This window comes from Kitasatospora sp. NPDC059408, from assembly GCF_042751525.1.
Lineage (GTDB): Bacteria > Actinomycetota > Actinomycetes > Streptomycetales > Streptomycetaceae > Kitasatospora.
Genome location: NZ_JBHYWI010000044.1, coordinates 1 through 55,407, shown reverse-complemented (window position 1 = coordinate 55,407; position 55,407 = coordinate 1). Strand labels below are relative to the sequence as shown.

Below are 55,407 nucleotides of genomic sequence, written 5' to 3'. Positions count from 1 at the left end.
CCGCATCTCCCGGTTTGACACCACCCCCGCGGATGCGGTCTCCTTTCCCCTATGTCAGAGTCCATGAGCCCCCGGAGCGGTTCCACGCTCCGCCGTGCCGTGAACTCTTGTTGTCGCCTCTGTTCCTGCTGTATCTAGGCGCCCGCGTCCCACCGCGCGCCGCCCCCAGGAAGCACAGAGGCCGCCCGCGATTCCCGCCCCAGGACATCCCGGATCCGGCTGATCCCTGACGAACCAGCCGCAGATCCGAGGACGACAGCCGTGCGCATGACCCGCATCCGCAAGCGGAACCGCGACCGCAACAAGCTCGCCCGCCGTGGGCCCCAGGCCGCCCGCCCCGCCGCCGCCCGCTGGGACGACGGCCTCTCCGACGTCTCCATCGCCGGGGACCCGCTCGCCTTCCCGCACCTCGCCCGCACCGACCTGCCCGCCCACCCCACCACCGTCGCCGGCTACGCCCGGCTGGTCCGCGAGATCGCCGCCGACCGCACCCGCTGGGAGCACCTCGTCCGCTACGACGCGCTCACCCGCTGGTACGCCCGGCTGGAGACCGGCCCCGGCTACGAGGTGTGGCTGCTCAGCTGGCTGCCCGGGCAGAGCAGCGGCTTCCACGACCACGGCGCGTCCTCCGGCGTCATGACCGTCGTCCAGGGCGAGCTCGTCGAGCGCTCCCTGACGCACGCCGGCGAGGGCGCCCGCGCCCTGCGCCCCGGCGGGCAGAGGGTCTTCTCCTCCGGCTACCTGCACGAGGTGGTCAACGGCGCGCTGGAGCCGGCCGTCTCCATCCACCTCTACAGCCCGGGCCTCACCGAGATGAACCAGTACGGCGGCGCGAACGCCGTCCCCGAGCAGCACCACGAGCGGCCCGCCGAGCAGGGCGCGGCGCAGGGCTCCGCGCACGGCCGGCCTGCGCAGACCGGGACGTCTTGACCGAGGACTGACGGGCAGTCGGGCCGTGGCAGGATGGCCCCATGCGCATCGTGGCACTGGCAGGCGGAATCGGCGGGGCGCGCTTCCTGCGCGGACTCCTCGCGGCGGTCGACCCGCAGGACGAGATCACCGTCATCGGCAACACCGGCGACGACATCCACCTCTACGGACTGAAGGTCTGCCCCGACCTCGACACCGTGATGTACACCCTCGGCGGCGGCATCCACGAGGAACAGGGCTGGGGCCGGACCGACGAGACCTGGTCGATCAAGGCCGAGATGAAGGAGTACGGCGTCGGCCCCGAGTGGTTCGGGCTCGGCGACCGCGACTTCGCCACCCACCTCGTGCGCAGCCAGATGCTCACCGCCGGGTACAGCCTCAGCCAGGTCACCGAGGCGCTGTGCGTGCGCTGGAAGCCCGGTGTGCGGCTGCTGCCGATGAGCGACGACCGGGTCGAGACCCACGTGCGGATCACCGACGAGCAGGGCACCCGGGCGATCCACTTCCAGGAGTACTGGGTCAGGCTGCACGCCGCCGTCGACGCCGAGGCGATCATCCCGATCGGCGCCGACACCGCCAAGCCCGCGCCCGGCGTGCTGGAGGCGATCGCCGCGGCGGACGTCATCCTCTTCCCGCCGTCCAACCCGGTCGTGTCGATCGGCACCATCCTCGCCGTGCCCGGCATCCGCGGGGCCGTCGCCGCCGCACCCGCCCCCGTCGTCGGGCTCTCTCCCATCATCGGCGGGGCGCCGGTGCGGGGCATGGCCGACAAGGTGCTCGCCGCCGTCGGCGTCGAGGCCACGGCGGAGGCCGTCGCGCTGAACTACGGCTCGGAACTGTTGGACGGCTGGCTGGTCGACACCGCGGACGAGGGCGCCGTGAGCACCGTCGAGGCCGCCGGCATCGCCTGCCGGGCCGTCCCGCTGCTGATGACCGACGTCGACGCCACCGCCGAGATGGCGCGGGCCGCACTGGCCCTCGCGGAGCAGGTCCGGGCGTGACCGTCGAGATCCTCCCGGTCGGGGGGCTGCCCGAGATCGAGGCCGGGGCCGACCTCGCCGCGCTGATCGCCAAGGCGGGGACGTACGAGGACGGCGACGTCCTGCTCGTCACTTCCAAGATCGTCAGCAAGGCCGAGGGCCGGCTCCTGCACGCCGTCGACCGCGAGGCCGCGATCGACGCCGAGACCGTCCGGGTCGTCGCCCGGCGCGGGCCCGCCCGGATCGTCGAGAACCGCAACGGCTTCGTCATGGCCGCCGCCGGCGTCGACGCCTCCAATACCGCCCCCGGCACCGTCCTCCTCCTGCCCGAGGACCCCGACGCCTCCGCCCGCGCCCTGCGCGCCGCGCTGCAGCGGCTCACCGGGCGGCGGCTCGCCGTGGTCGTCACCGACACCTTCGGCCGGCCCTGGCGCAACGGGCTCACCGACGTCGCCATCGGCGCCGCCGGGCTGTCCGTACTGGAGGACCACCGCGGGCGCACCGACAGCCACGGCAACGAGCTCGTCCTGACCGTCACCGCCACCGCCGACGAACTCGCCGCCGCCGGCGACCTGGTGAAGGGCAAGGCCGGCGGCGTGCCGGTCGCGGTCGTCCGCGGCCTCGGACACCTCGTCACCGCCGAGGACGGCGAGGGCACCCGGCCGCTGGTGCGCCCCGCCGCCGACGACATGTTCCGGCTCGGCACCTCCGAGGCCCTGCGGGCCGCCGTCACCCTGCGGCGCACCGTGCGGGCCTTCACCGACGAGCCCGTCGACCCGGGCGCCGTCCGCCGCGCCGTCGCCGCCGCCGTCACCGCGCCGGCGCCGCACCACACCACGCCGTGGCGGTTCGTCCTGCTGGAGTCCGCCGACACCCGCACCCGGCTGCTCGACGCGATGCTCGACGCCTGGCGCCGCGACCTGCGCGAACTCGACGGCTGGGACGACGCGAAGATCGCCCGCCGCACCGCGCGCGGCGACGTCCTGCGCAACGCGCCCTACCTCGTCGTGCCCTGCCTGGTCATGGACGGCTCGCACGACTACCCCGACCCGCGGCGCGCCGCCGCCGAACGGGAGATGTTCACCGTCGCCGCCGGCGCCGCCGTGCAGAACCTGCTGATCGCCCTCACCGGCGAGGGCTACGGCTCCGCGTGGGTCTCGTCCACCATGTTCTGCCGCGACACCGTCCGCACCGCCCTCGACCTCCCGGACACCTGGGACCCGATGGGCGCCGTCGCGGTCGGCCGCCCCGCCGAAGCACCGCGCGACCGCCCGGAACGCGGCGCGGACGCCTTCATCACGGTGCGGTAGTCAGGGCGACCACCGGTCACCTGCCGAAGCCCTCCGTGTGACGGTCGAAATCGGCCAGGATCGACCCGGCACCGCCCTCGGACGTCGGCATGCCGTCGACTTCGTCGCCCGTCGGACCCGTCCGGAAGGGGCGCACCGACTCGTCGGGCGAGAGTGAACCGAACAGGCCTGCCGGGGGTTCGGCCGTGCTCGCGGCCGGGTCGTCCACGCCGTCGTCCATGGCATCGGCGTATTGGCGGCCTCCGTCAGCGGCCGCGGTGGTCGTTGGGGGTCAGGCGGGGGCCGTAGCGGGGGGCGCGGGCTCCGGTGGCCGTCAGGAGGCGGCAGACGCGGTGACGGTGGGGGCGGTAGGGCTCCAGGAGGGCGAGCATCCGAGCGTCGTCGCTGCGTGGGCGGCCGGCCAGGGCCCAGCCGACCAGGTTCGGCAGGTGGAAGTCGCCGACCGAGACCGCGTCCGCGTCGCCGTTGCTGCGCTGGAGGGTCTCGGCGGCCGTCCAGATCCCGACGCCCGGCACGGCGGTCAGGCGGGCGAAGGCCTCGGCGTGGTCCATCGCGGACGCCTCCTCCAGGCGGGGCGCCAGCCGGACCGCCCGCACGACCGTCGCCGAGCGCTTCGGGTCCACGCCCGCGCGGTGCCACTCCCAGCTCGGGAGGAGCGCCCACTCGCGGGCCGACAGTGCCACCCGCATGCCCTCCGCCGGGCCCGGCGCCGGGGTGCCGAAGTCCCGGAGCAGCGTCCGCCAGGCGCGGTAGGCCTCGTCGGTCGTCACCTTCTGTTCCAGGATCGCCGGGACGAGGGACTCAAGCACCAGGCCCGTCCTGGTCAGCCGCACGCCCGCCGTCCGGCGCTGGGCGTCCCGCAGCGGACCGGGCGGCAGCACCAGGCCCTCCGGGTCGTCCTCGGCCCCGAGCAACGCGGGCAGCCGGTCCAGCAGCCACCCGGCACCCGGGCCCCACGCCCGCGCCTCCACCTCGCCGGCCCCCGGGCGGGACAGCACGCGCAGCGTCCCGGCACCGGCCGGGGTCCGGGACGCCCGCCAGACCGCTCCGTCACCGGTCGTCCGGTACGAGGGGTCGGCCGGGCCGCGGCGCAGCGGGAGCAGCGTGCGGGCCACGTCCAGCGGGAAACCCGGCCGCCAGAGCCGCACCGACTCGCCGCCCGTCACTGCGTCGCCTCCTCCGCCGCCGTCCCCGACCATGGGGATATGAACGATACGCGGCTGCCGGACCTCTCCCCCTCGGACGAGAACGCGGTGCGAGCGCTCTACGACCGGGCCCTCGACGGGTGGAACCGGCAGGACGGCTCGGCATTCGCCGGACCCTTCGCCGCCGACGGCGAGGTGATCGGCCACGACGGCACGCGCCACCGCGGGCGGTCGGCGATCGCGGCCGAACTCGGGCGGATCTTCGCGGACCACGTCACTCCCCGGTACGTGGCCGCCGTACGGCGCGTCCGGGGGCTCGGGCCCGGCGTGGCGCAACTGGACGCCGTCGCGGGGCTCGTACCGGCGGGGGCGGCGGACGTGGTGCCGGAGCTCAACTCGGTGCAGACGGTGATCGCCGTGAACGCGGGGGCGGGGTGGCGGATCGCGCTCCTGCAGACCACACCCGCCCGGTACGACCTCCGGCCGGACCTGGCGGCGGCTCTGACGGAGGAGCTGCGGGGGCTGGTGGGAGGCGACGCGGGGGCGAGGACGCTGAAGACGTGACGGGGAGCGCGAGGCGCTCGAACCGGATGGTCGCCGCGAACACGGGTGTCCGCCACGCCGCCCGGCGCCGGGTCCGGCGCCCCTCCCGGGGTCACACCCGGAGGCCGTAGGCTGGGGCGCACCATGACTGCGCCTTTCGCTGCCGATGCCCGCACCCCCGTCGAGCTGCTGCACGCATACCTGCGAGGTGGCACCCCTTCGGTCGATCCCGCGGCCCCGCTGGTCACCTTCTACGACGACGCCACCGGCGAACGGGTGGAGCTGTCCGCCCGGACGTTCGACAACTGGGTGGCCAAGACGGCCAACCTGCTCCAGGACGAGCTCAACGCCGGTCCCGGCGACCGCGCCGCCCTCCTCCTGCCCGCCCACTGGCAGAGCGCCGTCTGGCTGCTGGCCTGCTGGTCGGTCGGGGTGACGGCGGTGCCGGGCGGCGAGCCGGCCGCCGCCGACCTGGTGGTCAGCGGCCCGGACGGCCTGGAGTCCGCCCACGCCTGCGAGGGCGAGCGGGTCGCGCTGGCCCTGCGCCCGCTGGGCGGCCGGTTCCCGCAGCGCCCGGACGGCTTCCTCGACTACGCCGCCGAGGTGCCCGGCCAGGGCGACCGCTTCGCGCCGTACTCGCCGGTGACCCCGGACGCGCCCGCCCTGGAGACCGGCGTGGACGGGCTGCCGCTGAAGCTGACCGGTGAGCAGACCGTCGCCCTGGCCCGCGAGGGCGCCGTCCGGCTCGGGCTGAACCCGGGCGACCGCGTGATGTCCACGCTGTCGTACGACGACTGGACGGGCCTGGAGGCCGGCCTGCTGGCGCCGCTGGCGGCCGGCGCCTCGGTGGTGCTGTGCCGCAACTCCCGGGGCCTGACGGCCGAGCAGTGGGAGAAGCGGGCCGACTCCGAACGGGTGACACTGCGCCTCGGGTAACCCCCGCCGCCGGCCCGGCGGGTAGGGATCCCTGCCATGGCCGAGGACGACGACACCGCGCACACCCCGACCGACACTCCCCCGGACGCGCCCGGACGCCCCCGTCGGCGCCGGCGGTGGCTGATGATCACCGCTGGCGTCGTCGCGTTCCTGCTCGTGGCCACCGGCGTGCTGCTCTGGATCGCCTACCGCAAGCTCGACGGGAACATCCGCACGGACACGGCCACCGACAAGCTGCTCGCCAGGCTGGAGGCGGAGCGGCCGAGCCGGACCGCCGGGGCCAAGGGCGCCGAGAACATCCTGCTCATCGGCAGCGACGACCGCTCCGGCGCGAACGGCGCCTACGGCGGCGAGGCCGGCACCCAGCGCTCGGACACCACGATCCTGCTGCACCTGGCCGCGGACCGGAAGCACGCGACGGCCGTCTCCGTACCGCGCGACGTCATGGTCACCGTCCCCGCGTGCGAGAAGCCGGACGGCACCCGGAGCAAGCCCGCGCTCATGCAGTTCAACTGGGCGTTCGAACTCGGCGGTCCGGCCTGTTCGATCCGCACCGTCGAGCAGCTCAGCGGCATCCGGATCGACCACTACGTGATCCTCGACTTCAGCGGCTTCAAGTCGATGGTGGACGCGGTCGGCGGCGTCGAGGTGTGCGTCCCGCAGGCGATCCACGACAAGGACGCCAAGCTCGACCTGCCGGCCGGGCGCCAGACCCTCCAGGGCGAGCAGGCGCTCGGCTACGTCCGCGCCCGGGAGAGCCTCGGCGACGGCAGCGACACCCAGCGGATGGGCCGTCAGCAGCAGTTCCTGGCCTCGCTGATCCGCAAGGTGCAGTCGCAGGGCGTCCTGCTGAACCCGGCGAGGCTGTGGCCGGTGCTGGACGCGGCCACCTCCTCCGTCAAGGCGGACGGCGGGCTGTCCTCGCTCGGCGAGCTCTACGACCTCACCCAGGACCTGCGCGGCATCCCCTCGGCGGACGTGGTGTTCCTGACCGCGCCGCGCCGCCCGTACCGCTACGACTCGGACCGGGACGAGTTCGTGGAGCCGCAGACCGGCCAGCTGTTCGCCGCGCTGCGCGACGACCGGCGGATCACCGTCCGGCCGCCCGGCTCGGAGCCCACGCCCACGGCCGGCGCCTCCCCCGCGTCGGACGGGGCCGCCGCGGCCGGGCCCTCGGCCTCGCCGACGGCCGGCGCCTCGCCCGTCTTCGAGGGGCGCACGGCCGACGTGGACGCCTGCGCGCAGCACTGACCACCCTCCGGACTTTACGCTCCGATTACCTGCGTGTGACGGACATCATACCCGGAACAATTCCCCCGTTCGGCTCGTCTACTGTGTCCGGATCGGCCCATCGCCCCGGTGTGCCGCACCACCGTGACCGGCCGGACGTAGGGAATCCCGTGCAGAAGGACAAACCGAAAACCGGTGAGTACAGCGGGCAGGGCCACCGGACGGCGCAGCGGCAGGCGGCCGCCGCCAGGCGCACGCGGCGCCGGCGCCGGACGCTCAAGTGGACGGCCGGGACGGGCGCACTGGTCATGGCAGCCGGCTGCGGCGGGGCGTACTACCTGTACGAGCACTTCAACAACAACCTGACCTCGGTCAAGGTCCAGCTGGGCGACGAGGCCGAGCGGCCCAGGGCGGCCGGGGACGCGCTGAACATCCTGGTGCTCGGCACCGACAGCCGCGAGGGCCTCGGGAGCGACTACGGCGACGCGGGCAGCTCCGGGCACGCCGACACCACGCTGCTCTTCCACGTCGCCAAGGACCGCTCCAACGCGACGGTGATCAGCATCCCGCGCGACCTGATGGTGCCGATCCCGGAGTGCCGGGCGCCGGACGGCAAGTCGATACCCGGCTCCGCGCGGGACATGTTCAACAACAGCCTGGGGCAGGCGGGCCGGGACCCGGGCTGTTCCTGGAAGACCGTCGAGAAGGTCACCGGGATCCGGGTCGACCACTTCGTCCAGGTGAACTTCGAGGCGGTGAAGACGCTGTCCACCGCAGTCGGCGGGGTCGAGGTGTGCGCCGCGAAGGACATCAACGACCCGAAGTCGCACCTGAGGATGACCAAGGGCCGGCACGTCGTCCAGGGCGACGACGCGCTCGCGTTCGTGCGCACCCGGCACGTGGTCGGGACGGGCGGCGACCTCAGCCGGATCCCGCTCCAGCAGCAGTTCATCAGTTCGATGATCCGCAAGGTCAAGGGCGACGACACCCTGACCAGCCCGGCCAAGCTCTACAAGCTCGCGGACGCCGCCACCAAGGCGCTCACCGTCGACTCCGGCATCGGCAGCGTCGACAAGCTCAAGGACCTGGCGCTGGACATCAGCGCGGTGGACACCAAGAACATCACCTTCGCCACCGTGCCGGTGCTCGACGACCCGAAGGACGAGAACCGGGTGATCCTCAAACAGCCGGACGCCGGCCGGCTGTTCTCGATGATCGCGGCCGACCGCTCGTTGACCGAGACCTCGCAGGGCGCCACCGCCGCCCCCGCCGCGCCGGAGACCACGGCCGCGCCGGGCACGCCCGCGGCGCCGGCGGTGGACCCGAAGGACGTCCAGGTGACCGTCCGCAACGGCAGCGGGGCACAGGGACAGTCGGGCGCGACCGTGGACAGACTCAGGGCCAAGGGCTTCACCAAGGCCGCGACGGGCCCCAACGCGCCTGCGGCGGCCACCAGTTCGATCGCGTACCCGGCCGGGCAGGAGGAGGCGGCGACCGCGCTGGCCGCCGCCCTCGGACTGCCAGGCGACGCCGCCCGGCCGGATCCGAAGGCCGCCGCGAAGGGGCCGCTGGTGCTGGTGCTCGGCAAGGACGCCCTCGCGGCGCCCGCCGCACCGTCCGCGGCGCCGGCGGAGGCCCCGGCCGACCTCCAGCGGGTGCAGGCCGACGACACCGACGTGTGCGCGAAGTAGCTTTCCTACGAGGGCTGTTGGAGGCGGGTGAGGATGCCGTCCGCCGCCACGAAGCGGTCGCCGGTGCGGGGGCAGTGCCAGTGCCCCCCGCCGGCGGAACGGAGGGGTTCGCCGGTGCGGCCGACCCACTTGATCCGGCGGGCGGGGACGCCGGCGACCAACGCGTGGTCCGGGACGTCGCGGTGGACCACGGCGCCCGCCGCGACCAGCGCCCAGCGGCCGACCGTCACCCCGGCGACCAGGACGGCCCGGGCGCCGATCGAGCAGCCCTGACGGAGCGTCACTCCTTCGGCGTGCCAGTCGGATCGACGCTTCAGCCGGCCTTCCGGCTCGATCGCGCGCGGGTAGCGGTCGTTGGTGAGGACGACGGCCGGGCCGATGAACACCCCGTCCTCGATCACGGCCGGCTCGTACACCAGCGCGTGGTTCTGCACCTTGACCCGGTCGCCGATGCGGACGCCGGGGCCGATGTAGGCGCCCCGGCCGATGATGCACTCGGCGCCGAGCACCGCGTGTTCGCGCACCTGGGCGAGGTCCCAGACCGTCGTCCCGGCACCGATGGCGGCCCGCTCGTCCACGTCCGCGCTCGGCGCGATGCGCGGGCCGGCCGCGGACCCGCCCTCAACCGTCCCCATGGGGAACGACCTTAGTGCCGTGGGCGGGGTCGCGCGGGCGGATCAGCGCGCGTCGGCGAGGACGTTGTCCGGGGTGGGCGCGGTGCTGCCGATGACCTTGCGGGCCAGCGAGCGTGGCGACGTGAGGAAGCCGAAGCCCCAGCTGAGGTGCATGGTCGCGAGGGCCACCGGGAGCAGCGCCTTCGCCTTGGCGGACAGGCCGCGGCCCTCGACCACCGAGCCGCCGAGGATCCCGAGCAGGTACGCGCCGGGCGCCGCGAGGAACACCGGGTGGACGGCGGCACCGAGCACCAGGCCGAGCGTGACGCCGAGGAAGGCGGCCGGCGGGGCCAGGTAGCGCAGGTTGACCGAGCCGCGGTGGTAGCGGGTGACCACGCGCCGCCAGCGGCCGTAGTCCTTGTACTGCTTGGCGAGGGCGCGGACCGACGGCCGGGGGCGGTAGGTGACCTTGAGCTGCGGGGTGAACCAGATCAGCCCGCCGTCCTGGCGGATGCGGTAGTTCAGCTCCCAGTCCTGGGCGCGGATGAACTCCTCGTTGTAGCCGCCCAGCTTCTCCAGCACCTCGCGCCGGAACACGCCGAGGTAGACGGTGTCCGCGGGGCCGGCCAGCCCGCCGGTGTGGAAGGCGGCGTTGCCGACGCCGATCTTGGAGGTCATCGCGGCGGCGACCGCGTTCTCCCACTCCGTCTCGCCCTCGGCGTGCATGATGCCGCCGACGTTGGCCGCCTCCATCTCGTCCAGCAGGCGGACGGCGGTGGCGACGTAGCCGGGGGTCAGCAGGCCGTGGCCGTCCACGCGCACCACTATCGGGTGGCGCGAGCCGCGGATCGCCGCGTTGAGACCGGCCGGCGTGCGGCCGGTGGGGTTCTCCACGGTCCGGACCCGGGGGTCCTCGGCGGTGAGCTCGGCGGCGATCTCGGCGGTGCGGTCGGTGGACGGACCGAGGGCGATCACCACCTCCATCGGGCCGGCGTACTCCTGCTCCAGGATGTGCCGGACGGCCGTGCGCAGGTGACGTTCCTCGTTGAGCACCGGCATGATCACGGAGACCGCCGGCAGCTCCTCAGCAGCCTTGGTGTTCATCGCCGCCAACCGTACCGGTCAGCGGAGGTAGTGGACGACCGTGAAGGCGGCGAAGCCGAGCAGCGCGATCCGGTTGAGGACGTGCTGCGGACTGCCGAGCCGGTCCGGCAGCCGGACGGACGGCCGCAGGTCGGGCCGGTGGGCGGCGGTGGCGACGGTCCTGGCCAGTTCCCGCGGGTCGCAGCGGTCGCCGAAGTGGCCGGCCAGCCAGGCCGCCGGGCGGCTCGCCACGGTGACGTCCTGGCCGGAGCGCAGTTGGACGGTGAGGGCGTTGCGGTGCACGGCGGCGGCGTTGATCTCCTGCCACCGGAAGACGCGGCTGCGCAGCGTGGTGGCGACCCGCAGGCCGTCCCGGTCGACGACCATCTGCCAGGACAGCGGGCGGGCACAGAAGAGGATCCCGACACAGCCCGTCCAGAGCGGGCGGACCAGGCCGTTCCACCAGCCGTCGGCGTCGAGGAGGACGACGAGCGCGGCGAGCAGGACGGCGGCGGCCGGGCTGGCCGCGGCGCGCAGGACGAACGGCATCTCCCAGCGGCGGGCGGTCATCGGCTCGGTGCCGGGGCCGGGTTCGGGGGCGGCGGCGACCGTCTCGGCGGTCAGCGCGGAGACCGTCAGGTCCGGGTTCCGGTAGCGCCGGCGGTCCCGGCCGAGCCGGGGGTCCCTCGGGGCGGGGGCGACGACGGCGGCGAGCCAGTGCGGCTCGTGCTCCAGCAGGCCGGGGCGGACGAGGAGTTGGCGTTCCGGGCCGTCGGGGCCCTGGTAGAGCACGGCGTCGACGCTCAGCTCGGCGCGGGCGAGGCGGGCGGCGGCTTCGGTGGGCGGGAGGGGGATCCCGGGGTCGTGGTCGTGGTGGTCTTCCTCTTCCCCGTCTTCTTCGTCGTGGATGTCGAGCGCGTAGTCGGGGTAGAGGAAGTCGCCCTCCATGTCCGGGGTCTGCTCGCGCTGCGGCACCCACCCGGGGCCGGTGCCGTCCCCGGCGCCGTACCGGGCCCACCGGTAGCCCTCGTCCTCGACCAGCCGCCACAGCGCGGGCCCGCCCGGCGGGCCGTCCAGCGGCTCCACGAGCAAGTCGCCCCCGCTGTCGGCCCGGACCCGGACGGCGAGCGCGGGGGCGGAGCCCGCGAAGGCGGGCCGCCGGCGCCGGGCCTCGGCCCCGGCGGCGGAGGCGAGCACCAGCAGGCCGGTCAGCGCGACGAGGCCGGCGCCGAAGACGTCCTCCACCGGGCTGTACTCGACGCCGGCGGCGCGGGCCCAGTCGCCGTCCACGAGCAGCGGCACCGCGTCGCCGGGCTGCGGCGGCCGGGCGAAGGTGAGGTCGAGCCCGACGGTGCGTTCGGGGCCGCCACCGGGCGGGCGGTAGCGGACGGTCAGCACGCCGTCCTCGTCGGTGGCGCCGGCCATGCCGGTGACCGCCGTCGCCCGGCCGCGGTGATCGGCCTCCCCGGCCTCCGCCCAGAGCCCGTACAGCGGGATCACCAGCGCGACGGCCAGCAGCACGGCACCGAGCGCGCGGCGCACCACGGGCGGGCGGCCGGGGGTGACGGGCGACGGAGCGCCCGCGGCGGTCCACGGGTACGGGACGGGCGGGGCCATCAGCTCGTCGAGGTCCTGGCGGGCGCGGCGGCGGCCGAGTTCGGCGCCGATCAGCACGACGGACAGCAGGACGTGCACCAGGACCGCCGTCCAGCGGCCGGCGGTGGTGACCAGTCCGTCCGGGACGTACCAGAGCACCGCGAGGACGGCCGGCGGCACCAGCGCCCGGGCGCGGACCCGGGCGAGCAGCAGGATCGTCTCGGCGATCACCGACCAGGCGGCGATCTCGTCGCCCCAGGTGTCGGCGCAGATGCCGGCGGCGTTGCAGTGCGTGCCGGTCGGCTCGACGGCGGTGGCGAAGGCCACGAAGGCGATCGGGACCAGGGCGAGCCAGCGGCTGTCGAGCCGCCGGAAGCGGTGGGCGGCGCGCCAGCGGTCGGCGGCGGCCGTGGTGAGGGGCGCGGCGCTGGGCAGGGGCGGGGCGTCCGGGGCGACCATCGGACGATCATCCCAGCCCGGTGGGTGCGGGGACGCCGCAGGGGGCGGGGGGTGCTTGGCCCCCCGCCCCCCCCCCCCCCCGACCCCCCGCACCCCCCCCTTTAACCCCCGACCCCCCCCCCCCGTCAGTCCGTCGCGATGGCCGCGAGGACGTTCATGCGCCCGGCCCGGAAGGCCGGGAAGAGGGCCGCGAACAGGCCGATCACCACGGAGGAGACCAGCGTCACGGCGATCGTGGTGGTCGGGACGGAGAGCGTGTCCAGACCCTGGTCGCGCAGCACCTGCTGGGCGGTGACGCCCCAGGCGAGGCCGAGCACCGTGCCGAGGACCGCGCCGAAGACCGCGATCACCACGGACTCCAGCCGGATCATCCGGCGCAGCTGGCGGCGGGAGAGCCCGATCGCCCGCAGCAGGCCGATCTCGCGGGTCCGCTCGACCACCGACAGCGCCAGGGTGTTGACGACGCCGAGCACGGCGACCGTGATCGAGAGGCCGACCAGCCCGTAGATCAGGTAGAGCAGGGTGTTGACCTGGGACTGGACGAGCTCCTTGTAGCCGGCCTGGTCCTTGACGGTCAGCTGCGGGTACTCCTTGAGCGCGTCCTGCAGGGCGGTCAGCGTCTTGGCGACGTCGGCGCCGGAGGCCGCCTTGGCGTAGAAGACCCGGTCGACGGGCTGGTCGGCGGCCGGGACCACCTTGGCCATGGTGGCGGTGTCGACGAAGGAGGCGTCGCCGTAGAGCGACTTCTTGCCGAACACCACGCCGACCGTCAGCTGCTGGGTGTGCCCCTTGCCGTAGGTCACGGTGACGGTGTCGCCGACCTTGAGGCCGTTGTCCTTCGCGAAGTTCTCACCGATGCCCAGCGAGCCGCGGGCGATCGAGTCGGCCGTGCCGGAGGCGACCGGGAGGTGGAAGTCCGTGCCGAAGAAGCTCGGCGGCACGGCGGCGATCCCGGCCTTCTTGCTCTTGCCGTCGGCGAGCTGGACCTTCGCGTCGAAGTCCTTCTCGGTGGTGACGTGGTCGATGCCCGGGGTCCTGCGGACCGCGTCCGTCATCTCGGCGGTGATCGGCGCACCGCCGCCGCGGACGATGTAGTCCACGCCCACCGAGCGGTCGATCTGCGCGCTGGCCGAGGTGACGGCCGAGGCGCTGAACACCGAGGAGCCGATCACCAGCGCCAGGCCGATCATCAGCGCGGCGGCGGTGGCGCCGGTGCGGCGCGGGTTGCGTGTCGCGTTGCGCTGGGCGAGCTTGCCGGACGGGCCGAACAGGGCCGGCAGGAGGGCTCCCAGCACCCTGATGACGGCGGTGGCCAGCAGCGGGCCGAGCACCACGAAGCCGATCAGGGTCAGCAGCACGCCGAGGCCCAGGTACTGCCCGCCGGTCGCCGCCTTCTCCGCCTTCGCGGCGAGCACCAGCAGACCGCCGCCGCCCAGGGTGAGGACGAGGCCGAGGACCGTACGGACCGCGTTGGCCCGCGCCTCGGCCGGGGTGCCGTGGTCGCGCAGGGCGGCCATCGGCGCGATCCGGCTGGCCCGGCGGGCCGGGATCCAGGCCGCGACGACGGTGATCAGGATGCCGACCGCGTACCCGGCGACGAAGACGTCCGGGCCGATCTGCAGGTCGCTCGCCTTGAGGTCCATGCCGATCGCGTTCATCAGCTGGATCAGGCCGACCGCGATGCCGAGGCCGGCCCCGATGCCGAGGGTCGAGCCGAGCACGCCCAGGATCAGCGCCTCGGCCAGCACCGAGCCGTTGACCTGGCCGCGGCTGCCGCCGATGGCGCGCAGCAGGCCGATCTCCCGGGTGCGCTGGGCGACCAGCATCGAGAAGGTGTTGATGATCAGGAAGCCGCCGACGAGCAGCGAGACGCCGGCGAAGCCGAGCATCGCGTACTTCATGAAGTCGAGGCCGCTGCCGATGCTCTTGTTGTTCTCGTCCTTCTGCTCGGCCGCGGTCTTGACCTGGTAGCCGCCGCCCAGCTTGGCGAGGGTGTCGGTCTTGAGCTGCGCGTCGCTGCGGCTGCCGTCGCCGAAGGCCTCGACGGAGGTGTAGGCCGCCTCGCCGAGCAGCACCTGCTGCGCGGTCGGGGTGTCCAGGAAGGCGAGCGCCGCCCCCGGGTTGGTGGTGGTGAAGGTCGCGATGCCCGCGATGGTGAACTCGTGCTTGCCGCTCGCGTTGTCGACCCGCACCTTGCCGCCGAGGCCGAGCTTGGCCTTCTTCGCGGTGTCGGCGTCGAGCACCAGCTCGCCCGCGTTCTGCGGCACGTGGCCGGAGGTGATGCGCACCGGGTTGCGCGGCGTGTCCGCCCAGTTGCCGACCAGGGTCGGGGCGCCGCTGGTCGGGCCGATCAGCTTGTTGGTGGCCGGGTCGACCAGGATCGCGTCGCCGACCATGACCTGGCCGACGGCCGTCTTCACGCCGGGCACCGCGGCGACCTGCTGGGCGAGCGCGACCGGGAGCACCGGCGGCTTGTCGCCGGGCTGCTGCTGGTCGTCCTCGGCCGGCTTCGGCGGCTGGACCGAGACGTCCGAGGCGGTCGCGGCGAAGAGCTTGTCGAAGGTGCTGGTCGCGGTGTTGGAGAAGACCAGGGTGCCGGAGACGAAGGCGACCGACAGCACGACGGCTATCAGGGAGAGCGCCATCCGGCCCTTGTGGGCGAAGAAGCTCCGCAGTGACGTCTTGAGGATCATGATGCGTCGTCCCGCCCGCTCAGCTCGTGCGCTTGCCGTCGAAGCGGCGCATGCGCTCCAGGACGGAGTCGGCGGTCGGGGAGTGCATCTCGTCGACGATCACGCCGTCGGCGAGGAAGAGCACGCGGTCCGCGTACCCGGCGGCGACCGGGTCGTGGGTCACCATGACGATGGTCTGGCCGAGTTCGTCCACCGAGCGGCGCAGGAAGGTCAGCACCTCGGCGCCGGCCCGGGAGTCGAGGTTGCCGGTGGGCTCGTCGCCGAAGATGATCTCGGGGCGGGCGGCCAGGGCTCTCGCCACCGCGACGCGCTGCTGCTGGCCGCCGGAGAGCTGGGTCGGGCGGTGCTTGAGCCGGCCGGCCAGGCCGACGGTCTCCACCACCTGGGCCAGCCAGGCCTCGTCGACCCTGCGGCCGGCGATGTCCATCGGGAGCGTGATGTTCTCCAGCGCGTTCAGCGTGGGCAGCAGGTTGAACGCCTGGAAGATGAAGCCGATCTTGTCCCGGCGAAGCCTGGTCAGCTGCTTGTCCTTGAGGCCGGTGATCTCGGTGCCGCCGATCCGGATCCGCCCGCCGCTGACCGTGTCGAGGCCGGCCAGACAGTGCATGAGGGTCGACTTGCCGGAACCGGAGGGGCCCATGATCGCGGTGAAGCGACCGCGCTGGATGTCGACGTCGACCGCGTCCAGCGCGGTGACCTTGGTCTCGCCCGCGCCGTACGCCTTGGTGACCTGGCGGGCCGAGGCGGCGACGGCGGACTCGCCGCCGGGAAGCTGGTGGTCGAACACGGCTGCTGCTGCCGTCGTCACTGGAGTCTCCTAAGGAATGGCCCACCCGTTGGCCCCCAGCCTGGTCGTCCCCACCTGTCCGGCGACATGGTGGAAGCGGTAGTCCTCGACCGGGGGTTGTCCCCACCCTGCCCGGCGCACCGGGCCGCCGCCCCGAGGAAATCGGGCCGGCTCCGGACGGGCGGGGATGTATGAACCACGTTAGGAGCGGCGGACGGAGCGCTCGTCCTCCGCCGGGATGAAGCGGGCCAACGGGAGTTGTACGGGGTGCGGCGGCCCTCCCCCTAGGGGTCGCCGCGGCCCTTCTCGGGGACGCCCCGTACGGGCCCCCGGCCGCGACTCGTCAGCCGGCCAGGGCGGGGGCGGCGAGCCGCTCCAGCGCCACCGCGAAGCCGTCGACGACGGGGGCGAGCAGCGCCTCGGTCTCGCGCTCGACGACGGTCGTCCCGTCCTCGCCGGCGGTGACGTGGCGGTCGAGCACGAACCAGCCCTGGGTGACGTGGCCGGCGCCCATCGAGCTGAGGACCGGGCGCAGCGCGTAGTCCACGGCGAGGACGTGCGCGGGCGAGCCGCCGGTGGCGAGCGGCAGGACGGCCTTGCCGGCGAGCGCGTACTGCGGCAGGACGTCGAGCAGGGCCTTCAACAGGCCGGAGTACGCGGCCTTGTAGACGGGGGTGCCGATCACGACGCCGTCGGCCCGGGCGAACAGCTCGACGGCGGCGGCGATCTCGGGATGGTCGAAGTCGCCCGAGAGCAGGGCGTGCGCGGGCAGGTGGCGGGCCTCGAACGGGATCACGTGGTGGCCGCGGGCCGCGAGCCACCCGTCCACGTGGCGCAGGAGGCGGGTGGTGCGGGAGGTCGCGGACGGGGAGCCGGAGACGGACAGGACGGTGGCCATGGGTTCACCTCTGCGGGAAGCGGGGACGACGCGGTGCGGCGGCGCTGCCGCTGCGGCGGAGCGGCGGTGCTTCCGCCGCCCGGGGAAAGGGAGTTGGGGAATTCGACGGGGCGCGCGTCAGCCACGACAGAGCGAACGGGACACACGCTTGAGGTCGACGTGCCGCCGACGCGTGAGGGTCCTTCGCTGATCCATGCCAAAAATGCAAACACGGCGTGTTCGGGGCGGTCAAGAATCGTTTCGGCAGGTGAACGCCGGAGTGGGACGGATCACTCCGGCGAGCCGGTGCCCGCACGGGCGTGCGCACGCGCGGAAGTTGCGGCGGAACGATCCGGCACGTGCATCAAAACTGCTACAAGAGGCCTGGTGGAGCCCCCGGGGGGAGTCAGGCCGGACGCCTTCGGGCATCCTCGTCCACATGAACACGTGGCAGGAGGGCCGCCCGAGCGGCGGCGGGAACCCGTACAACGGCGGGACCCCGTACGGCGGCGGCGACGGGGGCGGCGCGTACGGGCGCAGCGGGGGCGGCACGTCGGCCGAGCCGCCGCTGCCGGCCGGGCTGAACCCGCGCGGGCCGGGCGCCCCGGCGCCGCGCCGGCCCGAGCCCTCCCGCACCGGCGGCGTCCCGCCGCAGGGCCCCGGCCGGCCCGACGGTCCCGGCCGCCCCGGTGGTCCGGGCGGTCCGGGTGGCCCTGGTGGTCCGGGCGCCCCCGGCGGCACCCGCCCGTCCGTGCCGGGCCCCGCCGGGCGCAGGGGCTGGTCGAAGGGCCGGATCGCCAAGTGGACGGTCTTCGGCCTGCTCGTCGCGATCATGGTGACGGCCGTCTCCACCTACTTCTGGGCCGACTCCAAGATCAACCACGACAACGTGCTCGCCGACTACCCCGGCCGCCCGGCGGCCGGCAAGGGCACCAACTGGCTGATCGTCGGCTCGGACAGCCGCGAGGGCCTCACCGACGCCCAGGAGGAGAACCTCCACACCGGCCACGACGTCGAGGGCAAGCGCAGCGACTCGATGATGATCCTGCACGTCGGGGACAACGGGAACACCCTGCTGAGCGTGCCGCGCGACTCCTGGGTGCCGATCCCGGAGTACAAGACCAGCAGCGGCAAGACCCTCAAGGCCACCAACTCGAAGATCAACTCGGCCTTCGCCAACGGCAACGGCCGACTGCTCGTCCAGACCATCGAGCTGAACACCGGCATCCGCATCGACCACTACGCCGAGATCGGCTTCTCCGGCTTCGTCGGCATCGTCGACGCGGTCGGCGGCGTGCAGATGCACATCGACCAGGACATCAAGGACCGGGACTCCGGCCTCGACCTCAAGGCCGGCGACCAGACCCTCAACGGCACCCAGGCCCTCGCCTTCGTCCGCCAGCGCCACCAGATGGCCGACCAGGACCTCGGCCGGATGCGCAACCAGCAGAAGTTCCTCGCCGCCCTGGCCCACCAGGCGGCCTCCCCGGGCACGCTGCTCGACCCGTTCACCTTCTACCCGCTGGTCGACGCCGGCCTCGGCACGCTGATCGTCGACAACGACACCGGCCTCACCGACCTCGGCTCGCTCTTCCTCGCGATGAAGGACGTCAACGGCGGCAGCGGCAAGACGCTGACCATCCCGATCTCCAACCCGGACTTCCGCACCAACACCGGGGAGTCGGCGGTCAAGTGGGACTCCGCCAAGGCCAAGCAGGTGTTCGACGCCTTCAAGAACGACACCCCCGTGCCGGACGTCAAGTAGCGGACCCGCCCGCCGCTCCACCGCCGCCACCGCCGCCACCGCCTCCTGGGCCGCCTGGGCCAGGAGGCGCTCGCGTTCTCCGGGACGGACGTGCCGGCCGCCGCCGGCCGCGCCCCTACCGGCCGATCGGCTGCAGGCCGGTCACGTACTCCGGGAAGCGCACCAGCCACTCCCCCTCGCCGGCGCCGGCGCCCCCGGCCTCGGTCGGGCCCGAGTAGCCGTAGTGGATCTCCCGCGCGCGGCCGCCGTCCACCCAGCGGGCGTCCGCCAGGTGCACGGCGAGGGCGGCCGGGTGCTGCGGATCGGGGCGTTCGAGGACGAGCTCGTGCTCGGTCTCGCCGGGGCGGAAGGCGACCACCGTCTCGCTGGTGCGGCGGCGCGGGCGCCCGCCCGCCCGGTACGTCCAGTACGCGGCGACAGTGACCGTCAGCGTGCCGTCCGGGCTCCCCGGCTCCGGGCGGACGTACTCCTCGTCGGGCACCCACCGCGCGTGGTGGCGGATGTCGTCCGGGCCGCGCCGCTCGTCCCAGCGCACCCAGTAGCTCGCCACCCGCTTGACCGTCATCACCTCGCGCGAGACGCGGACCGGGACGCGCGCCGGATTGGCCGGCTCGCCCGCCGCGAGGGAGACCACGGTGACCTGCTCGTACGTCACCTCGGCGTCGTCGAGGCCCTGCCCCATCGCTTCCATCGGCTGCTCCATCGGTGAACCACCTTGGCGGAGAGTGGAGTTGAGCGCGGCTCGGCCGCGCGAGGAGAGCCTACGGCGACCGCACGGACACCCGGAGTGATTGTGTGATTCCGGCCCGGACGGCCGGGGCCCGGCGCTACCCTGCCCCCCGTGGACGAACGAAGCGGCACCGGAGCGCTCCTGGGGCGCGGGCGGACGGCCGACGTCTTCGCCCTGGACGGACACCGGGTGCTGCGCCGGTACCGGGACGGCAGCGACGCGTCCGGCGAACTCGCCGTGATGCGGCACCTCGCGGAGCACGGCTACCCGGTGCCCGGGGCGAGCCCCGGGGCCGCGCCCGGCGAACTCGTCCTGGAGCGCCTCACCGGCCCGACGATGCGCGACGCCCTCGTGGCGGGCGAGCTCGCGCCCGGAGCGGCCGGCGAACTGCTGGCCGGGCTGCTGCGGCGGCTGCACGCCGTCCCGGCCCGCACGGGCACCGACCCGGCGCACCGGATCCTGCACCTCGACCTGCACCCGGAGAACGTGCTGATGACGCCGCGCGGGCCGGTGGTGATCGACTGGGCGACGGCCGCGGAAGGCCCGCCCGCCCTGGACACGGGCACGTCGGCGCTGATCATGGCGGAGGTCGTGCTCACGCTGCCCGCCGGCCTCGCGACGGCCGCCCGGGCCGTGCTGGCGGCGCTGGTGCGGCACCTCGGCGGGCCGGGCGACCTCCCCGCCGCCCGGGCCCGCCGGGCCGCCAACCCGACCCTGGACGCGGCGGAGGTGGCCCGGCTCGACGCGGCGGAGGCGCTGGCGCTCGGCGTGGCCGGCCCGGAGGGGCGCAGCGGGCGGCCGGAGCGGCCCTGACGCCCTCGGCCCCACCGGCGCCGCTGCGCGGGCACAGCCCGCGCAGCGGTAGACCTTCGGGCGTCAGCGCGGGCCCTGCGGGACGCGGTCCAGCGCGATCCCGAAGTGGGTGCGATAGGCCGCCAGGGCCTCGTCGTCGGTGAGCGTCAGCTCGCTGCGCTCGCCGGCCGGGGTCGTGGTGATCAGGCGGTTGCCGGCGATGGTCGCCCGGCCGCCGTCGGCGGTGAGCATCGAGCAGGTCGTCGAGCGGGTGAACGGGGAGTCCGGCGAGGTGGTCTGCCACCAGCAGGTCGGGCGGAAGTCGGCGAGCTCGTACGGGCGCAGTCCCAGGCGGTACTGCGGCGTGCCGTCCAGGAGGACGTCCAGGTCTCCGTGCGCGCCGGCCGGGACGAGGGTGAACGTGCCGTGGGCGTCGGCCTGTTCGCCGCGTCCGTCGAGCCGCAGCGGGCCGCGGCTGAAACGCCCGAAGCCGACGTCGACCAGCCACGGCTCGTCGAGGTCCACCCGCAGCGCGAGGTGGTCGAACGGCGGTCCCGGCCGCTCGCCGTCGAAGACACGGGCGGCCAGCAGGCTCACCCGGTAGCCGAGCGAGCCGAGCAACTCGGCGAAGAGGCCGTTGAGTTCGTAGCAGAAGCCGCCGCGCCGGGCGGTCACGACCTTCGCCACCAGGGCGTCCGGGTCGAGGACGACGGGCTCGCCGAGGTGGATGCTCAGGTTCTCGAACGGGACGGCCCGCAGGTGCGCGAGCTGGAGCCGGGCGAGCGCCTCCGGGGACGGCGCGCCGGGCTCGGGGAGCGCGATGCGGTCGAGGTAGGCGGACCGCTGGGCGGCGGTGAGGCCGCCGTACGGCTGCTCGGTGCGTGGCGCGTGATCCATCCGGCCATTCCACCCGGACGCGGGCCGGTCGGCCATCGTCCATTGGTCCTACGCCCTCGGCCCCACCCCCACTGCCGCTGCGCGGGAAGTCGGGCCGACCGACTTCCCGCGCAGCGGGCGGAAGAGCTAGCCCGCGTAGCGGTAGACCTTCGAGTCCCGGGCCTGGAAGCCGGCCCGTTCGTAGAGGCGGTTCGCGGCCTCGCGGGACGGCCGGGACGTCAGATCCAGGGTCCGGGCGCCGGCCTCGCGCGCCAGCCGCACGGCCTCGTCGGTCAGGGCCGCGCCGACGCCCTTGCCGCGCGTCTCCGCGTCGACGACCACGTCCTCGATCCGCGCCCGCAGGCCGGACGGGAGCGGGGACAGCACCAGGGTCAGCGTGCCGACGATCACCCCGTCGAGGCGGGCGACCAGCAGCGTGTTGGAGTCGCAGGCCACCAGGTGGGCCAGCGCCGCGTGGTCCAACGGCTTGGCCGAACCGGACAGCTGCGGGAGCAGGCCGGCGAACGCGGCCACCAGCTCGTCGGTCGTCTCCCGGACGACCTCGACATCAAGACTCATGCGCCCACCTCGCTGCGCTCGGCGGGGGCATTCGCCCACACGCACCTCTCGACCATTCGCTCGCTCATGGCGCTGGACCCTAGCCGCGCCGTCCCTCGGGTGCGCCGCTTTCCGGCGCACTGGTCGCGACGCGCGGGTGAACTGGCCGAATTCCGTTGCAGTAACGGCCAGTTGATCACCGCCCCACTCCGCCCTCACAGCGCGCGGGCCGCCGCCCTGAACCGGTACGCGGTGGCGGACGGGTCCTGCGCCGCGAACAGCACGGCGAGCAGGTGGTCGACGGCGGCGGCGTCCAGGATCCGCAGCAGCGTGGTGAGTTCGGCCTCCGGCGCGTCCGCGAGGAGCTCGTCCGCGCCGGCGAGGACGACGAGCACCCGGGGCGGCGGCCGGTCCGGCTCCCCGGCGGGGTGGAGGACGTCGCCCAGGCACTCCTCGAAGGCGTCCCAGTTGTGGCCGAAGTACGCGGGGAAGTCGAGGGCGCGCGCCCAGGCGGTGAGCAGGCCGGCCTTGGTACGGCACTCGCCGCCGTCGATCGCGACCCGGCGGACGTCCCCGGCGGGGACGCGGGCCAGGCCCGCCCACGGGTGCCCGGGGAACAGGTCCCACCGGGCCCCGGCGAGCAGTCTCTCCGGTGGGCTGGGGTGCGTCACGACGGTAGCTCTACCGCCCCGCCCGCCGGCGCCGGACGCCGCCGCGCCGGGGGCTCACCCGGCCGGCCGACGGGTCCGGTGCGGCAGCGCCCCGGCATGCGGGAACGCGTCCGGACGGACGCCCGGAAACGCCACCGCCCCGAGTGGGAAGTCGGCGGATCCGACTTTCCACGACGGGGCGGTACGCGGTACCGGGTCGGCCGGGCGGGAGCCCGGCCACGCGCCGGTGATTACTCGACGATGCCGGACTTGGCGATGGTGACCTTGGCCGAGGTGCGGCCGCTCTGCGAGCCCTTGGACTCGATGAGCTTCACGATGTCCATGCCCTCGACGACCTCGCCGAAGACGACGTGCTTGCCGTCCAGCCAGTTGGTGGCGATGGTGGTGATGAAGAACTGCGAGCCGTTGGTGTTGCGGCCCGCGTTGGCCATCGAGAGCTGGCCGGCCTTGGTGTGCTTGATCTCGAAGTTCTCGTCCGCGAACTTCTCGCCGTAGATGCTGCGGCCGCCGGTGCCGTTGTGGTTGGTGAAGTCACCGCCCTGCAGCATGAAGTCGGGGATGACGCGGTGGAAGCCGGAGCCCTCGTAGCCGAAGCCGTTCTGGCCGGTGGCGAGCTCGCGGAAGTTGCGGGCGGTGACCGGGACGACGTCGTCGTACAGCTTGAAGACGATCCGGCCGGCGGGCTCGTCGTTGATCGTGATGTCGAAGAAAACGTTGGAAGCCATGCAGGGATCATGGCACGACCGACGCTCCGACGCGCGACACCCCCGACGGTCCGGCGCCACCTCGGTGTCGTCCCGTACCGCCCCGCCGCACCGGGCACGGACGTTACGATCGGGGTCGGCTTCGAGCGGGGCGGGCGTTCGATCGCGACGACGGGGTGGGCGGCATGCGGATCGGTGAACTGGCCCGGCGCACGGGCGTGAGCGAGCGCTCCCTGCGCTACTACGAGAAGCAGGGCCTGCTGGCCCCCGACCGCACCCTGGGCGGGCACCGGGACTTCCCGGACGGCGCGGTGGACCGGGTCATCCTCATCCAGGAGCTGTTCGCGGCCGGACTGCACAGCCGCAAGATCTACGAGATCCTCCCCTGCATGCGGGACGCCGACGGCGGCCCGAACGAGATCGCCACCCCGCTGCTGGTCGAGGAGCTCACCGCCGAGCGGGAGCGGATCGACCGGATGATCGCCGACCTGGTCCGCTCGCGCGAGGTCCTGGACGAGGTGATCCAGACCGCCTCCGGCCGCCCGGCGCTCGGCCCGGCCGGGCGCGGGGCGCGCTAACGGGTCCCGTCCGGCGTCCGGTCGGGCCGGGGCTCCTTCAGCTTGCGCCAGACCGTCTCCAGCGCGGCGATGTCGGCGTCGTCGAGCCGGTCGTCGAAGGCCGGCGCGAGCACCGCCCGCCGGGTCGCGTCGGCCTCGGCGAACGCGGCCCGGCCCTGCTCGGTCAGTTCGATCCGCACCGAGCGGGCGTCCGAGTCGGAGGCCGAGCGGGCCACCAGTCCGCGCCCGGCGAGGGCGTCGACCACCCGGGACACCTGGCTGCGGCTGAGCATCGTCTTCGCCCCGAGGTCGGAGGCGGCGACCGGCTCCCGCTGCCCGTTGAGCCACAGCATCACCTCGAACCAGGACAGCGGCAGCCCGTGGACCCGGGCGAGCTCCCGGTCCACCCGGGCGGCCAGCGTGGCGCCGGCCCAGACCAGCCCGTAGAAGGCGTGATCGCGCTCCGGCAGCGGGCCCAGGGTGAGGTCGGCACGGTTCATGCCGTTCATCGTACCGAGTTGCGTGCGCATGCACAGATTCCCGGCGCGGCACCGACGCGGTCGGTAGCATCACCGGCATCGGGCGCCCGCACACGGCGTACGACCGGGGAGGGACGAGGCGATGGACGACACGGCCGGCCGGATCGGGGTCTACCTGGCGCACCCGCGGCCGGGCAGCTTCAACCACGCGCTGCACGACGCCGTCGTGGCCGAACTGCGCGGGCGCGGCTGCGACGTGCGCGCCCACGACCTGTACGCGGAGGGGTTCCCCGCCCTGCTCACCGCCGAGGAGACCGGCACCGTCAACGCCGCCGACGCGCCCGCCGACCCGCAACTCGCGTTGCACCGCGCCGAAGTGGCCACCCTCGACGCCCTCGTCCTGATCCACCCCAACTGGTGGGGCATGCCGCCCGCCGTCCTCACCGGCTGGGTGCAGCGCGTGCTCGCGCCCGGCGTCGCGTACAAGCTCGGCACCGCCGACGGCGAACCCGCCGGGCTGCTCCGGGCCGGCCGGGCCCTGGTCCTCAACACCTCCGACACCCCGGAGGAGCGCGAGCGCACCGAGTTCGGCGATCCCCTCCAGCGGATCTGGGCCGCCTGCGTCCTCCCGTACGTCGGCGTCACCGACGTCCGCCGGACGGTCTTCCGCACCGTCACCGACGCCCAGGCCCCGACCCGTGCCGCCTGGCTCGACCAGGCCCGCGCCGAGGCGGCGGCCCTCCTGCGGTGACCGCGCGGGCGCGGTGACACGATGGGCGGATGCTCCTCGAAGACTCCTCGCACCGGCTCGACCTGCGGCCGCGCAGCTACCAGTTCGGGACGGCGCGCGGTGAGGGCTACGACGACAACTGGCTGGTGATCGCCGGCGCCGTGGCCGTGCCCGAGGGGGCGTGGCGGTTCGTCGAGGCGTGCCTGACCACCTGGGAGGCGCGGGAGATCTCGCGGTGGCTGCGGGCCGCCGCCGACCCGGCCCGCGGCCCGGGTGCGCTCGACTTCACCGAGCCGCTGCTGACCTTCGGCCTCGCCGAGGAGCAGCCCGCGGACGGGCGGCGGCTGGTGCGGGTCCGCTTCGCGCTGGAGGCCGCGCCGCCGTGGGTGGACCTCGACGCCGAGGAGGCCGAGGACGAGGACGCCGAGGACGACGACAGCGACGGGGACGGGGGCGACGTGTGGCCCGGCCACACCGCCGAGTTCCTCCTCGCCCCCGCCGAGCTCCGCGCGGCCGCCGACGCCTGGGACGCCGAGCTCGCGCCCTTCCCCGAGCGCTGAGCCCCGGCCCGGCCTCAGGCCGGGTCCAGCTCCAGCTCCAGCTCCGCCACCGCGTCGTCGCCGCTCGTCTCGCCGGTCGGCCGGAAGCCCAGCCGGGCGTAGAACTCGGCGGGACCGTGCGGCCCGGGGTGGTACGTGACGGTGACGCGGGTGCCGCCGCGGCGGCGGACCTCCGCGCACACCTGCTCCACCGCGAAGCGCCCGTAGCCGCCGCCCTGCCGGTCGGCGTCGACGAGCAGGCGCCAGAGGCCCGAACGCGGCCGGTCCCCCGCCTTGTCGGGGTAGAACGTGATGTCGAAGAAGGCCATCACGAACCCGACCATCCGCTCGCCGTCGAAGATCAGCCGGGGCCACGCGGTGTCGCCGTGGACGTACGCCTCCGCGAGCGACTTCACCACCGATGCCACCAGCCCCTCCTGGTCCGGCCGCACCCGCAGGGCGAGGGCGGCGTCGAGGTTGGCCGGGGTGACGGGTTCGAGGCGCAGGTCGGAGGACATGGCCGTCAGCCTACGAAGCGAACGGCCCCGCGTCGCCCGGATTTCGGCCGGCCCCGGCGTCAGCGCGTGAACACCAGCGAGACGTTGTGCCCGCCGAAGCCGAACGCGTTGGTGAGCGCGACCGGCACGGCCCCGGTTCGCGGCGCGCCCGCGACGACGTCGAGCTTCACCGCCGGGTCGAGCCGCTCCAGGTTGGCGGTGGCCGGCACGACCCCCTCCCGGACGGCGAGGACGGCCGTGAGGGCCCCGAGCGCGCCGGCCGCCCCGAAGAGGTGCCCGGTGAGCGACTTGGTGGCGGTCACGGCCGGGTGCAGCCCGATCGCCTCGGTGACCGACTCCGCCTCGGCGAGGTCGCCGATCTGGGTGGAGGTCGCGTGGGCGTGGACGAGGGCGACGTCCTGCGGGGCGAGCCCCGCCTCGGCCACCGCGCGCCGCATGGCCCGGACCTGGCCCTCGGCCGCCGCCGCGGTGATGTGGTGGGCGTCGGAGGTGACGGCCGCGCCGGCCAGGGCGGCATGCGGGCGGGCGGCCCTGGCGGCGGCGAACTCGGCGCGTTCCAGGACGAGGACGACCGCGCCCTCGCCGATCACGAAGCCGTCCCGGTCGACGTCGAACGGCCGGGAGGCCCTGGTGGGCTCGTCGTTGCGGGTCGAGTGGGCCTTGGCCTGGGCGAAGCCGGCCATCGGGAGCGGGCAGATGCAGGCCTCGGCGCCGCCGGCGACGACGACGTCGGCGCGGCCGAGCCGGATCAGGTCGAGGCCGAGGGCGATCGCCTCGGCGCCGGAGGCGCAGGCACTGACCGGGGTGTGCGCGCCGGCCCGCGCGCCGAGCTCGATGCTGACCCACGCGGCCGGGCCGTTGGCCATCAGCATGGGCACGGTGTGCGGGGAGACCTTGCGGACGCCGGAGGCCTCCAGCACGTCGTCCTGCGCGAGCATGGTGACCGCGCCGCCGGTGCCCGTGCCGATGACGACGGCGAGGCGCTCCGGGTCGACCTCCGGGGAGCCCGCGTCGGCCCAGGCCTGCCGGGCGGCGATCAGCGCGATCTGCTCGCAGCGGTCCAGCCGCCGGGCCTGGACGCGGTCCATCACCTCGGACGGCTCGACCTTCAGCCGGCCGGCGATCCGGGCGGGCAGGTCCGCGGCCCAGGCGTCCTCGATGGCCGCGATCCCGGACTGCCCGGCCAGCATCGCGGCCCAGGTCGAGGGGACGTCCCCGCCGAGCGGCGTGGTCGCCCCGAGACCGGTGACGACCACGTGGCCGGCGCCGGCGGCACCGCTGTCGGCATTCATGAAATCTTTCCCCCTACGTTTATTGAGAGGCCACAAATCGAAACCGCCCTCCGTGCCGATGGGCCCGGAGAGCGGTCGAACCCTGTGCCACTCTGACAGGGGATTGAGGGATCTTCAGAGGCTGGAGAGCACCGATTCGGGTACGGCCCCTTTGTAGGTTTCCTTTAGTTTGCGAGGTCGGCGAAGTCCGTCCCGCGACCGACCGCCTCCCACGCCTCGGCCTCCTTGCGGGCACGGTCGAGCTGCCCCAGGACCCCGTCGACGGCGTCACTGCCGAGCGCGAGCCGCAGCGGCGTGTGCTCGGCGTCCAGGGCGGCGAGGATCGCCGCGGCGGCCTTGGCCGGATCCCCGGGCTGCTTGCCGTCGGAGTCCGGCAGGCCGGTGCGGACCGGGCCGACGACCGGGTCGTAGGCGGCGATCGGGGTGGCGTGCGCGAGGGCGCCGCCGCCGGCGAAGCCGGTCCGGAACGCACCCGGCTCGACGATCAGCACCTTCACCCCGAACCCGGCGACCTCCTGCGCCAGCGCCTCGGACAGCCCCTCCAGCGCGAACTTGGTGGCCGAGTACGCCCCCACCCCGGGGAACGAGAACCGCCCGCCCATGCTGCTCATCTGCACGACCGCCCCCGAGCCCTGCGCCCGCAGGTGCGGCAGGACGGCCCGGGTGAGCGCGGCCGGCCCGAAGAAGTGCAGCTCCATCAGGTCCCGCAGCTCGCGGTCGGTGTACTCCTCGACGGCGCCGATCAGGCCGCGCCCGGCGTTGTTCACCAGGACGTCGATCCGGCCGAACCGCTCCAGCGCCTCCGCGACGGCCGCCGGGATCCGCTCCCCGTCCGTCACGTCCAGCCGCACCGGCACGACCCGCCCCGGGTGCGCGGCGACCAGCCCGTCCAGCGCCTCGGGCCGTCGGGCCGCCGCCACCACGCTGTCCCCGGCGGCGATCGCGGCCTCGGCGATCGCCTGCCCGAAGCCGGAGTTCGCCCCGGTGATCAGCCAGACCCGCCCGGCCGCCCGCTTCTCGTTGCTCATTCCCCATGCCCTCCGTATGCCGTGCACCACAAGGAAGTTGACGATCATTTATACGTCAGGCCGGCGGCCGGGGCCCGACCCGCCCCGGAAACGCCGGAGCCCCCGGCCGACGGTGATCGGCCGGGGGCTCCCGGAACTTCGAGGTCGTGTGCGTTACGGCAGGTTGCGGGCCATGACGATGCGCTGGACCTGGTTGGTGCCCTCGTAGATCTGCGTGATCTTCGCGTCGCGCATCATCCGCTCCACCGGGTAGTCCCGCGTGTACCCGTACCCGCCCAGCAACTGCACCGCGTCCGTCGTGATCTCCATCGCCGCGTCCGACGCGAAGCACTTCGCCGCCGCACCGAAGAACGTCAGGTCCCCGTCCCCGCGCTGCGACTTCGCCGCCGCCGCGTACGTCAGCTGACGCGCCGCCTCCAGCTTCATCGCCATGTCCGCCAGCATGAACTGGACCCCCTGGAACTCCGCGATCGCCTTCCCGAACTGCCGGCGCTCCTGCACATAGCCCTTCGCGTAGTCCAGCGCCCCCTGCGCGATCCCGACCGCCTGCGCCGCGATCGTCACCCGCGTGTGGTCCAGCGTCCGCATGGCCGTCGCGAAACCCGTCCCCTCCGCACCGATCATCCGGTCCGCCGGAATCCGCACGTTGTCGAAGTACACCTCACGCGTCGGCGACCCCTTGATCCCCAGCTTCTTCTCCGGAGCACCGAACGACACACCCGCATCGCCCTTCTCCACCACGAACGCCGAGATCCCCTTCGACCGCTTCTCCGGGTCCGTCACCGCCATCACCGTGTAGAACTCCGACACACCCGCGTTCGTGATCCAGCGCTTCACCCCGTTCAGCACCCAGAAATCACCGTCCCGCACCGCACGCGTCCTCATCCCCGCCGCGTCCGAACCCGCCTCCGGCTCCGACAGGCAGTACGAGAACATCCCCTCACCACGCGCCAGCGCCCCCAGGTACTTCGCCTTCAGCTCCTCCGAGCCCGACAGCTGCACCGGCAGCGACCCCAGCTTGTTCACCGCCGGGATCAACGACGACGACGCGCACACCCGCGCGACCTCCTCGATCACGATCACCGTCGCCAGCGCGTCCGCCCCCGCACCCCCGAACTCCTCCGGCACGTGCACCGCGTGCAGGTCACTGCCCCGCAACGCCTCCAGCGCCTCCTGCGGGAACCGGCCCTGCTCGTCCACCTCCGCCGCGAACGGAGCGATCTTCGCCTCGGCCAGCCCACGCACCGCCTCACGGAGCATCCCGTGCTCCTCGGAGATACGGAAGAGATCGAAGTCAGCCGCGCCTGCGCTGCCCGCCATGATGCCGCCTCGCCACAGTGATCGAAGGATCCGGTTGGTTACCGTCGAGTAGAGATCCTAGGGCTCCGACCTGCGACTGCCTAGCGTTTCCGGCCCCCGGCGGGCCCCGGACGGGCGGCCTCCGGCGGAGTCCGGGGGACGGATAGCATCAGGGCACCCACTCATGGTCGAGTCCGCACAAAGGGGAACCCGTGACCCTCCGCATCTCCGTGATCGGCACCGGCTACCTCGGTGCCACCCACGCGGCCGCGATGGCCGAGTTCGGCTTCGAGGTGCTCGGTCTGGACATCGACCCCGAGAAGATCGCCACACTGACCGCCGGCCGCGTCCCGATGTACGAGCCGGGCCTGTCCGAGCTGCTGCTCAAGCACGTGGCCGGACACGAGGGCTCCACCGGCCGGCTGCGCTTCACCACCTCCGTCGAGGAGGTCGCGGAGTTCGCCGACGTCCACTTCGTGTGCGTCAACACCCCGCAGCGCAAGGGCGAGTTCGCCGCCGACATGTCCTACGTGGACGCCGCGATCGACGGCCTCGCGCCGCACCTGTCGCGCCCGGCCCTGGTGGTCGGCAAGTCCACCGTGCCGGTCGGCTCGGCCGGCCGGCTGGCCGAGCGCCTCGCCGCCCTGGCGCCGGTCGGCGCCGACGCCGAACTCGCCTGGAACCCGGAGTTCCTGCGCGAGGGCTTCGCCGTCCAGGACACCCTGCGCCCGGACCGGATCGTGGTCGGCGCGCACAGCGAGCGCGCCGAGCGGCAGCTGCGCGAGGTGTACGCCGAGCCGATCGGGGCCGGGGTGCCGTTCGTGGTCACCGACTACGCGACCGCGGAGCTGGTGAAGACCGCCGCCAACTCCTTCCTGGCCACGAAGATCTCCTTCATCAACGCGATGGCCGAGGTGTGCGAGGCGGCCGGCGCCGACGTCACCCAGCTCTCCACCGCGCTCGCCTACGACGAGCGGATCGGCGGCAAGTTCCTCAACTCCGGCCTCGGCTTCGGCGGCGGCTGCCTGCCCAAGGACATCCGGGCGTTCATGGCCCGGGCCGGCGAGCTCGGCGCCGACCAGGCGCTGACCTTCCTGCGCGAGGTCGACTCGATCAACATGCGCCGCCGCTCCCGGATGGTGGAGCTGGCCCGCGAGCAGTGCGGCGGCGGCTTCCTGGGCCGCCGGGTGGCCGTGCTCGGCGCCGCCTTCAAGCCCAACTCGGACGACATCCGGGACTCCCCCGCGCTCAACGTCGCCGCCCAGATCCAGCTCCAGGGCGCCCAGGTCACCGTCTACGACCCGAAGGCCATGGACAACGCCCGCAAGATGTTCCCGGGCCTGACCTACGCCGACTCCCCGCTGGAGGCCGCCGAGGGCGCCCACGTGGTGCTGCACCTGACCGAGTGGCAGGAGTTCCGTACCCTCGACCCGGCCGTCCTCGGCTCGGTCGTCGCCGAGCGCCGCCTCCTCGACGGCCGCAACGTCCTCGACGCGGACGCCTGGCGCGCCGCCGGCTGGACGTACCGCGCCCTCGGCCGGCCCAGCTAGGGAATCCCGCACCCCGGCACGTCGTTGGGACCGTCATGACGAGCTACGGCGACGACGCGACGGTCCGCGACATCCTCACCGGCACGGGCGACACCTGGGCGGTGGTCGGCCTGTCGAACAACACCGCGCGCGCCGCGTACGGCGTGGCCGCCGTGCTCCAGCGCCACGGCAAGCGGATCGTGCCCGTGCACCCGAAGGCCGAGACGGTCCTCGGCGAGCCCGGCTACGCGTCGCTGGCGGAGGTGCCGTTCCCGGTCGACGTCGTCGACGTGTTCGTCCGGTCCGAGCTGGCCGGCGAGGTGGCCGACCAGGCGGTGGCCGTCGGGGCGAAGGCGGTCTGGTTCCAGCTCGGCGTCGTCGACGCGGCGGCGTACGAGCGGACGACGGCCGCCGGGGTCTCGATGGTCATGGACAGGTGCCCGGCCATCGAGTTCCCCCGGCTCGGCTAGCGTCGAGGCCGGACGGGTCCGGCGATCAGGCCGGGGCGGCGCCGTCCAGCTGCGCGATCGTCGCGATGGACGGGCCCCGGGTGGCGCGCAGCCCGGCCGCGGCGGACTCCGCGTCGCGCAGGACGCGGACGGCGTTGTGCCAGGTGAGCTTGGCCAGGTCGGCCTCCGACCAGTGGCGGCGCAGGAGTTCGGCGACGAGGTTCGGGTAGCCGGCGACCGAACCGAGGCCCTCGGGCAGGAACGCGGTGCCGTCGAAGTCGCCGCCGATGCCGATGTGGTCGATCCCGGCGACCTCGCGCATGTGGTCGAGGTGGTCGGCGACGGTGGACGCGGTGGTGACCGGCCGCGGGTGGGCGGCCTCGAACTCGCGCTGGCGGGCCATGCCCGCGGGGGTGGTGTCCAGCGGGTGGAGGCCGTGGGCGCGCATGTTCTCGTCGGCCCGCAGGGTCCACGCGGCGGCCTCGGCGTGGATGAACTTCGGCACGAAGGTGGCCATCGCGACGCCGCCGTTGCCGGGCAGCTGCGCGAGGACGTCGTCCGGGACGTTGCGCGGGTGGTCGCAGACCGCGCGGGACGACGAGTGCGAGAAGACGACGGGCGCCTCGGTGACCCGCAGGGCGTCGCGCATGGTGTCGGCGGAGACGTGCGAGAGGTCGACCAGCATGCCGAGCCGGTTCATCTCCCGGACGACCTCCTCGCCGAAGCGGGTGAGCCCGCCGGCCACCGGCTTGTCGGTCGCCGAGTCGGCCCACGGCACGTTGTCGTTGTGGGTGAGGGTCAGGTAGCGGACGCCGAGCTCGTACAGGGCCCGCAGGGTGGCGAGCGAGCAGTCGATGGAGTGGCCGCCCTCGGCGCCCATCAGGGAGGCGATGCGGCCCTCGGCGCGGGCCGCCTCGATGTCGTCGGCGGTGCGGGCGAGCCGGAGCCGGTCGGGGTAGCGCGCGACGAGGGCGTGGACGAAGTCGACCTGCTCCAGCGTGGCGCTCACGGCGTGGTCGCCGGCCAGCCGGGTGGGCACGTAGACGGACCAGAACTGCGCGCCGACCCCGCCCTCCGCGAGGCGGGCGAGGTCGGTGTGCAGGCGGTCGCTCTGGTCGGTGGCGAGGTCGAGCGCGCCGAGGTCGTACCCGGCCTGCTCGCGCATCGCCCAGGGGAGGTCGTTGTGGCCGTCCACGACGGGGGCGGTGCGCAGGAGGGCCCGCGCGCGGTCCAGCGGGGTGGGGAAGTCCAGCTCAGAGGTCATGCGACCTGTTCTACCCCACCCCGCCACGCCGCCTACTTGGCGAAGCCGAAGGAGTCCGAACCGGCCACCTTGGCGCGGAGCTTCTTGCCCTTCTCGGTGGCCTGGGTGTTGAGCTCGGCCTGGAAGTCGGTCATCCGCTCGGTCAATTCGGGGTCGAACGCGGCGAGCATGCGCACCGCGAGCAGGCCCGCGTTGCGCGCGCCGGCCACCGAGACGGTCGCGACCGGCACGCCGGCGGGCATCTGGACGATCGACAGCAGGCTGTCCATGCCGTCCAGGTAGCGCAGCGGCACCGGGACGCCGATGACCGGCAGCGGCGTGACGGAGGCGAGCATGCCCGGCAGGTGGGCGGCGCCGCCGGCACCGGCGATGATCGCCTTGAGCCCGCGCTTGTGCGCGTTCTCGCCGTAGGCGACCATCTCGCGCGGCATCCGGTGGGCGGAGACGACGTCGACCTCGTAGGGGATCTCGAACTCGTCGAGGGCCTGGGCGGCGGCCTCCATGACGGGCCAGTCGGAGTCCGAGCCCATGACGATGCCGACGACGGGGTTGGTGTCGCTCATTCGGTGATCGTTCCTCGCAGGTAGGCGGCCGCGTGGCGGGCGCGCTCGCGGACGTCGTCGAGGTCGTCCCCGAAGACGTTGACGTGGCCGACCTTGCGGCCGGGCTTCACGTCCTTCCCGTACATGTGGATGCGCAGGCCCGGGTCGCGGGCCATGCAGTGCAGGAAGGCGTGGTACATGTCCGGGTAGTCGCCGCCGAGGACGTTGACCATGACGGTCCACTTGGCGCGCGGCCGGGGGTCGCCGAGCGGGAGGTCGAGGACGGCCCGCAGGTGGTTCTCGAACTGGGAGGTGACCGCGCCGTCCTGGGTCCAGTGGCCGGAGTTGTGCGGGCGCATGGCCAGCTCGTTGACCAGGATCCGGCCGTCCCGGGTCTGGAACAGCTCGACGGCGAGGTGGCCGGTGATGCCGAGGTCGCCGGCGATGCGCAGGGCGAGCTGCTGGGCCTCGTCGGACAGGGCCGGGTCGAGGTCCGGCGCGGGGGCGGTGACCTCGGCGCAGACGCCGTTCTCCTGGACGCTCTCCACGACCGGGTAGGCGACGGCCTGGCCGCTGGGCGAGCGGACGACGTTGGCGGCCAGCTCGCGGACGAAGTCGACCTTCTCCTCGGCCAGGACCGGCACGCCCGCCAGGAACGGCGCCTCGGCCTCCTGCTCGTCGTCGACGACCCACACGCCCTTGCCGTCGTAGCCGCCGCGGACGGTCTTCAGGACGACGGGGTAGCCCTCGCCCTCGGCCGCGAAGGCGGTCACGTCGGCCGGGTCGGCGACGATCCGGTGCCGGGGGCAGGGCACCCCGATGGCGTCGAGCCTGGCCCGCATGACGCCCTTGTCCTGGGCGTTGACCAGCGCGTCCGGACCGGGGCGGACGGCGATGCCGTCGGCCTCCAGCGCCCGCAGGTGCTCGGTCGGGACGTGCTCGTGGTCGAAGGTGATCACGTCGCAGCCGGCCGCGAAGCGGCGCAGGGTGTCGAGGTCGCGGTAGTCGCCGAGCACAACGTCGGAGACGACCTGCGCCGCGGAGTCCTGGGGGGTGTCGGCGAGGAGCTTGAACCTGACCCCGAGCGGGATACCCGCCTGGTGTGCCATGCGGGCCAACTGCCCGCCGCCGATCATGCCCACCACTGGAAAATTCACATTGCCCGGGGAAGTCACCCGGCCAGGATATCCGGGCCGATCGGGGGCGATGGAGCCGCTGGTGGCAAGGCCGGAGGGGCCCTCCGGATGGACGCGCGTAGATGTCAACCGGGGGCGCGAGGGGCTGAGCCGTTCGGCGGAACCGGGTAGCCTGGACGGCCAGGTCCTGGTCTACGCAGTCCGATCATGTGCGTGCACGCAGGGCACAAGGGGCGGGCACCGTCCCGACGCACCGCCCTTTCGACCGCACGCACATGGAGGCAGCCCGGTATGGCCACGACCGCAGCTCCGAGTCCCACACTCGTGCAGAAGATGCGCGGACTCACGGGAGAAGCCGTGAAGTTCGGCATCGTCGGCCTGAGCGGCGTGGTGGTCAACTTCCTGGTGTTCTGGGTCTGCATCAACGGCCTGCGCCTGGCCTCGCTGCGCTCGAACATCGCCGCGACGCTGATCGCGATCGCCACCAACTACCTCGGCTACCGCTACTGGCTGTACCGGGACCGCGACGCCGCCTCGCGCAAGCGCGAGATCACGCTGTTCCTGGTGTTCAGCGGCATCGGCATGCTGATCGAGACCGGCGTGCTCGGCACCTCGGTGTACCTGCTCGGCCTGGACTCGCACTTCGAGCAGCTCGGCGCCAAGCTGGTCGGCCTCGCGCTGGGCACCGTGTTCCGCTTCGTCTCGTACCGCACCTGGGTGTTCAAGGCCATGCCCGAGGCCGAGCCGCAGGCCCCGCACGCCACCGGCAGCGAGCTGGCCGCGCAGGCCGAGCTGATGCTGGCCGCCGAGGAGATCCGGTACGCCAAGGCGGAGTGATCCTCCGCACGTCCACGCCGTCGGGCCCGCGAGCACCCCGCTCGCGGGCCCGACGCGCGTCCTGCGCTTGCCGGTCCCACCCGCCCGAGAGGACAGTGGTTACCGAGGGCGAGCACGGCCGGCGCGGACGATCGAGGCCGAGGGGGTTCCAGGAGGCTCGCCATGGCGTTCGTCCAGATCATCGACTGCAAGACCGACAGGCTCGACGACCTCAACCGGCTGATGGACAGCTGGGCCGAGTCCACCAAGGGGAAGCGGACCGCCTCCCACGCGGTGGTCGCGACCGACCGCTCGGACACCAAGCACGTGGTGGAGATCGTGGAGTTCCCCTCCTACGAGGAGGCCATGCGCAACTCCCACCTCCCCGAGACGGACCGGATCTTCCGCGAGATGGTGGCGCTCTGCGACGCGCCGCCCACCTTCACCGACCTCGACGTGGTCCGTGACTCCCAGTTCAACAAGACCCTCGCGAACCGGGTCCTGGACGGGCTGGCCGCGGGCGACCTCGACGTCATCGACGAGTGCATGGCCGCCGACTACCGCGACCACGACTACGGCAGCGAGGGCGACCTCCAGGGCGTCCCGGCGTTCCGCGACCGCTGTGCCGGCTACCTGGACGCCTTCGACTTCCGCTTCGAGATCGAGAGCCAGATCGCCGAGGGCGACGAGGTGGCGACCCGGTGGACCTGGCACGCCACCCAGAAGGCCGCCTTCCGGGACGTGCCGAACACCGGGAAGTCGGTGACCGGACGCGGCACGACGACCTTCCGCTGCAAGGAGGGCAGGATCGCCGAGGGCTGGTGGCAGTGGGACGTGATGGGCCTGATGCGCCAGCTCGGCGTCATGCCGGGAGCCTGAGGCGCCCGGGGCCGCCCGGTCCCCTCGGTCCTCTCAGTCCTCGTGACTGCGGCCGAGGAAGATCGCGAACACCGGCGGCCGCAGCGACAGCAGTTCGAGCCGGCCGCCGTCCGCCTCCGCGAGGTCACGGGCGACGGCCAGGCCGATCCCGGTGGAGTTGCGGCCGCTGACCGCGCGCTCGAAGACCCGGTTGCCCAGCTCCGGCGGCACCCCGGCGCCCTGGTCCTGCACCTCGACCACGACCGAGGTGCCGGAGGGGCGGACCCGCAGGGTGATCGTCCCGGCGCCGTGCATCAGCGAGTTCTCGATCAGGGTGGCGAGCACCTGGGCGACCGTACCCGGGGTGCCGACGGCGATGACGCCGTGCAGGCCCTCCAGGGAGAGCACCCGGCCCTTCTCGCGCAGGGTCGGGCCCCACTCCTCGACCTGCTGCTTGATCACCTCGTCGAGCTCGAAGGCGACGGCGGTGGGGCTGCGCGGGTCGCGCTGGGTGGTGAGCAGCCGCTGGACGACGTCGGTGAGCCGCTCGACCTGCTGGAGGGCGATGGTCGCCTCCTCCTTGACGGTCTCCGGGTCCTCGGCGAGGGCGGTGATCTCCTCCAGCCGCATGGACAGCGCGGTGAGCGGGGTGCGCAGCTGGTGCGAGGCGTCGGCGGCGAGCCGGCGCTCGGCGGTGAGCATGCGGGCGATCCGCTCGGCGCTGACGTCCAGCACTTCGGCGACCCGGTCGAGCTCCGGCACGCCGTAGCGGCGGTCGCGCGGGCGGGGGTCGCCGGAGCCGAGGCGCTCGGCGGTCTCGGCGAGGTCGGTGAGCGGCCGGGCGAGCCGCTTGGCCTGCCAGACGGCGAGCGCGACGGCGGCCTGGACGGCGAGCAGGGCGACGACGCCGAGCAGCAGCAGCATGTTGGCGATCTCGTGGTCGACGTCCTCGCGGGACTGCTCGACGGTGACGCTCTCGCCGTTGACGCCGTACTCGGTGGCCTTCAGCAGGTGGCCCCCGGGCGGGCGCACGCCGACCGAGACCACCGCCTGGCCGGGCAGCTGCACCTCGACGTAGCTGCCCTCGGCGACCTGGCTGTCGAAGGAGCGCTCGTTGACCAGCTCGTGGTTCGCGAGGCGGTTCTCCACCAGCCCGAGCACCCGGACGGCGGCGGCGTCCGTCCGCTCCTGGGCCGAGTTGACGATGGTCCGCTTCTCCACCAGGGCGAGCGGCACGCAGAACACCACGACCACCACCAGGACGACGCCCAGCAGCGAGTTGATCATCCGGCGTTTCACGCTGCCGCTCCCCGAGGTGTTGCGCTTCATCGGCCGCGCTCCGGCCATGCTCTCCGTACGGGGGCTAATTCTTCTCGAACCGGAAGCCCACTCCGCGCACGGTGGCGATGTAGCGCGGGTTGGCGGCGTCATCGCCGAGCTTCTTGCGCAGCCAGGAGATGTGCATGTCCAGGGTCTTGGTGGAGGTCCACCAGGTGGTGTCCCAGACCTGGCGCATGATCTCCTCGCGGGTCACGACCCGGCCGGCGTCCCGGACGAGGACGCGCAGCAGCTCGAACTCCTTGGCGGAGAGCGTCAGCTCCTCCTCGCCGAGCCAGGCGCGGTGCGACTCGATGTCGATCTTCACGCCGTGCGCGCCGGTGGTGAGCTGGTCGACGTTGCCGCGCCGGAGCAGGGCCCGGACGCGGGCGAGCAGTTCGGCCAGCCGGAACGGCTTGGTGACGTAGTCGTCGGCGCCGGCGTCGAGGCCGACGACGGTGTCCACCTCGTCCGCGCGGGCGGTGAGCACCAGGACGGGGCAGCTCTTGCCGTCGGCGCGCAGCCGGCGGCAGACCTCAAGGCCGTCCATCTCGGGCAGGCCGAGGTCGAGGACGACGAGGTCGACCTCCTCGGTGAGGCCGGCGGCGAGCGCGGTGGGGCCGTCCTCGCGGACGAGCACCTCGTAGCCCTCGCGGCGCAGGGCCCGGGCCAGCGGTTCGGAGATCGCCGGATCGTCCTCGGCGAGCAGCACACAGGTCATGTGGTGATGGTAGTCCGCCGCACCCTGCCCGATGGACCTGTGAAGTAGTTCACAGAGCGTGATCGTTATATAAGGGCCCACGTCCGCTCAACGGACGCTTCCCGACCGCCTGTTCGGCGAAGATTCCGCCCTTGGATCTTGAAACCGAAGGAAGACATCCCCGTCTACCATGGATCGATCGGGAAGATCGGCTGCGGACTTTGCCATTGCCATACCTGATTCGAGCGTTTTGTCATCTGATACCGCCAAATATCGCCACGTACAGTGGTTCCGTCCACGTCCGCCGCCACCCCCCTAGGCGGACGCTGTCAGGCAAGGAACCACTACACATGGCGTCTACGCTCCAGGACGCCGGCGTCACGTCGGCCTCCCCCAGCGGCAAGACCTTCCTCGGCCACCCCCGAGGTCTCGCGACTCTCTTCATGAGCGAGATGTGGGAACGCTTCAGCTACTACGGCATGCGTGCCCTGCTGGTCCTCTACATGACCGCCTCCATTTCGGAGGGCGGCCTCGGCATGAAGACGGCGGTCGCCGCCGCCGTGTACAGCGTGTACACGGCGATGGTCTACCTGCTGGCCCTCCCGGGCGGCTGGATCGCCGACCGATTCCTCGGCGCTCGCAAGACCGTCGCGGTCGGCGGCACGATCATCATGATCGGCCACTTCCTGCTGGCCGTGCCGTTCAGCGGCGCGTTCTTCGCCGGTCTGGCCTTCATCGCGATCGGCTCCGGTCTGCTCAAGGCCAACATCTCGACGATGGTCGGCCACCTCTACGACGGCCCGAACGACCCGCGTCGCGACGGTGGCTTCACCGTCTTCTACATGGGCATCAACCTCGGCGCCTTCGCGGCCCCGCTGGTCATCGGCACCATCGGCCAGAGCGTCAGCTGGCACCTGGGCTTCGCGCTGGCCGGCGTCGGCATGGCGCTCGGCCTCGGCCAGTTCCTGCTGGGCACCCGCCACCTGAGCCCGAAGAGCGACATCGTCACCTCGCCGATCACCCCGGCCGAGAAGGCGTCGATCTTCAAGAAGGCCGGCGCCTGGCTGGCCGCCGCCGTGGTCATCTACGGCGCCCTGGTGGCGAGCGGCTCGTTCACCATCGACTGGGTGCTCTGGCCGCTGTCGGTCGCCGGCATCCTGATCCCGGTGCTCGTCTTCGCCAAGGTGAAGCGCGACAAGGACCTCGACGCCACCGAGCAGTCCCGGATGAGCGGCTACATCTGGTTCTTCGTCGCCGCCGCCGTGTTCTGGATGATCTACGACCAGTCCGGTTCGACGCTGAGCATCTTCGCGGACAAGCACACCGCGTCCACGCTGCTCGGCTTCAACTTCCCGTCGACGTGGTTCCAGTCGCTCAACCCGCTGTACATCATGGCGCTGGCGCCGGTCTTCGCCTGGATCTGGGTCGCCCTGGCCCGCCGGTCGAAGAACCCCAGCACCACCATGAAGTTCGCCATCGGTCTGCTGATGATCGGCGCGTCCTTCATCGTCATGATGCTGGCGATGGCCGCCGCCCACGGCGACACCAAGGTCACCCCGCTGTGGCTGGCCATGGTCTACCTGGTCCAGACCGTCGGTGAGCTCACGCTCTCCCCCGTCGGCCTGTCCGTCACCACCAAGCTGGCGCCGACCAAGTACGCCAGCCAGATGATGGGCGTCTGGTTCCTCGCCGTCACCGCCGGCGACTGCGTCGCCGCGATCTTCCAGCTCGTGCTGGGCGACGGCGTGGTCGGCAGCACCTGGTACTTCGCGGTCCAGGGCGTGATGGCGATCATCGCCGGCATCGCCCTCGCGATGTACCGCAAGAAGGTCAACGCGCTCATGGGCGACGTGCACTGACACGCGCCCGATCCGGCCCCCTGCGCGAGCGCGTAAACCACTCGACCGAGTGGTGCGGGCTCTGCCTATGGTGCCCGTCATGCCGACAGACGCGCTCCCCCGCCAACTCGCCCGCACCCGGCGCTTCGCGCTGGGCACCCCCACCCACCCCGTGATCACCACCGACGGCGCCACCGTGCTGTTCGTCCGCAGCCGCGGCGGCGCCGACCCCGTCAACCGCCTCTGGGCGCTCGACACCGCCACCGGCGAGGAGCGGCTGGTCGCCGACCCGGCCGCGCTCGGCGACGACGACGGCGACCTCCCCGAGGCCGAGCGGATCCGGCGCGAGCGGGCCCGGATCGCCGCCTCCGGCATCACCGCCTTCTCCACCGACGCCACCGGCCGGCTCGCCGCCTTCGCGCTCGGCGGCCACCTGTGGCTCGCCGACACCGCCACGGGCACCGTCCGCGCCGTCCCCACCGCCACCGCGGTGTACGACCCGCGCCTCGACCCGACCGGCCGCCGGATCGCCTACGCCGGCGGCGGCTCCCTGCGGGTGGTGTCCGCCGACGGCACCGGCGACCGCGCGCTCGCCGAGCCCGAGGCCGCGGACGTGACGTACGGCATCGCCGAGCACGTCGCCACCGAGGAGATGTACCGCTCCCGCGGCCACTGGTGGTCCCCCGACGGCACCGCGCTGCTCGTCACCCGGGTCGACGAGCGCGAGGTCGCCCGGCTGCACCTCGCCGACCCGGCCGACCCGGCCCGGCCCCCGCGCGCCGTCCGCTACCCGCTCGCCGGCACCGCCAACGCCGACGTGTCGCTGTGGCTGCTCGGCCTCGACGGCTCACCGATCGGAGTCCACTGGGACCGGGCCGCTTTCGAGTACGTCACGGCCGCCGGCTGGGACGCCCACGGCCCGTACGCCTGCGTCCAGAGCCGCGACCAGCGCACCGTCCGCACGCTCGCGATCGAGCCCGGCGGCGCCGTCCGGGTGCTCGACGAGCAGCGCGACGACCACTGGGTCGAACTCGTCCCCGGGCTGCCCCTGCGCACCGCCTCCGGCGCCCTCGTCCACACCGCCGCCCACGGCGACACCCAGCACCTCACGGTGGACGGCGAGCCCGTCACCCCGCCCGGGCTGCAGCTGTGGGAGGTGCTCGGGACGGAGGGCGAGCGGGTCCTGTTCACCGCCGTCGACGAGCCCACCGAGACCCACCTCTGGAGCTACGAACCGGGCGCCGGCGTCCGCCGGCTCAGCGAGGGCCCGGGCCAGCACACCGGCGTCCGCCGGGGCGGCACGCTGGTCGTCACCACCCGCCGCGAGGGCCACCCCGCCGGACGCACCACCGTCCTGCGCGAGGGGCGCGCGGCCGTGGAGCTCACCTCGCACGCCGAGCCGCCCGTGCTCACCGCCGCACCCGAACTGCTGCGCCTCGGCCCGCGCGAGATGCGCGCCGCGCTCTACCTGCCCACCGGGTACCGCCCCGAGGACGGCCCGCTGCCCGTCCTCGTCGACCCGTACGGCGGGCCGGCCACCCGGAAGGTCGGCACCGGCGGCGTGTGGTGGGACCTCGTCTCGCGCTGGTTCGCCGAACAGGGCTTCGCGGTGCTCGCCGTCGACGGCCGCGGGACACCCGGCCGCGGGCCCCGCTGGAGCAAGGAGATCTACGGCGACAAGGCCGGACCGGCCCTCACCGACCAGGTCGACGGCCTGCACGAGGCCGCCCGGCTGCGCCCCGGCGTGCTCGACCTCGACCGGGTCGCCATCCGCGGCTGGTCCTACGGCGGTTACCTGGCCGCGCTCGCCGTCCTGCGCCGCCCGGACGTCTTCCACGCGGCGTCCGCCGGGGCCGCCCCCACCGACCAGCTGCTCTACACCACCCACTGGCAGGAGCGCTTCCTCGGCCACCCGGACGAGCACCCCGGGCACTACGACTCGGGCTCGCTGATCGCCGACGCCCCCGGGCTGCGCCGCCCGCTGCTGCTGATCCAGGGCCTCGCGGACGACAACGTCCTCCCCGTCCACGCCCTGCGCCTGTCCAGCGCGCTGCTCGCCGCGGGCCGCCCCCACGAGGTGCTCCCGCTGAGCAACACGACGCACTCCCCCGCCGACGAGACCGTGGCGGCGAACCTGCTGCAGCACGAACTCGACTTCCTGAGGCGCTCGTTGGGCCTCAAGTGAAAACGGAGGCCCCCGCGCCCGCCACCCCGGGGACGTGGGGGCCTCCAGCTCTCGCAGGCTCAGACCTCGCGGACCCCCGACCGCCAGACCGCGGCCGTCAGCGGCACCCCCGGCCGGTAGGCCAGGTGCACGTGCGACGGCGCGTCCAGCAGCAGCAGGTCCGCCCGCGCCCCGGCCTCGACCACGCCGACGTCGCCGCGGCGCAGCGCGTGCGCCCCGCCCGCCGTCGCCGCCCAGACCGCCTCGTCCGGCGTCATCCCCATCTCCCGCACCGCGACCGCGATGCAGAACGCCATCGAACTCGTGAAGCTGGAGCCCGGGTTGCAGTCCGTGGACAGCGCCACGACCGCGCCCGCGTCGAGCAGCCGCCGCGCGTCCGGGTACTGCGCCCGGGTCGAGAACTCCGCCCCGGGCAGCAGCGTCGCCACCGTCCCCGAGCCGGCCAGCGCGGCCACGTCCTCGTCCGTCAGGTGGGTGCAGTGGTCGGCCGAGGCCGCCCCCAGCTCGACCGCGAGCTGCACGCCGGGACCGTACGTCAGCTGGTTGGCGTGCACCCGGGGCGTCAGCCCGCGCTCGATGCCGGCGGTGAGGACCGCCCGCGCCTGGTCCCCGTCGAACGCGCCCTTCTCGCAGAACACGTCCACCCACCGGGCGTGCGGGGCGCAGGCGTCCAGCATCTCCCCGGTGACGAGGTCGACGTACGCCGCGGGGTCGTCCGCGTACTCGGGCGCGACGACGTGCGCGCCCAGGTACGTGGTCTCCGGCGTGTACCGGGCGGCGATCCGCAGCGCCCGGGCCTCGTCGGCCACCGTCAGCCCGTACCCGGACTTGCACTCGATGGTCGTGGTGCCCTGGCGCAGCGCCTCCCGGACGAACCGGGCCAGGTTGGCGTCGAGTTCGGCGTCGGTCGCGGCCCTGGTGGCCGCCACCGTGGTCCGGATCCCGCCGGCGGTGTAGGACTGGCCGGACATCCGGGCGTTGAACTCGGCGGTGCGGTCGCCCGCGAACACCAGGTGGGCGTGCGAGTCGACGAAGCCGGGCAGCAGGGCCCGCCCCTCCGCGTCGAAGCGCACGTCGGCGGCGGGCGCGTCGGCGGCCGGGCCGACCCAGGCGACGGTGTCGCCGTCCAGCACCACGGCCGCGTCGGTCAGCAGGCCGAGCGGTCCGGCGCCCTGGCCGGGGTCGTTGGTGACCAGACTGCCGATGCCGGTGATCAGGGTGGTCGGGTTGCTCAAGACGACGCCTTCCGAACGGAGTTGTAGGAACGGATCAGCAGCTCAGCGCGCCGATCGAGGCCCGCAGCGCGCCCGGGACGTCCGGGACGAGCCGGTGCACGCCGTCCGCGACGACGTGCCGGCCGCCGACCACCACGTGCCGGACGTCCGCCGCCGAGGCCGCGAAGACGGCGGTCTCGGCACCCAGTGCGGGCGGCGGCCCGGCGGTGCGCACCGAGTCGAGGGCGAGCACGGTGAAGTCGGCGAGCGCCCCGGCCTCGATCCGGCCGGCCTCCGGCCAGCCGAGCGAGGCGTGCCCGTCCTCCGTCCCGGCCCGCAGGAGCGCGTTGGCCGTCCAGTGCCCGCGGGTCCGCGTCCGCAGCCGTTCGTCGAGCTCCAGGGCGCGCGCCTCCTCGAACGGGTCGATGACGGCGTGGCTGTCGCTGCCGAGGGTGACCGGGCACCCGGCCGAGGCGAGCCGGCGGGCCGGGCCGATGCCGTCCGCGAGGTCCCGCTCGGTGGTGGGGCACATGCAGATCGTGGTGGAGCTGTCGGCGAGGAGGCGGACGTCCTCGTCGGTGAGGTGGGTCGCGTGGACGGCCGAGGTGCGCGGCCCGAGGGCGCCGTGGTCGGCGAGCAGCCGGGTCGGGGTGACGCCGTGCGCGGCGAGGCAGGCGTCGTTCTCGGCGGTCTGCTCGGACAGGTGGACGTGCAGCGGGGCTCCGCGCAGCTCGGACCACCGCGCGACGGTGCCCAGCTGCCCGGCGGGCACGGCCCGCACCGAGTGGATGGCGGCGCCGATCCGGGCGTGCTCGCGCGGCTTGAGCGCGTCCGCCCGGACCGCCCACGCCTCGGCGTCGCCGTCGCTGAACCGCTGCTGCGGCCCGGTCGGCTCGGCACCGAAGCCCGAGGACAGGTAGCAGGTGTCGAGCAGGGTGATCCGGATGCCGGCCCGGGCCGCGGCCTCGATCAGCGCCTCGCCCATCGCGTTGGGGTCGTCGTAGCGGGCGCCGCCGGGGGCGTGGTGCAGGTAGTGGAACTCGCCGACGGCGGTGATCCCGGCGAGCGCCATCTCGGCGTAGACCGCGGTGGCGAGCTCCAGGTAGCGGTCCGGGTCGAGCGCCCCGGCGAACCTGTACATGGTGTCGCGCCAGGTCCAGAACGTCCCGGAGCCGACCTGGACGTGGCCGCGCAGCGCCCGGTGGAAGGCGTGCGAGTGGGCGTTGGCCTGGCCGGGCACGAGGAGCCCAACGAGGCGGACGGCGCCGGCCGGGCACGGGCCGCTGTCCGGCGTCACGGCGGTGATCCGGCCGCCGGGGCCGGTGGCGATCAGGACGTCCCGCTCGACCACCGGGCCGTTGGCGTGCGGCAGCCAGGCGTACTGCGCCCAGTAGGCCACCGGTTCGGTCACTGACACGCCAGGTCCTCCAGTACGTCGGCCAGGGCGGTGACCCCGGCGAGGCAGTCGGGCGTCTCGGCGTGCTCGGCCGGGGAGTGCGAGACACCGGTCGGATTGCGCACGAACAGCATGGCGGTCGGGATCGCGGACGCCAGGATCCCGGCGTCGTGTCCCGCGCCGGTGGGCAGCACCGGGGCGTTCAGCAGCTTGCCGAGGCGGTCGCGCAGCGGGCCGTCGAACTCCACCACCGGCGTGTAGGACTCCCGGGTGAGCTCGACCCGGACGCCGTCGCGCCCGCCGCGCTCGGCGGCGGCCCGCTCGATCTCGGCGACCAGCGCGGTGAGGGTTCGCTCGTCGGCCGCCCTGGAGTCGAGCCAGCCGCGGACCAGCGAGGCGATCGCGTTGGTGCCGTTGGGCTCGACCGCGACCTTGCCGAAGGTGGCGAGGGCGCCCGCCTCCCGCGCCTTCTTCCGGGCGGAGAGCACGGTGTTGGCGTAGGTGAGCATCGGGTCGCGGCGGTCCTCGATGCGGGTGGTGCCGGCGTGGTTGGCCTCGCCGTGGAAGTCGAAGCGCCAGCGGCCGTGCGGCCAGATCGCCCCGGCCACGCCGACCGGCTGGTCCTCGGCGAGGTAGCGGCCCTGCTCGACGTGGAGCTCGACGAAGGCGCCGATCCGGGCGAGCCGGCCGTCGTCCGCGCCGATCGCGGTGGGGTCGTAGCCGGCCCGCTCCATCGCGTCGGGCAGCCGGACGCCGTCGGCGTCGCGCAGCGCGTACGCGGCGTCGCGGTCCAGCAGGCCGGCCGTCAGCCGGGAGCCGATGCAGGCGACGCCGAACCGGGCGCCCTCCTCGTCGCCGAAGTTGACGATCGCCAGCGGGCGCGTGAACTCGGCTCCCCGGGCCCGGAGTTCGTCCAGGGCGGCGAAGGAGGAGACGACGCCGAGCGGGCCGTCGAAGGCGCCGCCGTCGGGGACGGAGTCCAGGTGCGAGCCGGTGACGACGGCGCCGTCCCCGGCCGGGTCGCCCAGCCAGGCCCACTGGTTGCCGTTGCGGTCCAGCTCGTACGTCAGGCCGCGGTCGCGGGCCTGCTGCTCGAACCAGGCCCGGCACTCGGCGTCGGCGGAGTTCCACGCGAAGCGGCGGTAGCCGCCGGAGGCGGCGGAGCGGCCCACGGGGAGCAGCTCCGCCCACATCGCTTCGAACGAACTCGTCACAGCTCACCCATGGGAACCCGGACGCCACGCTCGGCGGCGACCTCGTCGGCGCGGTCGTACCCGGCGTCCACGTGCCGGATGACGCCCATGCCCGGGTCGTTGGTGAGCACCCGGCGGATCTTCTCCCCGGCCAGCGGGGTGCCGTCGGCGACGGTGACCTGGCCGGCGTGGATCGAGCGGCCGATGCCGACGCCGCCGCCGTGGTGGATGGACACCCAGGACGCGCCGGAGGCGACGTTGACCATGGCGTTGAGCAGCGGCCAGTCGGCGATCGCGTCCGAGCCGTCGAGCATCGCCTCGGTCTCGCGGTACGGCGAGGCGACCGAGCCGCAGTCCAGGTGGTCACGGCCGATGACGATCGGCGCGGACAGCTCGCCGGAGGCGACCATGTCGTTGAAGCGCTCGCCGGCCTTGTCGCGCTCGCCGTAGCCGAGCCAGCAGATGCGCGCCGGGAGGCCCTGGAAGTGCACCTTCTCCTGGGCCATCTTGATCCAGCGGGCCAGCGACTCGTTCTCCGGGAAGAGGTCGAGGACGGCCTTGTCGGTCTTGTGGATGTCCTGCGGGTCGCCGGACAGCGCCGCCCAGCGGAACGGGCCCTTGCCCTCGCAGAACAGCGGGCGGATGTACGCGGGGACGAAGCCGGGGAAGGCGAACGCCCGGTCGTAGCCGGCCAGCTGGGCCTCGCCGCGGATCGAGTTGCCGTAGTCGAAGACCTCGGCGCCGCGGTCCTGGAAGCCGACCATGGCCTCGACGTGCCGGGCCATCGACTCGCGGGCCCGCTGGGTGAACTCGGCGGGCTTCTCGGCCGCGTAGGTGGCCATGTCGTCGAAGGCGACGCCGACCGGCAGGTAGCTCAGCGGGTCGTGGGCGCTGGTCTGGTCAGTGACGATGTCGATCGGCGCGTCCATCGCGAGCAGCTGCGGGACGAGCTCGGCGGCGTTGCCCAGCACGCCGATGGACAGCGGCTGCCTCTTGTCGCGGGCGGCGGTGGCGAGCTCCAGTGCGTGGGCGAGGTCCTTGGCCTCGACGTCCAGGTAGCGGTGCTCGATGCGGCGGGAGATGCGGGACGGGTCGCAGTCGATGCAGATCGCGACGCCGCCGTTCATGGTGACGGCCAGCGGCTGGGCGCCGCCCATCCCGCCGAGGCCGGCGGTGAGGGTGATGGTGCCCTCCAGCGTGCCGTCGTACCGCTTGTTGGCGACGGCCGCGAAGGTCTCGTAGGTGCCCTGGAGGATGCCCTGGGTGCCGATGTAGATCCACGAGCCGGCGGTCATCTGGCCGTACATGGTGAGCCCGAGGCTCTCCAGGCGGCGGAACTCCTCCCAGTTGGCCCAGTCGCCGACCAGGTTGGAGTTGGCGATCAGCACGCGCGGCGCCCACTCGTGGGTCTGCATGACGCCGACCGGGCGTCCGGACTGGACCAGCATGGTCTCGTCCTGCTTCAGGCCCTGGAGGGTCTTCACCATGGCGTCGAAGGAGCGCCAGTCGCGCGCGGCCTTGCCGGTGCCGCCGTAGACCACCAGCTTCGACGGGTGCTCGGCGACCTCCGGGTCGAGGTTGTTCATGAGCATCCGCAGGGCGGCCTCCTGCTGCCAGCCCTGCGTCGTGAGCCCCGTGCCACGCGCCGCACGTACCTCGCGCGGCCCGCTCGTCTGCTGCTGCACCATGTCCCGGCCTCCTGCGGATGGATTCATTCAGGCTTGGTTCAGTTGAATATAACTAAACAGTCGACGTTCGACCAGACCCCTGAACAATCCGATCAGCAACAGCACCGCCCGACTTGGCGCGCTAGCCTGAACCCGGCGAACACCAGCCACTCGGCCCAGCGCGGGGAGCGGAGGACACGATGACGGCCATCGGCGTGCGGCCCGGCAGGCTCCGGGACGTGGCGGAGGAGATCGAGCAGAGCACGGGACTTCGCGTCCAGATCATCGGCGGAACCCTGGTGATGTCCCCGACTCCTCGCGGCAAGCACGCGGGGACCGTCAAACGCTTGTCCCGTCAGCTCGATGCCAAGCTCCCCACCGGTCTCGGCTCCTACGAGGTCTCGTCGATCAACATGCCCGACGACGCGGAGGACTACGCGACGCCCGACCTGGTCGTCCTGCCGCGCGACTGGGAGGATGACGACGAATGGCTGGCCGACCCGCAGGACGTCGAGCTGGCCGTGGAGGTCATTTCGACCTCCGAACGGGTCAGCCACATCGCGACGAAGACGAGCTGGTACGCGATCGCGGGCGTGCCGGTCCTCCTCGCGGTCGACCCCCGCAAGGGCGTCTGGACGCTCCACACCCACCCCCGCGACGGCGAGTACCAGGGCGTGCTGCGCGGCAAGTACGGCGAGCCCGTCCCGCTGCCCGCGCCGCTGCCGACCGAGCTGGGCACCGCCGACCTGCCGCTCTACGCGCCGAAGCGCTGAGGTCCTCAGGCCGCCGCGTCGCCGTCCCAGTCGATGCCGATCTCGGCCAGCCAGCGGCGGTCGGCGGCGTCGGGCGCGGCAGGGGCGGGCGGACGGGGGATGCTCTGGACGGGGCCGAGGCCGTACTTCTCGGCGGCCTCGGCGGCGGCCCGCGCGTGCGGTTCGATGACGCCGACGTGCACGGCGGACTCGTCGCCCGGGTCGAGGACGGTCAGTTCGGGTTCGGGCAGGCGCCGCAGGGTGACCCGGCGTCCGCAGGTGGGGCAGGACCATTCGTCGGCACCCGATGCCAGCCGGGCGACGAACTTCATCTCGTGGATCACGCGCATGGGCGGCACCCCCTGCACTAGGGGATGCCCCGGTTCACGGCCGGCCACGCCCACGACGCCGCGGCTTTGTCCAGTCCAAGTCGCGTCTATTCCAGGCCGCGTCTACTCCAAGAACAGGCCACGCGCCGCGGCCGACTGCTCGATGGCCTCCAACCTGGCCTCCGCGCCCGGGATCTCGTCGCACATGCTCTGCAGGAGCACCCGGCCCAGCATCATCGGCGCACACGCGGTGTCGAAGACCAGACCGGTGCCGACGGCCGCCGGCAGCATCAGGTCGGACAGCTTGGCGACCGGCGCGAACGCGCTGTCGGCCACCGTCAGCACCGTCAAACCGCACTCCCTGGCCACCGCCAGGGCGTCCATCAGCTCCCGCGGGTAGCGCGGCAGCGCGAAGCAGAGCAGCGCCGTCGCGCCGGCCGCGGTGGCCTGCTCCAGCCGGTCGGCGAGCATGCTGCCGCCCTCGTCGAGCAGCCGGATGTCCGGGTGCACCTTGGCCGCGAAGTACGCGAAGCCGCGCGCCTGCGCGGACGCGGCCCGCAGGCCCAGCACCGGCAGCGGGCGGGAGGCGGCGAGCAGCCGGGCGGCGCGGATGATCGGCTCGGGGTCGGCGAGCAGGTCGGCGAGGTGGCGCAGGTGCTCGATCTCGGCGAGCACGGCCTGCTGGTGCTCGTTGCGCACCGCCTCGTGCGGGCCCTCGGGCGCGGCCGCCTCGCCCGCCCCGAGCTCGCGCAGCTGCCGGCGCAGCGCCGGGTAGCCGTCGTAGCCGAGGGCCACCGCGAAGCGGGTGACGGACGGCTGGCTCACCCCGGCGAGCTCGGCGACCTCGACGCTGGACAGGAAGGGCGCCTCGGTGGCGTGCCGGACCAGCGAGTGCGCGATCCGCCGCTGGGTCGGCGTCAGCCGGTGCCCCTCGAAGAGCTGGAGCAGCCGCGCGGAGGGACCGACCGTGCCGGTCTCGTCGGTGGCGGTCATCGGCGGTACCTCCGGGTGCGAGCGGTTCGGACGACGACTGTGCAGCAGCGCGCGGCGCCTGGCAAAGACGTCTCGTACGACGGGACGGCCGCTGAGACGTCCCGGTGGGCGGACAGTCTGGCGGACGACCGGCGGACCCTACTCCCCGGGAGCCCGGCACGGGGCTCGGGGTAACCCTGATTTGACCCTGAGCCCGCCCGGATTCCCCCGCGAACGGATGGACCGGGCCCCGGCGAGCCCCCACGCTGGTGGCCATGGACACTCGCCAGGACGAACTGCGGCGCGACCTCGACGCCACCCTGCAGGCCCGCAAGGAACTCGGCAAGGAGTACGAGTCGGAGCTGGTCGACTCGTTCCTGAAGCGGCTGGACGCCCGCATGGACGCCCGGGCCGAACGCCCCGCGCCCCAGCAGTCCGAGGGCTACGAGCCCGGCTACCGCCACCGTCCGCGCCGCTCCGGCTGGTCGGCCGGCCGACCCGGCTCCCGGCTCGCCGTGATCTCGCTGGTGCTCGGCATCCCGCTCACCGCGATCGCCGGCGACGCCCAGAACGGCGGGCTGCTCGGCCTGATCACCTGCTGGGCCGGCATCGTCGGCGTCAACTTCGCCGCCGCGCGCGCCGACCGCCGGGACCGCGAGGACCGCCGCCCGCGGAGCGACTGGGACTGACGCCCCGGCCGCTCCGCGCGGGCGACGGATCAGGCCAGCGGGCCGGTGACCTGCTCGACCGCCCGCACCAGCGCGCCGGAGGCGACCAGTTCGGCGGCGGCCTCCAGGTCCGGCGAGAGGAAGCGGTCGCGGCCGGCGCCGCCGACCCCCGCCTCGCGGGCGGCGGCCACCGCGGCCGCGGTGGCCGGGGCGATCCGGCCGGCCGAGTCGGCCTGCTGGCGGATCTCCAGCGCGCGGGCGGCGGCGGTGAGCTCGACGGCGAGGATGCGGCCCAGGTTCTCGACCGCCTGGCGCAGCTTGCGGGCCGCGGACCAGCCCATCGACACGTGGTCCTCCTGCATCGCGGAGGACGGGATCGAGTCGACCGAGGCCGGGACGGCGAGCCGCTTGTTCTCGCTGACCAGCGCCGCCTGGGTGTACTGGGCGATCATCAGACCGGAGTCCACGCCCGGGTCGTCGGCCAGGAAGGCCGGCAGGCCGTGCGAACGCGCCTTGTCCAGCAGCCGGTCGGTGCGCCGCTCGGAGATCGAGCCGAGGTCGGCGGTCGCGATGGCGAGGAAGTCCAGCACGTACGCGACCGGCGCGCCGTGGAAGTTGCCGTTCGACTCCACCCGGCCGTCGGGCAGCACGACCGGGTTGTCCACCGAGGCGGCGAGCTCGCGCGAGGCGACCAGCTGGGCGTGCGCGACGGTGTCGCGGCCCGCGCCGGCCACCTGCGGGGCGCAGCGGATCGAGTAGGCGTCCTGGACGCGCGGCGCGTCGTCCTGGTGGTGGCCGGTGAGGCCCGAGCCCTTGAGGACGGCGAGCATGTTGGCCGCGCTCAGCGCCTGGCCCGGGTGCGGGCGGATCGGGGCGTGCAGCTCGGGGGCGAGCACCTTGTCGGTGCCGAGCAGCGCCTCCAGGCTCATCGCGGCGGTGATGTCGGCGGTGGTGAACAGGCGGCTCAGGTCGGAGATGGCCATGACGAGCATGCCGAGCATGCCGTCGGTGCCGTTGATGAGGGCGAGGCCCTCCTTCTCCAGCAGCTCCACCGGCTCGATGCCGGCCGCGGCCAGCAGCTCGGCGGCGGGCTTCTCCACGCCGTCCGGACCGGTGGCCACGCCCTCGCCCATGAGCACCAGCGCGCAGTGCGAGAGCGGGGCGAGGTCGCCGGAGCAGCCGAGCGAGCCGAACTCCCGCACCACGGGGGTGATGCCCGCGTTCAGCAGCGCGGCCATGGTCTGGGCGACCAGCGGACGGACGCCGGTGCGGCCGGAGGCCAGCGTCTTCATCCGCAGGAACATCAGCGCCCGGACCACCTCGCGCTCGACGGCCGGGCCCATCCCGGCCGCGTGCGAGCGCACCAGCGAGCGCTGCAGCTGGGCGCGCAGCTCGGGGCTGATGTGCCGGACGGCGAGCGCACCGAAGCCGGTGGACACGCCGTAGACGGGACGCGGCTCGGCCGCGAGAGCATCGATGCGGGCCCGGGCGGCCGCCATCTCGGCGAGCGCGTCCGGACCGATCTCGACCCGGGCGTTGCCCCGGGCGACGGCCAGCACGTCGTCGGCGCTGACGTCGGCCTTGCCGACCTGGACGAGCGGCGAGTCGGAGGCCGCAGCACTGTGCATATCCATATTCACCATCACATCAGGCGAATGAAGATATGACAACAGGTGCTCGCCATTCGGATTTTCCGCCGTCCCGCCCGCGACCGCACGCCGACCCCCTCCCCCCGTGGATATCCGCCTCCCCCATGCCGCACGCTGGTGGGGCAGGAACACGTACGGAGGTGGCGATGACGCGGGCGACGGCGCGGCGGCGAGTGGTGCGGCTGCGAGGGGACGAGCGCGGGGTGCGGCCGGACGCGCTGGCGGCGGAGGAGCCGCTGGAGATCCGGGTCGGCGGCGAGCCGCTGACCGTCACCATGCGCACGCCCGGGCAGGACTTCGACCTGGTGGCGGGCTTCCTGGTCGGCGAGGGCCTGGTGCACGCCACCGAGGACCTCGCCGCCCTGCGGTACTGCGCGGGCACCGACGACGAGGGCGCCAACACGTACAACGTCGTCGACGCCACCCTGCGCGGCGCCCGCACCCTGCCGCTGTCCGCGCACCGCAACCTGCTCACCACGAGCGCGTGCGGCCTGTGCGGCCGGGACACCGTCGACGCCGTCCGCACCCACGTGCGGCACCCGGTCGCCGAGGACCGGCTCAGCATCGAGCCGTCCGCCCTCTACGCCCTCCCCGACAAGCTCCGCGCCGCCCAGCGCACCTTCGACTCCACCGGCGGCCTGCACGCCGCCGGCCTGTTCGACGCCGCGACCGGCGAGCTGCTGTGCGCCCGTGAGGACGTCGGGCGGCACAACGCCGTGGACAAGGTGGTCGGCTGGGCCCTGCGCGAGGGCCGGCTGCCGCTGACCGGGCACGTCCTGCTGGTCAGCGGGCGGGCCTCGTTCGAGCTGACCCAGAAGGCCGCGCTGGCGGGCGTCCCGCTGCTCGCGGCCGTCTCGGCGCCGTCCTCGCTCGCGGTGGACCTCGCCGAGGAACTCGGCCTGACCCTGGTGGGCTTCCTGCGCGGGGAGGGCGCGAACGTCTACACCCGGCCCGACCGGATCGCCGCGCCCTCCCCCGCCGTCACACCCTGATATCCGCCTCGATCAGATCGACAGCCCGCGCGGTGCCACCCTCGGCCCGTCCGGCGGCCGCGAGCACCGCCAGCCGCTCGGCCACCGCCGGATCCCCGACGAGCTCCAGCAACGCACCGCGCAGCGCCTCCGCGGTGGCCTCCTCGGTGTCGATCCGGCGGGCGACACCGAGACCCACCAGCGCGTCCGCGTTGCCGAACTGGTCGGCCGCCTGCGGCACCGCGATCATCGGCACCCCGTGGAACAGCCCCTCGCTGGAGCCGCCCATGCCCGCGTGGGTCACGAAGGCGTCCGCCTGCGAGAGCACCGACAGCTGCGGCACCCAGCGGTGCACCTCGACGGTGGCGGGCACCTCGCCCAGCTCGGCCAGGTCGGTGTGGGCGCCGACCTGGAGCACGGTGTGCCAGCCCGGCAGGTCGCCGAAGGCCTCGACGCAGGCCCGGTAGAACGCCGGCCGGTGCGTGAACGCCGAACCGAGCGAGACCAGCAGCACCTTCTGCGCCCCCTCCGGCCGGTGCCACTCGCCCTGGTGGGCGCGGTCGCCGAAACAGGGCCCGACGAACGAGACCCGCTGCTCGTCGACCCGGTCCGCCTTGGGCTGCATCGCACGGGGGATGAGCGCGACGGCCCGCGACGGGCGGTTCTTGAAGGCGTCCACGTCGCGCTCCACCGCACCGGCCTCGGCGAGCCAGCCGGCGAACCGCCGGTAGTGCTCGGCGCCGCCGGCACCCTCACGGACGGCCGCCAACGCCTCGGCCAGATCCTCCTCGAAGCCCTCCCAGCCGACCATCGAGGGCGACAGCTGCACCACCGGCACGCCCAGCCGCTCGCCGAACGCGCGCCCGGCGAAGCCCGCGATGTCGCAGAGCACCAGGTCGGGCACGTCGTCCGCGAAGACGTCCAGCAGAACCGCGTGCATCGCGAGGGCGTCGTCGAGGAACAGCTCCTGGATCGCCACCGGGTCCTCCACCCACCCCTCCGGATCATCGGCGAGCGGCAGCTTCGTCGGATACGGGACGAACCGCGCACCCGTCGACTCGACGACCTCGCGGAACGACGGATCGTTGACGTAGCTGACCCGGTGCCCCCGGGCGACCAGCCCGGAGATCACCGCCAGGCTGGGATTGACGTGCCCGTGGGCCGGCACGGACGCCATGAGGATGTGCGCGGTCATGGGAAGACACCTCCGAAGTCAACGACAGAGACGAGACGTATCGTCTCGCCATGACAAGACGATACGTCTCGTCTTGCCGTTCCGCATAGAATTTCCGGCATGACCGCCAGACCCGCCCCCGACCCCGCGCGACGCAGCGAGCGCTCCCGCGCCGCCGTGCTCGCCGCCGCCTCCGAACTCGTCGCCGAGGTCGGCTACGGCAAGCTGACCATCGAGGCGATCGCCGCCCGGGCCGGCGTCGGGAAGCAGACCATCTACCGCTGGTGGCCGTCGAAGGGCGCGGTCGTCTTCGACGCGTTCCTCGCCGACAGCGAGCACGAGGGCGGCATCGAACTCCCCGACACCGGCGACCTGCGGGCCGACCTGCGGGCCGTCCTGCGCCCGTCCTCGGACCGGCTCACGGACCCGGCCTTCGACCCGACCGCCCGCGTCCTGATCGCCGAGATCGTCACCGACCCGGCGCTGCACGGCGAGTACCGCACCCGCCTGCTGGACCCCCTCCTGGAGGTCACCCGCCGACGCTTCCGCAGCGCCCGCGAGGCCGGCCAGATCGCCCCCGACACGGACCTCGACCTCGCCGTGGAACTGTTCTACGGCCCGCTCCACTACCGCTGGATGTTCCGCCTCGGCCCGCTCACCCACGACCACGCCGACCAGCTGGTCGAAGCCGTGCTGCGGGCGCTCAGCGCCGGCCGCGGCGACTGACCAGGACCAGGATCACGACCAGCAGGACGACGAACAGCAGCACCCAGACGAAGCCGAAGCTCCGGCCGACCGTCCGGGAGACGAAGCCCCGGTTCCTGCGCTTGGACTTGTGACGGGTGACCGCCACGTCGGTGACGTGGTGCCCCCCGACGGAGGCACGCGCGGGAACGGGCGCCCGGTCCCCGGACACCACAGCCGCCGTCCGCACCACCGGCACCGCCTCCGCGGGCCCGGCCACCGCCACGGCACCCCCGAACGCGACCACCCCGGCCACCGCCGCACCCACCAAGCGTCTGCCCACGGCCCCGCTTCCCCCGTCCTCGCCGCCCACCGGCCTCCGGCCCACGATGGCACCGCGCCACACCCCCGGGACACCCCCCGTCCACCAACCGGAACGGACCCAGGACGGGCCAGTCACGAAACCGGCACATCAAAAACCCACGTGCCCCAGAGCGCCCACCACCCCGCACCGATGCACCCACCCAGACCACCCCCCTCCCCCTCCCCCCACAGGCGAGAGGGTGCGCTGCGGGAGGGGGTGGCCGCGGAGAGGGGCGTGACGGGTGATTTTCAGACTGCCAACCATCCAAGCCCCCACCCACAGAGTCGGCACTCGGAACAACAAACAACCCCCCGGGGGGGCCCCGCCC

Annotated in this window: 54 protein-coding genes; 22 read left to right on the top strand and 32 right to left on the bottom strand. The window is 73.6% G+C overall.

From position 1 onward, the window contains the following. Nucleotides 1-261: 261 nt before the first annotated feature. From ACFXDE_RS26835 to ACFXDE_RS26825, 3 genes are read left to right on the top strand one after another with little or no spacing between them, the layout of a single operon-like run. Nucleotides 262-930 (top strand): cysteine dioxygenase, encoded by a 669-nt coding sequence (locus ACFXDE_RS26835; RefSeq protein WP_380497272.1) that lies wholly within the window; start codon nt 262-264, stop codon nt 928-930. A gap of 41 nt (nt 931-971) precedes the next feature. Further along, on the top strand, nt 972-1,931 hold the full coding sequence (gene cofD / locus ACFXDE_RS26830) for a 2-phospho-L-lactate transferase (RefSeq protein WP_380442029.1): 960 nt from the start codon (nt 972-974) through the stop codon (nt 1,929-1,931). After that, complete coding sequence (locus ACFXDE_RS26825) at nt 1,928-3,220, top strand: coenzyme F420-0:L-glutamate ligase (RefSeq protein WP_380497271.1); 1,293 nt, start codon at nt 1,928-1,930, stop codon at nt 3,218-3,220. The genes cofD and ACFXDE_RS26825 overlap by 4 nt, the downstream gene beginning before the upstream one ends. Before the next feature lie 16 nt (nt 3,221-3,236). Here ACFXDE_RS26825 and ACFXDE_RS26820 read toward each other — a convergent pair whose 3' ends face one another. Continuing rightward, complete coding sequence (locus ACFXDE_RS26820) at nt 3,237-3,428, bottom strand: hypothetical protein (protein WP_380497270.1); 192 nt, start codon at nt 3,426-3,428, stop codon at nt 3,237-3,239. 37 nt (nt 3,429-3,465) lie between these two features. Beyond that, the gene (locus ACFXDE_RS26815; RefSeq protein ID WP_380497269.1) at nt 3,466-4,419 is read right to left on the bottom strand and encodes a DNA-3-methyladenine glycosylase family protein; all 954 of its coding nucleotides are present in this window, start codon (nt 4,417-4,419) and stop codon (nt 3,466-3,468) included. A 6-nt stretch (nt 4,420-4,425) separates the two neighbouring features. On the opposite strand from ACFXDE_RS26815, the gene ACFXDE_RS26810 reads away from it, so the two are divergent. The 4 genes from ACFXDE_RS26810 to ACFXDE_RS26795 all read left to right on the top strand — a co-directional run bounded on the left by ACFXDE_RS26810 (nt 4,426) and on the right by ACFXDE_RS26795 (nt 8,765). Then, the gene (locus ACFXDE_RS26810) at nt 4,426-4,929 is read left to right on the top strand and encodes an SgcJ/EcaC family oxidoreductase (protein WP_380442035.1); all 504 of its coding nucleotides are present in this window, start codon (nt 4,426-4,428) and stop codon (nt 4,927-4,929) included. Between the two features lie 123 nt (nt 4,930-5,052). Next, nucleotides 5,053-5,844, top strand: coding sequence for a TIGR03089 family protein (locus ACFXDE_RS26805; RefSeq protein WP_380497267.1), 792 nt, complete (start codon nt 5,053-5,055; stop codon nt 5,842-5,844). Nucleotides 5,845-5,880: 36 nt separating this feature from the next. Beyond that, nucleotides 5,881-7,095, top strand: a complete 1,215-nt coding sequence (locus ACFXDE_RS26800) for an LCP family protein (RefSeq protein WP_380497266.1) — start codon at nt 5,881-5,883, stop codon at nt 7,093-7,095. Between the two features lie 149 nt (nt 7,096-7,244). Beyond that, complete coding sequence (locus ACFXDE_RS26795) at nt 7,245-8,765, top strand: LCP family protein (protein WP_380497265.1); 1,521 nt, start codon at nt 7,245-7,247, stop codon at nt 8,763-8,765. Nucleotides 8,766-8,770: 5 nt separating this feature from the next. Here ACFXDE_RS26795 and ACFXDE_RS26790 read toward each other — a convergent pair whose 3' ends face one another. The 6 genes from ACFXDE_RS26790 to ssuE all read right to left on the bottom strand — a co-directional run bounded on the left by ACFXDE_RS26790 (nt 8,771) and on the right by ssuE (nt 16,895). Next, on the bottom strand, nt 8,771-9,400 hold the full coding sequence (locus tag ACFXDE_RS26790; protein ID WP_380497264.1) for an acyltransferase: 630 nt from the start codon (nt 9,398-9,400) through the stop codon (nt 8,771-8,773). 42 nt (nt 9,401-9,442) lie between these two features. Continuing rightward, nucleotides 9,443-10,483 (bottom strand): glycosyltransferase family 2 protein, encoded by a 1,041-nt coding sequence (locus ACFXDE_RS26785; protein ID WP_359973141.1) that lies wholly within the window; start codon nt 10,481-10,483, stop codon nt 9,443-9,445. Nucleotides 10,484-10,501: 18 nt separating this feature from the next. Next, nucleotides 10,502-12,517, bottom strand: a complete 2,016-nt coding sequence (locus ACFXDE_RS26780; RefSeq protein WP_380497263.1) for a hypothetical protein — start codon at nt 12,515-12,517, stop codon at nt 10,502-10,504. 125 nt (nt 12,518-12,642) lie between these two features. Next, complete coding sequence (locus ACFXDE_RS26775; protein ID WP_380497281.1) at nt 12,643-15,213, bottom strand: ABC transporter permease; 2,571 nt, start codon at nt 15,211-15,213, stop codon at nt 12,643-12,645. 16 nt (nt 15,214-15,229) lie between these two features. After that, entirely contained in the window at nt 15,230-16,018 is a 789-nt protein-coding gene (locus tag ACFXDE_RS26770) for an ABC transporter ATP-binding protein (protein WP_380442047.1), read from the bottom strand. Nucleotides 16,019-16,340: 322 nt separating this feature from the next. After that, complete coding sequence (gene ssuE, locus ACFXDE_RS26765) at nt 16,341-16,895, bottom strand: NADPH-dependent FMN reductase (RefSeq protein ID WP_380497262.1); 555 nt, start codon at nt 16,893-16,895, stop codon at nt 16,341-16,343. Between the two features lie 418 nt (nt 16,896-17,313). On the opposite strand from ssuE, the gene ACFXDE_RS26760 reads away from it, so the two are divergent. Beyond that, nucleotides 17,314-18,639 (top strand): LCP family protein, encoded by a 1,326-nt coding sequence (locus ACFXDE_RS26760; protein WP_380497261.1) that lies wholly within the window; start codon nt 17,314-17,316, stop codon nt 18,637-18,639. Nucleotides 18,640-18,754: 115 nt separating this feature from the next. Here ACFXDE_RS26760 and ACFXDE_RS26755 read toward each other — a convergent pair whose 3' ends face one another. Continuing rightward, a complete protein-coding gene (locus ACFXDE_RS26755; protein ID WP_380497259.1) occupies nt 18,755-19,342 on the bottom strand; it encodes a hypothetical protein in 588 nt (195 codons plus the stop codon). Between the two features lie 138 nt (nt 19,343-19,480). Between ACFXDE_RS26755 and ACFXDE_RS26750 the strand changes: the two genes are divergently transcribed. Beyond that, complete coding sequence (locus ACFXDE_RS26750) at nt 19,481-20,182, top strand: phosphotransferase (protein WP_380497258.1); 702 nt, start codon at nt 19,481-19,483, stop codon at nt 20,180-20,182. A gap of 63 nt (nt 20,183-20,245) precedes the next feature. Here the strand turns inward: ACFXDE_RS26750 and ACFXDE_RS26745 are convergent, their stop codons facing one another. The 4 genes from ACFXDE_RS26745 to ACFXDE_RS26730 all read right to left on the bottom strand — a co-directional run bounded on the left by ACFXDE_RS26745 (nt 20,246) and on the right by ACFXDE_RS26730 (nt 22,991). After that, a complete protein-coding gene (locus ACFXDE_RS26745; protein WP_380497257.1) occupies nt 20,246-21,058 on the bottom strand; it encodes an arylamine N-acetyltransferase in 813 nt (270 codons plus the stop codon). Nucleotides 21,059-21,184: 126 nt separating this feature from the next. Beyond that, nucleotides 21,185-21,616 carry a GNAT family N-acetyltransferase gene (locus ACFXDE_RS26740; protein WP_380442059.1) on the bottom strand — a complete coding sequence of 144 codons (432 nt, stop codon included), beginning with the start codon at nt 21,614-21,616 and terminating at the stop codon, nt 21,185-21,187. A gap of 194 nt (nt 21,617-21,810) precedes the next feature. Then, entirely contained in the window at nt 21,811-22,266 is a 456-nt protein-coding gene (locus ACFXDE_RS26735) for a barstar family protein (RefSeq protein WP_380497256.1), read from the bottom strand. A gap of 230 nt (nt 22,267-22,496) precedes the next feature. Continuing rightward, nucleotides 22,497-22,991 (bottom strand): peptidylprolyl isomerase, encoded by a 495-nt coding sequence (locus tag ACFXDE_RS26730; protein ID WP_380442063.1) that lies wholly within the window; start codon nt 22,989-22,991, stop codon nt 22,497-22,499. Between the two features lie 164 nt (nt 22,992-23,155). On the opposite strand from ACFXDE_RS26730, the gene ACFXDE_RS26725 reads away from it, so the two are divergent. Then, entirely contained in the window at nt 23,156-23,548 is a 393-nt protein-coding gene (locus ACFXDE_RS26725; RefSeq protein WP_380497255.1) for a MerR family transcriptional regulator, read from the top strand. Here ACFXDE_RS26725 and ACFXDE_RS26720 read toward each other — a convergent pair. After that, the gene (locus ACFXDE_RS26720) at nt 23,545-24,027 is read right to left on the bottom strand and encodes a MarR family winged helix-turn-helix transcriptional regulator (protein WP_380497254.1); all 483 of its coding nucleotides are present in this window, start codon (nt 24,025-24,027) and stop codon (nt 23,545-23,547) included. The two genes, ACFXDE_RS26725 and ACFXDE_RS26720, sit on opposite strands and share 4 nt — an antisense overlap. A 121-nt stretch (nt 24,028-24,148) precedes the next feature. Here ACFXDE_RS26720 and ACFXDE_RS26715 point away from each other — a divergent pair, with 121 nt between their 5' ends. Further along, a complete protein-coding gene (locus tag ACFXDE_RS26715) occupies nt 24,149-24,757 on the top strand; it encodes an NAD(P)H-dependent oxidoreductase (RefSeq protein WP_380497252.1) in 609 nt (202 codons plus the stop codon). A gap of 29 nt (nt 24,758-24,786) precedes the next feature. Then, nucleotides 24,787-25,296: a hypothetical protein gene (locus ACFXDE_RS26710; protein ID WP_380497251.1), complete on the top strand. Its 510-nt coding sequence runs from the start codon at nt 24,787-24,789 to the stop codon at nt 25,294-25,296. Between the two features lie 14 nt (nt 25,297-25,310). Here ACFXDE_RS26710 and ACFXDE_RS26705 read toward each other — a convergent pair whose 3' ends face one another. From ACFXDE_RS26705 to ACFXDE_RS26690, 4 genes are all read right to left on the bottom strand, one after another. Further along, on the bottom strand, nt 25,311-25,793 hold the full coding sequence (locus tag ACFXDE_RS26705) for a GNAT family N-acetyltransferase (RefSeq protein ID WP_380497250.1): 483 nt from the start codon (nt 25,791-25,793) through the stop codon (nt 25,311-25,313). A gap of 59 nt (nt 25,794-25,852) precedes the next feature. Continuing rightward, nucleotides 25,853-27,085 (bottom strand): beta-ketoacyl-[acyl-carrier-protein] synthase family protein, encoded by a 1,233-nt coding sequence (locus ACFXDE_RS26700; protein WP_380442073.1) that lies wholly within the window; start codon nt 27,083-27,085, stop codon nt 25,853-25,855. A gap of 164 nt (nt 27,086-27,249) precedes the next feature. Beyond that, entirely contained in the window at nt 27,250-28,113 is an 864-nt protein-coding gene (locus ACFXDE_RS26695) for an oxidoreductase (protein WP_380497249.1), read from the bottom strand. Between the two features lie 153 nt (nt 28,114-28,266). Continuing rightward, entirely contained in the window at nt 28,267-29,433 is a 1,167-nt protein-coding gene (locus ACFXDE_RS26690; RefSeq protein WP_380497248.1) for an acyl-CoA dehydrogenase family protein, read from the bottom strand. A gap of 191 nt (nt 29,434-29,624) precedes the next feature. Here ACFXDE_RS26690 and ACFXDE_RS26685 point away from each other — a divergent pair, with 191 nt between their 5' ends. Together ACFXDE_RS26685 and ACFXDE_RS26680 are read left to right on the top strand one after the other, a co-directional pair. Beyond that, the gene (locus ACFXDE_RS26685) at nt 29,625-30,962 is read left to right on the top strand and encodes a UDP-glucose dehydrogenase family protein (RefSeq protein WP_380497247.1); all 1,338 of its coding nucleotides are present in this window, start codon (nt 29,625-29,627) and stop codon (nt 30,960-30,962) included. A 35-nt stretch (nt 30,963-30,997) separates the two neighbouring features. Then, nucleotides 30,998-31,411, top strand: a complete 414-nt coding sequence (locus tag ACFXDE_RS26680; RefSeq protein ID WP_380442081.1) for a CoA-binding protein — start codon at nt 30,998-31,000, stop codon at nt 31,409-31,411. A gap of 25 nt (nt 31,412-31,436) precedes the next feature. Here the strand turns inward: ACFXDE_RS26680 and ACFXDE_RS26675 are convergent, their stop codons facing one another. Genes ACFXDE_RS26675 through ACFXDE_RS26665 form a run of 3 tightly spaced genes read right to left on the bottom strand, consistent with a single transcriptional unit; the run spans nt 31,437 to nt 34,353 of the window. Then, nucleotides 31,437-32,654 (bottom strand): dipeptidase, encoded by a 1,218-nt coding sequence (locus ACFXDE_RS26675; RefSeq protein WP_380497246.1) that lies wholly within the window; start codon nt 32,652-32,654, stop codon nt 31,437-31,439. A gap of 32 nt (nt 32,655-32,686) precedes the next feature. Next, nucleotides 32,687-33,217 (bottom strand): 5-(carboxyamino)imidazole ribonucleotide mutase, encoded by a 531-nt coding sequence (gene purE / locus ACFXDE_RS26670; RefSeq protein WP_380442085.1) that lies wholly within the window; start codon nt 33,215-33,217, stop codon nt 32,687-32,689. Beyond that, nucleotides 33,214-34,353 carry a 5-(carboxyamino)imidazole ribonucleotide synthase gene (locus ACFXDE_RS26665; protein WP_380442087.1) on the bottom strand — a complete coding sequence of 380 codons (1,140 nt, stop codon included), beginning with the start codon at nt 34,351-34,353 and terminating at the stop codon, nt 33,214-33,216. Before ACFXDE_RS26665 ends, purE begins: the two co-directional genes overlap by 4 nt. A gap of 270 nt (nt 34,354-34,623) precedes the next feature. Between ACFXDE_RS26665 and ACFXDE_RS26660 the strand changes: the two genes are divergently transcribed. After that, nucleotides 34,624-35,169 carry a GtrA family protein gene (locus ACFXDE_RS26660; protein ID WP_380497245.1) on the top strand — a complete coding sequence of 182 codons (546 nt, stop codon included), beginning with the start codon at nt 34,624-34,626 and terminating at the stop codon, nt 35,167-35,169. A gap of 162 nt (nt 35,170-35,331) precedes the next feature. Continuing rightward, nucleotides 35,332-36,027: an ester cyclase gene (locus ACFXDE_RS26655; RefSeq protein WP_380497244.1), complete on the top strand. Its 696-nt coding sequence runs from the start codon at nt 35,332-35,334 to the stop codon at nt 36,025-36,027. 33 nt (nt 36,028-36,060) lie between these two features. Here the strand turns inward: ACFXDE_RS26655 and ACFXDE_RS26650 are convergent, their stop codons facing one another. Continuing rightward, a complete protein-coding gene (locus ACFXDE_RS26650; protein ID WP_380442121.1) occupies nt 36,061-37,305 on the bottom strand; it encodes an ATP-binding protein in 1,245 nt (414 codons plus the stop codon). A 64-nt stretch (nt 37,306-37,369) separates the two neighbouring features. Beyond that, nucleotides 37,370-38,044, bottom strand: a complete 675-nt coding sequence (locus ACFXDE_RS26645; protein ID WP_030290974.1) for a response regulator transcription factor — start codon at nt 38,042-38,044, stop codon at nt 37,370-37,372. Nucleotides 38,045-38,373: 329 nt separating this feature from the next. Here ACFXDE_RS26645 and ACFXDE_RS26640 point away from each other — a divergent pair, with 329 nt between their 5' ends. Continuing rightward, on the top strand, nt 38,374-39,882 hold the full coding sequence (locus ACFXDE_RS26640; RefSeq protein WP_380442091.1) for a peptide MFS transporter: 1,509 nt from the start codon (nt 38,374-38,376) through the stop codon (nt 39,880-39,882). A gap of 79 nt (nt 39,883-39,961) precedes the next feature. Continuing rightward, nucleotides 39,962-42,046 carry a prolyl oligopeptidase family serine peptidase gene (locus tag ACFXDE_RS26635; RefSeq protein WP_380497243.1) on the top strand — a complete coding sequence of 695 codons (2,085 nt, stop codon included), beginning with the start codon at nt 39,962-39,964 and terminating at the stop codon, nt 42,044-42,046. A 59-nt stretch (nt 42,047-42,105) separates the two neighbouring features. Here the strand turns inward: ACFXDE_RS26635 and hutI are convergent, their stop codons facing one another. Genes hutI through hutU form a run of 4 tightly spaced genes read right to left on the bottom strand, consistent with a single transcriptional unit; the run spans nt 42,106 to nt 47,537 of the window. Beyond that, nucleotides 42,106-43,281 carry an imidazolonepropionase gene (gene hutI, locus ACFXDE_RS26630; RefSeq protein ID WP_380442095.1) on the bottom strand — a complete coding sequence of 392 codons (1,176 nt, stop codon included), beginning with the start codon at nt 43,279-43,281 and terminating at the stop codon, nt 42,106-42,108. Between the two features lie 34 nt (nt 43,282-43,315). Next, nucleotides 43,316-44,677 (bottom strand): formimidoylglutamate deiminase, encoded by a 1,362-nt coding sequence (locus ACFXDE_RS26625; protein ID WP_380497242.1) that lies wholly within the window; start codon nt 44,675-44,677, stop codon nt 43,316-43,318. Next, the gene (locus tag ACFXDE_RS26620) at nt 44,668-45,849 is read right to left on the bottom strand and encodes an allantoate amidohydrolase (RefSeq protein ID WP_380497280.1); all 1,182 of its coding nucleotides are present in this window, start codon (nt 45,847-45,849) and stop codon (nt 44,668-44,670) included. The genes ACFXDE_RS26625 and ACFXDE_RS26620 overlap by 10 nt, the downstream gene beginning before the upstream one ends. A gap of 17 nt (nt 45,850-45,866) precedes the next feature. Then, a complete protein-coding gene (gene hutU, locus ACFXDE_RS26615; protein ID WP_380442099.1) occupies nt 45,867-47,537 on the bottom strand; it encodes a urocanate hydratase in 1,671 nt (556 codons plus the stop codon). 179 nt (nt 47,538-47,716) lie between these two features. Here hutU and ACFXDE_RS26610 point away from each other — a divergent pair, with 179 nt between their 5' ends. Continuing rightward, nucleotides 47,717-48,289, top strand: coding sequence for a Uma2 family endonuclease (locus tag ACFXDE_RS26610; protein ID WP_380497241.1), 573 nt, complete (start codon nt 47,717-47,719; stop codon nt 48,287-48,289). A gap of 5 nt (nt 48,290-48,294) precedes the next feature. Here ACFXDE_RS26610 and ACFXDE_RS26605 read toward each other — a convergent pair whose 3' ends face one another. Beyond that, a complete protein-coding gene (locus ACFXDE_RS26605; protein WP_380442103.1) occupies nt 48,295-48,618 on the bottom strand; it encodes a hypothetical protein in 324 nt (107 codons plus the stop codon). A gap of 102 nt (nt 48,619-48,720) precedes the next feature. Beyond that, entirely contained in the window at nt 48,721-49,590 is an 870-nt protein-coding gene (locus tag ACFXDE_RS26600; RefSeq protein WP_380442105.1) for a MurR/RpiR family transcriptional regulator, read from the bottom strand. Between the two features lie 254 nt (nt 49,591-49,844). On the opposite strand from ACFXDE_RS26600, the gene ACFXDE_RS26595 reads away from it, so the two are divergent. Continuing rightward, on the top strand, nt 49,845-50,258 hold the full coding sequence (locus ACFXDE_RS26595; protein ID WP_380442107.1) for a hypothetical protein: 414 nt from the start codon (nt 49,845-49,847) through the stop codon (nt 50,256-50,258). A 29-nt stretch (nt 50,259-50,287) separates the two neighbouring features. Here the strand turns inward: ACFXDE_RS26595 and hutH are convergent, their stop codons facing one another. Then, nucleotides 50,288-51,871, bottom strand: coding sequence for a histidine ammonia-lyase (gene hutH / locus ACFXDE_RS26590; protein WP_380442109.1), 1,584 nt, complete (start codon nt 51,869-51,871; stop codon nt 50,288-50,290). Between the two features lie 161 nt (nt 51,872-52,032). Between hutH and fdhD the strand changes: the two genes are divergently transcribed. Further along, nucleotides 52,033-52,878, top strand: a complete 846-nt coding sequence (gene fdhD, locus ACFXDE_RS26585; protein ID WP_380497240.1) for a formate dehydrogenase accessory sulfurtransferase FdhD — start codon at nt 52,033-52,035, stop codon at nt 52,876-52,878. Here the strand turns inward: fdhD and ACFXDE_RS26580 are convergent. Then, nucleotides 52,868-54,052, bottom strand: a complete 1,185-nt coding sequence (locus ACFXDE_RS26580) for a macrolide family glycosyltransferase (RefSeq protein WP_380497239.1) — start codon at nt 54,050-54,052, stop codon at nt 52,868-52,870. The genes fdhD and ACFXDE_RS26580 overlap by 11 nt on opposite strands. A gap of 99 nt (nt 54,053-54,151) precedes the next feature. Between ACFXDE_RS26580 and ACFXDE_RS26575 the strand changes: the two genes are divergently transcribed. After that, on the top strand, nt 54,152-54,757 hold the full coding sequence (locus tag ACFXDE_RS26575) for a TetR/AcrR family transcriptional regulator (RefSeq protein ID WP_380497238.1): 606 nt from the start codon (nt 54,152-54,154) through the stop codon (nt 54,755-54,757). On the opposite strand, the gene ACFXDE_RS26570 is transcribed toward ACFXDE_RS26575, so the two are convergent. Continuing rightward, complete coding sequence (locus ACFXDE_RS26570) at nt 54,735-55,058, bottom strand: hypothetical protein (protein WP_380442117.1); 324 nt, start codon at nt 55,056-55,058, stop codon at nt 54,735-54,737. The two genes, ACFXDE_RS26575 and ACFXDE_RS26570, sit on opposite strands and share 23 nt — an antisense overlap. Nucleotides 55,059-55,407: the final 349 nt, after the last annotated feature.

Bases quoted from the DNA above. Each gene is read 5' to 3' on its own strand.
- cofD (WP_380442029.1), top strand. From the start codon at position 972: ATGCGCATCGTGGCACTGGCAGGCGGAATCGGCGGGGCGCGCTTCCTG.
- ACFXDE_RS26815 (WP_380497269.1), bottom strand. From the start codon at position 4,419: ATGGTCGGGGACGGCGGCGGAGGAGGCGACGCAGTGACGGGCGGCGAG.
- ACFXDE_RS26810 (WP_380442035.1), top strand. From the start codon at position 4,426: ATGAACGATACGCGGCTGCCGGACCTCTCCCCCTCGGACGAGAACGCG.
- ACFXDE_RS26805 (WP_380497267.1), top strand. From the start codon at position 5,053: ATGACTGCGCCTTTCGCTGCCGATGCCCGCACCCCCGTCGAGCTGCTG.
- ACFXDE_RS26800 (WP_380497266.1), top strand. From the start codon at position 5,881: ATGGCCGAGGACGACGACACCGCGCACACCCCGACCGACACTCCCCCG.
- ACFXDE_RS26790 (WP_380497264.1), bottom strand. From the start codon at position 9,400: ATGGGGACGGTTGAGGGCGGGTCCGCGGCCGGCCCGCGCATCGCGCCG.
- ACFXDE_RS26785 (WP_359973141.1), bottom strand. From the start codon at position 10,483: ATGAACACCAAGGCTGCTGAGGAGCTGCCGGCGGTCTCCGTGATCATG.
- ACFXDE_RS26780 (WP_380497263.1), bottom strand. From the start codon at position 12,517: ATGGTCGCCCCGGACGCCCCGCCCCTGCCCAGCGCCGCGCCCCTCACC.
- ssuE (WP_380497262.1), bottom strand. From the start codon at position 16,895: ATGGCCACCGTCCTGTCCGTCTCCGGCTCCCCGTCCGCGACCTCCCGC.
- ACFXDE_RS26760 (WP_380497261.1), top strand. From the start codon at position 17,314: ATGAACACGTGGCAGGAGGGCCGCCCGAGCGGCGGCGGGAACCCGTAC.
- ACFXDE_RS26755 (WP_380497259.1), bottom strand. From the start codon at position 19,342: ATGGAGCAGCCGATGGAAGCGATGGGGCAGGGCCTCGACGACGCCGAG.
- ACFXDE_RS26745 (WP_380497257.1), bottom strand. From the start codon at position 21,058: ATGGATCACGCGCCACGCACCGAGCAGCCGTACGGCGGCCTCACCGCC.
- ACFXDE_RS26740 (WP_380442059.1), bottom strand. From the start codon at position 21,616: ATGAGTCTTGATGTCGAGGTCGTCCGGGAGACGACCGACGAGCTGGTG.
- ACFXDE_RS26730 (WP_380442063.1), bottom strand. From the start codon at position 22,991: ATGGCTTCCAACGTTTTCTTCGACATCACGATCAACGACGAGCCCGCC.
- ACFXDE_RS26725 (WP_380497255.1), top strand. From the start codon at position 23,156: ATGCGGATCGGTGAACTGGCCCGGCGCACGGGCGTGAGCGAGCGCTCC.
- ACFXDE_RS26720 (WP_380497254.1), bottom strand. From the start codon at position 24,027: ATGAACCGTGCCGACCTCACCCTGGGCCCGCTGCCGGAGCGCGATCAC.
- ACFXDE_RS26715 (WP_380497252.1), top strand. From the start codon at position 24,149: ATGGACGACACGGCCGGCCGGATCGGGGTCTACCTGGCGCACCCGCGG.
- ACFXDE_RS26710 (WP_380497251.1), top strand. From the start codon at position 24,787: ATGCTCCTCGAAGACTCCTCGCACCGGCTCGACCTGCGGCCGCGCAGC.
- ACFXDE_RS26705 (WP_380497250.1), bottom strand. From the start codon at position 25,793: ATGTCCTCCGACCTGCGCCTCGAACCCGTCACCCCGGCCAACCTCGAC.
- ACFXDE_RS26700 (WP_380442073.1), bottom strand. From the start codon at position 27,085: ATGAATGCCGACAGCGGTGCCGCCGGCGCCGGCCACGTGGTCGTCACC.
- ACFXDE_RS26695 (WP_380497249.1), bottom strand. From the start codon at position 28,113: ATGAGCAACGAGAAGCGGGCGGCCGGGCGGGTCTGGCTGATCACCGGG.
- ACFXDE_RS26690 (WP_380497248.1), bottom strand. From the start codon at position 29,433: ATGGCGGGCAGCGCAGGCGCGGCTGACTTCGATCTCTTCCGTATCTCC.
- ACFXDE_RS26680 (WP_380442081.1), top strand. From the start codon at position 30,998: ATGACGAGCTACGGCGACGACGCGACGGTCCGCGACATCCTCACCGGC.
- ACFXDE_RS26675 (WP_380497246.1), bottom strand. From the start codon at position 32,654: ATGACCTCTGAGCTGGACTTCCCCACCCCGCTGGACCGCGCGCGGGCC.
- purE (WP_380442085.1), bottom strand. From the start codon at position 33,217: ATGAGCGACACCAACCCCGTCGTCGGCATCGTCATGGGCTCGGACTCC.
- ACFXDE_RS26660 (WP_380497245.1), top strand. From the start codon at position 34,624: ATGGCCACGACCGCAGCTCCGAGTCCCACACTCGTGCAGAAGATGCGC.
- ACFXDE_RS26655 (WP_380497244.1), top strand. From the start codon at position 35,332: ATGGCGTTCGTCCAGATCATCGACTGCAAGACCGACAGGCTCGACGAC.
- ACFXDE_RS26645 (WP_030290974.1), bottom strand. From the start codon at position 38,044: ATGACCTGTGTGCTGCTCGCCGAGGACGATCCGGCGATCTCCGAACCG.
- ACFXDE_RS26640 (WP_380442091.1), top strand. From the start codon at position 38,374: ATGGCGTCTACGCTCCAGGACGCCGGCGTCACGTCGGCCTCCCCCAGC.
- ACFXDE_RS26635 (WP_380497243.1), top strand. From the start codon at position 39,962: ATGCCGACAGACGCGCTCCCCCGCCAACTCGCCCGCACCCGGCGCTTC.
- ACFXDE_RS26620 (WP_380497280.1), bottom strand. From the start codon at position 45,849: ATGTGGGCGGAGCTGCTCCCCGTGGGCCGCTCCGCCGCCTCCGGCGGC.
- hutU (WP_380442099.1), bottom strand. From the start codon at position 47,537: ATGGTGCAGCAGCAGACGAGCGGGCCGCGCGAGGTACGTGCGGCGCGT.
- ACFXDE_RS26610 (WP_380497241.1), top strand. From the start codon at position 47,717: ATGACGGCCATCGGCGTGCGGCCCGGCAGGCTCCGGGACGTGGCGGAG.
- ACFXDE_RS26605 (WP_380442103.1), bottom strand. From the start codon at position 48,618: ATGCGCGTGATCCACGAGATGAAGTTCGTCGCCCGGCTGGCATCGGGT.
- ACFXDE_RS26600 (WP_380442105.1), bottom strand. From the start codon at position 49,590: ATGACCGCCACCGACGAGACCGGCACGGTCGGTCCCTCCGCGCGGCTG.
- ACFXDE_RS26595 (WP_380442107.1), top strand. From the start codon at position 49,845: ATGGACACTCGCCAGGACGAACTGCGGCGCGACCTCGACGCCACCCTG.
- hutH (WP_380442109.1), bottom strand. From the start codon at position 51,871: ATGGATATGCACAGTGCTGCGGCCTCCGACTCGCCGCTCGTCCAGGTC.
- fdhD (WP_380497240.1), top strand. From the start codon at position 52,033: ATGACGCGGGCGACGGCGCGGCGGCGAGTGGTGCGGCTGCGAGGGGAC.
- ACFXDE_RS26580 (WP_380497239.1), bottom strand. From the start codon at position 54,052: ATGACCGCGCACATCCTCATGGCGTCCGTGCCGGCCCACGGGCACGTC.
- ACFXDE_RS26575 (WP_380497238.1), top strand. From the start codon at position 54,152: ATGACCGCCAGACCCGCCCCCGACCCCGCGCGACGCAGCGAGCGCTCC.